Source organism: Novipirellula aureliae (assembly GCF_007860185.1).
GTDB classification, from domain to species: Bacteria; Planctomycetota; Planctomycetia; order Pirellulales; family Pirellulaceae; genus Novipirellula_A; species Novipirellula_A aureliae.
Map to the genome: position 1 here is coordinate 346,028 of NZ_SJPY01000002.1, position 57,647 is coordinate 403,674.

37 protein-coding genes (1 of these 37 cut by a window edge) are annotated in these 57,647 nt (G+C 53.2%); 20 read left to right on the forward strand and 17 right to left on the reverse strand.

Translation table 11 applies throughout. The features are described from left to right. A protein-coding gene (locus Q31b_RS07155; protein ID WP_231617371.1) for a hypothetical protein crosses the window boundary here: on the forward strand, nucleotides 1-1,341 show its 3' end. It extends 1,476 nt beyond the left edge of the window; the window shows 1,341 of its 2,817 coding nt (coding positions 1,477-2,817); its start codon lies beyond the left edge, outside the window; its stop codon occupies nucleotides 1,339-1,341. Nucleotides 1,342-1,410: 69 nt separating this feature from the next. Here Q31b_RS07155 and Q31b_RS07160 read toward each other — a convergent pair whose 3' ends face one another. Beyond that, nucleotides 1,411-2,214 carry a c-type cytochrome gene (locus tag Q31b_RS07160; protein WP_146599002.1) on the reverse strand — a complete coding sequence of 268 codons (804 nt, stop codon included), beginning with the start codon at nucleotides 2,212-2,214 and terminating at the stop codon, nucleotides 1,411-1,413. A 49-nt stretch (nucleotides 2,215-2,263) separates the two neighbouring features. Continuing rightward, complete coding sequence (locus Q31b_RS07165; protein WP_146599003.1) at nucleotides 2,264-2,494, reverse strand: hypothetical protein; 231 nt, start codon at nucleotides 2,492-2,494, stop codon at nucleotides 2,264-2,266. Between the two features lie 119 nt (nucleotides 2,495-2,613). Here Q31b_RS07165 and Q31b_RS07170 point away from each other — a divergent pair, with 119 nt between their 5' ends. Continuing rightward, nucleotides 2,614-2,796, forward strand: coding sequence for a hypothetical protein (locus tag Q31b_RS07170; protein WP_146599004.1), 183 nt, complete (start codon nucleotides 2,614-2,616; stop codon nucleotides 2,794-2,796). A gap of 611 nt (nucleotides 2,797-3,407) precedes the next feature. On the opposite strand, the gene Q31b_RS07175 is transcribed toward Q31b_RS07170, so the two are convergent. Continuing rightward, complete coding sequence (locus Q31b_RS07175) at nucleotides 3,408-4,250, reverse strand: hypothetical protein (RefSeq protein ID WP_146599005.1); 843 nt, start codon at nucleotides 4,248-4,250, stop codon at nucleotides 3,408-3,410. A gap of 69 nt (nucleotides 4,251-4,319) precedes the next feature. On the opposite strand from Q31b_RS07175, the gene Q31b_RS07180 reads away from it, so the two are divergent. After that, nucleotides 4,320-5,051, forward strand: coding sequence for an ABC transporter ATP-binding protein (locus tag Q31b_RS07180; RefSeq protein WP_146599006.1), 732 nt, complete (start codon nucleotides 4,320-4,322; stop codon nucleotides 5,049-5,051). Nucleotides 5,052-5,133: 82 nt separating this feature from the next. Here Q31b_RS07180 and Q31b_RS07185 read toward each other — a convergent pair whose 3' ends face one another. The 3 genes from Q31b_RS07185 to Q31b_RS07195 all read right to left on the reverse strand — a co-directional run bounded on the left by Q31b_RS07185 (nucleotide 5,134) and on the right by Q31b_RS07195 (nucleotide 17,185). Next, complete coding sequence (locus tag Q31b_RS07185; RefSeq protein ID WP_146599007.1) at nucleotides 5,134-9,270, reverse strand: non-ribosomal peptide synthetase; 4,137 nt, start codon at nucleotides 9,268-9,270, stop codon at nucleotides 5,134-5,136. Next, nucleotides 9,267-15,947 (reverse strand): type I polyketide synthase, encoded by a 6,681-nt coding sequence (locus Q31b_RS07190; protein ID WP_146599008.1) that lies wholly within the window; start codon nucleotides 15,945-15,947, stop codon nucleotides 9,267-9,269. The genes Q31b_RS07185 and Q31b_RS07190 overlap by 4 nt, the downstream gene beginning before the upstream one ends. Nucleotides 15,948-16,042: 95 nt before the next feature. After that, entirely contained in the window at nucleotides 16,043-17,185 is a 1,143-nt protein-coding gene (locus Q31b_RS07195; RefSeq protein WP_231617372.1) for an ABC transporter permease, read from the reverse strand. 178 nt (nucleotides 17,186-17,363) lie between these two features. On the opposite strand from Q31b_RS07195, the gene Q31b_RS07200 reads away from it, so the two are divergent. Next, nucleotides 17,364-18,482 (forward strand): S49 family peptidase, encoded by a 1,119-nt coding sequence (locus tag Q31b_RS07200; protein ID WP_231617373.1) that lies wholly within the window; start codon nucleotides 17,364-17,366, stop codon nucleotides 18,480-18,482. A gap of 303 nt (nucleotides 18,483-18,785) precedes the next feature. Next, the gene (locus Q31b_RS07205) at nucleotides 18,786-19,022 is read left to right on the forward strand and encodes a hypothetical protein (RefSeq protein ID WP_146599009.1); all 237 of its coding nucleotides are present in this window, start codon (nucleotides 18,786-18,788) and stop codon (nucleotides 19,020-19,022) included. A 213-nt stretch (nucleotides 19,023-19,235) separates the two neighbouring features. Here the strand turns inward: Q31b_RS07205 and Q31b_RS27995 are convergent, their stop codons facing one another. From Q31b_RS27995 to Q31b_RS07235, 4 genes are all read right to left on the reverse strand, one after another. Beyond that, a complete protein-coding gene (locus Q31b_RS27995) occupies nucleotides 19,236-26,387 on the reverse strand; it encodes a hypothetical protein (RefSeq protein WP_197171101.1) in 7,152 nt (2,383 codons plus the stop codon). A 342-nt stretch (nucleotides 26,388-26,729) separates the two neighbouring features. Continuing rightward, complete coding sequence (locus Q31b_RS07225; protein WP_146599011.1) at nucleotides 26,730-30,059, reverse strand: YfbK domain-containing protein; 3,330 nt, start codon at nucleotides 30,057-30,059, stop codon at nucleotides 26,730-26,732. After that, nucleotides 30,056-30,610, reverse strand: a complete 555-nt coding sequence (locus Q31b_RS07230; RefSeq protein ID WP_197171103.1) for an RNA polymerase sigma factor — start codon at nucleotides 30,608-30,610, stop codon at nucleotides 30,056-30,058. Before Q31b_RS07230 ends, Q31b_RS07225 begins: the two co-directional genes overlap by 4 nt. A 166-nt stretch (nucleotides 30,611-30,776) precedes the next feature. Next, the gene (locus Q31b_RS07235; RefSeq protein ID WP_146599012.1) at nucleotides 30,777-31,694 is read right to left on the reverse strand and encodes a hypothetical protein; all 918 of its coding nucleotides are present in this window, start codon (nucleotides 31,692-31,694) and stop codon (nucleotides 30,777-30,779) included. A gap of 159 nt (nucleotides 31,695-31,853) precedes the next feature. Here Q31b_RS07235 and dapB point away from each other — a divergent pair, with 159 nt between their 5' ends. The 4 genes from dapB (at nucleotide 31,854) to arsS (ending at nucleotide 35,585) form a co-directional block, all read left to right on the forward strand. Next, nucleotides 31,854-32,666 carry a 4-hydroxy-tetrahydrodipicolinate reductase gene (gene dapB, locus Q31b_RS07240; protein ID WP_146599013.1) on the forward strand — a complete coding sequence of 271 codons (813 nt, stop codon included), beginning with the start codon at nucleotides 31,854-31,856 and terminating at the stop codon, nucleotides 32,664-32,666. Nucleotides 32,667-32,687: 21 nt separating this feature from the next. Further along, nucleotides 32,688-33,053, forward strand: a complete 366-nt coding sequence (locus tag Q31b_RS07245) for a hypothetical protein (RefSeq protein WP_146599014.1) — start codon at nucleotides 32,688-32,690, stop codon at nucleotides 33,051-33,053. A gap of 200 nt (nucleotides 33,054-33,253) precedes the next feature. Beyond that, nucleotides 33,254-34,534, forward strand: coding sequence for an MFS transporter (locus Q31b_RS07250; protein WP_146599015.1), 1,281 nt, complete (start codon nucleotides 33,254-33,256; stop codon nucleotides 34,532-34,534). 7 nt (nucleotides 34,535-34,541) lie between these two features. Further along, entirely contained in the window at nucleotides 34,542-35,585 is a 1,044-nt protein-coding gene (gene arsS, locus Q31b_RS07255) for an arsenosugar biosynthesis radical SAM (seleno)protein ArsS (protein ID WP_146599016.1), read from the forward strand. Between the two features lie 47 nt (nucleotides 35,586-35,632). On the opposite strand, the gene Q31b_RS07260 is transcribed toward arsS, so the two are convergent. After that, the gene (locus tag Q31b_RS07260; RefSeq protein ID WP_146599017.1) at nucleotides 35,633-36,169 is read right to left on the reverse strand and encodes an NADPH-dependent FMN reductase; all 537 of its coding nucleotides are present in this window, start codon (nucleotides 36,167-36,169) and stop codon (nucleotides 35,633-35,635) included. Nucleotides 36,170-36,245: 76 nt separating this feature from the next. Then, the gene (locus Q31b_RS07265) at nucleotides 36,246-36,950 is read right to left on the reverse strand and encodes a hypothetical protein (protein ID WP_146599018.1); all 705 of its coding nucleotides are present in this window, start codon (nucleotides 36,948-36,950) and stop codon (nucleotides 36,246-36,248) included. Between the two features lie 351 nt (nucleotides 36,951-37,301). On the opposite strand from Q31b_RS07265, the gene Q31b_RS07270 reads away from it, so the two are divergent. Beyond that, nucleotides 37,302-38,951, forward strand: coding sequence for a transglutaminase domain-containing protein (locus Q31b_RS07270; RefSeq protein ID WP_197171105.1), 1,650 nt, complete (start codon nucleotides 37,302-37,304; stop codon nucleotides 38,949-38,951). Here the strand turns inward: Q31b_RS07270 and Q31b_RS07275 are convergent. Both Q31b_RS07275 and Q31b_RS07280 read right to left on the reverse strand, forming a co-directional pair. Continuing rightward, complete coding sequence (locus Q31b_RS07275) at nucleotides 38,878-39,942, reverse strand: hypothetical protein (protein ID WP_146599020.1); 1,065 nt, start codon at nucleotides 39,940-39,942, stop codon at nucleotides 38,878-38,880. The genes Q31b_RS07270 and Q31b_RS07275 overlap by 74 nt on opposite strands. Next, nucleotides 39,939-42,449, reverse strand: a complete 2,511-nt coding sequence (locus tag Q31b_RS07280; RefSeq protein ID WP_146599021.1) for a serine/threonine-protein kinase — start codon at nucleotides 42,447-42,449, stop codon at nucleotides 39,939-39,941. The genes Q31b_RS07275 and Q31b_RS07280 overlap by 4 nt, the downstream gene beginning before the upstream one ends. A gap of 440 nt (nucleotides 42,450-42,889) precedes the next feature. Here Q31b_RS07280 and Q31b_RS07285 point away from each other — a divergent pair, with 440 nt between their 5' ends. From Q31b_RS07285 to Q31b_RS07300, 4 genes are all read left to right on the forward strand, one after another. Continuing rightward, the gene (locus Q31b_RS07285) at nucleotides 42,890-43,558 is read left to right on the forward strand and encodes a hypothetical protein (protein WP_146599022.1); all 669 of its coding nucleotides are present in this window, start codon (nucleotides 42,890-42,892) and stop codon (nucleotides 43,556-43,558) included. Continuing rightward, nucleotides 43,533-44,948 (forward strand): sporulation protein, encoded by a 1,416-nt coding sequence (locus tag Q31b_RS07290; RefSeq protein WP_146599023.1) that lies wholly within the window; start codon nucleotides 43,533-43,535, stop codon nucleotides 44,946-44,948. The genes Q31b_RS07285 and Q31b_RS07290 overlap by 26 nt, the downstream gene beginning before the upstream one ends. A gap of 74 nt (nucleotides 44,949-45,022) precedes the next feature. Then, the gene (locus Q31b_RS07295) at nucleotides 45,023-45,823 is read left to right on the forward strand and encodes a phosphoribosylformylglycinamidine synthase subunit PurQ (protein WP_146599024.1); all 801 of its coding nucleotides are present in this window, start codon (nucleotides 45,023-45,025) and stop codon (nucleotides 45,821-45,823) included. A 98-nt stretch (nucleotides 45,824-45,921) separates the two neighbouring features. Beyond that, on the forward strand, nucleotides 45,922-48,363 hold the full coding sequence (locus Q31b_RS07300) for a type IA DNA topoisomerase (protein WP_146599025.1): 2,442 nt from the start codon (nucleotides 45,922-45,924) through the stop codon (nucleotides 48,361-48,363). A 530-nt stretch (nucleotides 48,364-48,893) separates the two neighbouring features. Here Q31b_RS07300 and Q31b_RS07305 read toward each other — a convergent pair. Further along, complete coding sequence (locus Q31b_RS07305; RefSeq protein WP_146599026.1) at nucleotides 48,894-49,700, reverse strand: hypothetical protein; 807 nt, start codon at nucleotides 49,698-49,700, stop codon at nucleotides 48,894-48,896. 241 nt (nucleotides 49,701-49,941) lie between these two features. Between Q31b_RS07305 and Q31b_RS07310 the strand changes: the two genes are divergently transcribed. Beyond that, nucleotides 49,942-50,253 carry a topoisomerase C-terminal repeat-containing protein gene (locus Q31b_RS07310; RefSeq protein WP_146599027.1) on the forward strand — a complete coding sequence of 104 codons (312 nt, stop codon included), beginning with the start codon at nucleotides 49,942-49,944 and terminating at the stop codon, nucleotides 50,251-50,253. Here the strand turns inward: Q31b_RS07310 and Q31b_RS07315 are convergent. Beyond that, the gene (locus Q31b_RS07315) at nucleotides 50,195-51,277 is read right to left on the reverse strand and encodes a glycosyltransferase (protein ID WP_197171108.1); all 1,083 of its coding nucleotides are present in this window, start codon (nucleotides 51,275-51,277) and stop codon (nucleotides 50,195-50,197) included. The genes Q31b_RS07310 and Q31b_RS07315 overlap by 59 nt on opposite strands. 378 nt (nucleotides 51,278-51,655) lie before the next feature. Here Q31b_RS07315 and Q31b_RS07320 point away from each other — a divergent pair, with 378 nt between their 5' ends. After that, nucleotides 51,656-51,841 (forward strand): hypothetical protein, encoded by a 186-nt coding sequence (locus Q31b_RS07320; RefSeq protein WP_146599029.1) that lies wholly within the window; start codon nucleotides 51,656-51,658, stop codon nucleotides 51,839-51,841. Nucleotides 51,842-52,045: 204 nt separating this feature from the next. Further along, complete coding sequence (locus Q31b_RS07325) at nucleotides 52,046-53,497, forward strand: hypothetical protein (RefSeq protein ID WP_146599030.1); 1,452 nt, start codon at nucleotides 52,046-52,048, stop codon at nucleotides 53,495-53,497. A 15-nt stretch (nucleotides 53,498-53,512) separates the two neighbouring features. On the opposite strand, the gene Q31b_RS07330 is transcribed toward Q31b_RS07325, so the two are convergent. Then, the gene (locus Q31b_RS07330; protein ID WP_146599031.1) at nucleotides 53,513-55,183 is read right to left on the reverse strand and encodes a transposase; all 1,671 of its coding nucleotides are present in this window, start codon (nucleotides 55,181-55,183) and stop codon (nucleotides 53,513-53,515) included. A gap of 653 nt (nucleotides 55,184-55,836) precedes the next feature. On the opposite strand from Q31b_RS07330, the gene Q31b_RS07335 reads away from it, so the two are divergent. The 3 genes from Q31b_RS07335 to Q31b_RS07345 all read left to right on the forward strand — a co-directional run bounded on the left by Q31b_RS07335 (nucleotide 55,837) and on the right by Q31b_RS07345 (nucleotide 57,436). After that, nucleotides 55,837-56,202, forward strand: coding sequence for a DUF7674 family protein (locus tag Q31b_RS07335; RefSeq protein ID WP_146599032.1), 366 nt, complete (start codon nucleotides 55,837-55,839; stop codon nucleotides 56,200-56,202). A gap of 160 nt (nucleotides 56,203-56,362) precedes the next feature. After that, nucleotides 56,363-56,848 carry an SMI1/KNR4 family protein gene (locus tag Q31b_RS07340; protein WP_146599033.1) on the forward strand — a complete coding sequence of 162 codons (486 nt, stop codon included), beginning with the start codon at nucleotides 56,363-56,365 and terminating at the stop codon, nucleotides 56,846-56,848. Between the two features lie 114 nt (nucleotides 56,849-56,962). Further along, the gene (locus Q31b_RS07345) at nucleotides 56,963-57,436 is read left to right on the forward strand and encodes a hypothetical protein (protein ID WP_146599034.1); all 474 of its coding nucleotides are present in this window, start codon (nucleotides 56,963-56,965) and stop codon (nucleotides 57,434-57,436) included. Nucleotides 57,437-57,647 lie beyond the last annotated feature (211 nt).

A 57,647-nucleotide genomic window follows, 5' to 3' on the forward strand; every position in this document is an offset into this window, starting at 1 on the left:
CGTTTGGGGCCAAGCTTGGATGTGCTCTCGCCCGAATCGATTGCAGGACTTGCCGAGCGTCCCGACCGATTCGCAGGCGTTGTACCATCGACCCAAATGCCCGATTTGGGCTCGCTAGAAATGACCAATCGGCCTCGCAAACGCCGTGAAATTGGTGGTCCGGTGACCCCAGCGGGCAGTGAGGTCGCGGCGGTCGAATCGTTCAGCCGCCGCGTCATGCGAACCCAAGGCGGCGCCGCCCCGACCCCCGCTGGAATGGTCGGACCAGCAACCGAGGAAGCGATTGAACTCGGTTTGACCTATCTAGCGGATACCCAAAATGAGGATGGTAGTTGGTCGCTCGCAGGTCATGGGCCGGCGGGCCAACGTGAAGAGGTGATGATGCGAAGCGACACCGCCGCAACCGGACTTTGCTTGCTAGCGTTTCAAGGTGCCGGATACACCCATCGACAACATCAGTACGCCGATACGGTCAGTCGTGGTTTAAAGTTTCTGCTAGAGAACCAAAAAACAAACGGTGATTTGTATCGCCCCGAGGACCGCTTCAGCAATCAAAATGTAGCATTCTATAGTCACGGCATTGCGGCATTGGCCCTCTGTGAAGCATACGGAATGACGCAAGATGATGAGTTAAAGGTAGCCGCACAACGGTCGCTCGATTATATCGGCAATACTCAACATGCTCGGTTGGGAGGTTGGCGGTACATGGCTCAGGTCAGTAGCGACACCAGCGTATCAGGATGGATGATGATGTCACTCAAGAGCGGTGAGTTGTCAGGACTAAATGTGCCCGATGGCGTCTACGCTGGCATCGATCGTTGGCTTGACTATGCGCAGATGAATTCCGTGCGTGCGGATCGTTATCGCTACGATCCGTTCGCTGCCGACACACCCGCCCAGCGACATGGGCGGGAAGTGACACCGACAATGACCGCCGTCGGTATCTTCATGCGAATGTACTCCGGTTGGCGGCGTGACAACAAAGACATGCAATCTGCTGCGGAGTATCTCTTAGAACATCCGCCTGAAATGGGATCGCCAGCAACAAGGCCATCCGATGTACGGTTGTCAAAACGAGACGCCTATTATTGGTACTATGCCACGCAGGTCATGTTTCACATGGGCGGCACGTACTGGGAACGATGGAATGCCTACTTGAATCCGTTACTACTGAAAAGCCAGATCAAGTCGGGTGAGAAAGCAGGTAGCTGGGACCCCAAATTCCCGGTCGAAGACCGTTGGAGTCCCCACGGCGGTCGACTTTATGTGACCACGATGAACCTGCTCAATCTCGAAGTCTACTATCGGCATTTGCCGATCTACGACCAAGTTGCCGAATAGGCTGAACGTAGCCGGTCTTCAAGTCGTTTTCTTTCGAAATGAAACAGAGCCGTCGTTATGTTGTCGGCATTATTTTTTGATCTCTGGTTGAAATTTTGGACGAGAGTGTGAATTGATGAAGGCGGCGATGTCAAAAGCTTCTTGCTCGGTCAGGTCGGCGTCATCGAGCGGCATCGCAACCTTTAACCACGATGCCATCTTGAGCACTTTGGCAAGACCGGCGCCGTCATTATAGGATTGTTCGCCCCACACCGGAGGACCTTCGTCCGATCCGCTGCCGTCCTCAAGATGGCAATCCGCACAACGGTCGGCGTACAGCGACCTTCCATTCGGAATGTCTGGCTCGATCGCGTCGCCATCAAGAAAGGTCAAATGATTCGGCCCAAGCGGAGCGGTTGGGTTCATGTCAATCGGCGTCTGGCGTGACAGCCACGTGAGATAAGCTGCAATCGCGACTGAAACCTTACTTCCATTGGCCGGACGAGAACCATTTTGACTGCGAAGAAAACAATTGGCGATTCGTTCCTCCAGCGTGATCACCGCCGATTCGCGTGGCGAATAGGCTGGATAGGCCGCTGCCACTCCAACGAATGAAGCGGCTTGAGGATGCTGTCCGGCATCCAAATGACAGGAGGTGCAATTCAACGAGTTGCCGACCAGCGGCTTCGTCATCGGATGCGAACTTGTTTCCCTCACTAACGTCTCCCCCAAACGAACCATCTCGCCCAACTCGCCCGGCGGATAGCCGCCCGTTTCCCCATCGGAGCCGTCGTCGGTTGCAGTGGTTGCTTTCGGGGTTGCCTCTTGATTCCACGCCGTGGAACCAATTGCGAGCGTGAATGCACAAACGAATGCTGCTGGGAAAATTTTCATGGAGCAAGTTTCAAAGTGGAGGTTTCAAGACGGATTGGATTGCCATCATCTATTCTGCAATCGCTTTTCCCTGAAGTGAACCGCCACGGTAACCAGAGACGGTAACCAGAGACGGTAACCAGAGATCGATCCCGAAATCGGCTTCACGCGAATAGAGGTGATGCAGTCGGTTGCAGATCCTGCACTTCTTTGCGTCACGTGTCGCACTCGGCCGTTCCTTCCAACGGGCTTTACGAAGCAAGTAGCCAATTGGCACGTTGATTGCGATAGGGCGAAACAAAGATCATCGCGGATCGAAGCCCAGGCGGACTTCGATTCGGTGGATTGTGATCGGGTTCTGCCACCGCTGCGATAACGCAGAAAAATGGTCTTACCGATCTTCACTGAGGAGACCTCAACATGTCACCAATCTTCCGTTACACCCTGACCGTCGCATTCTTGGTTGCCGTTCTATCGTCGGCGAGTATCGCTAGCGCTTCGCACATCCGCAATCCCATTGAGCGACGTCAACATGCCGAACGCGGCTTCTTCGTAAAGGACACCGGCCATCACGTAAGGACGATACACCTATTCCGACGGTAGTGGAAAGGAATCGTCGCTCGGTCGTGAAGTGAAAGACGGTCCTAAAGACGCTCGCAGTCGTCGATCTCGACGGCTGTGCTTTGTCAAAACGAAGAATGAGGGCGAGATTCGGGCATTTGTTTGCATTGGACGCAAGAATGGATCGTGATTCCACTGAGTGAATTTTGTATAGAGCTGGTTCGCAATCCGCCGTCAACGAAACGGCCTGTCGATTTAATCGTTTAACGCTTAGCCGAAGGCGTCAGCTTTTCCATAATCGGTCGCCTATGGCTTGGCGTTAAACAATAAGTCGAGTCAAACCGATTAAATCGACAGCCCGCTATCGCCAAAACGGCTAATGAATAATCCAGGCTAGCCAAACTTGAGGAAACTCAATCCCCAAGCCTGCTCGGATAAACGGGACTGCTTTGTTCCTGTCGCCTACACCGCAGGGTTAAGATGAAGAGTAGGATTATGATCAAGGGCAACCGGTCAAGGGCGAAGCCCGTGAACGGCTACGAGAATTTTTCGTGGCTGTGGCTTCTCACCGCAGCTTGCTTGGGGACAGACTCCCCCAGCCACTCTTTTGCCAAGCCTAAAATCAAACGGTGACAAAGCATCAACGGCAACTTTTAGCGGCTACCACACGCTTCATTGATTGCCTTTGCAAGTTGACTCAGTAGATCCGCATCGTACGAATCTCGACATGCCAACCTTTGCAATGGATCCGTCCATGAAAAATCGGTTCCGGGAGGAAGTGCTTCCAAAGCGAAAGCGTTCTCGTTTGGCACGCCAAGAAAGAACTGATCTCCATCGACGTGAATCGCCCGGTCTTCTCGTGTGTTTTCGGCGACGATACGTAGCGGATCGGCAACCAATAACCTGTTTCGGCCATCTTTTTTATCAAACAACCAAGTCGCCAGTGAAAGCTTCCCGTTGGTTGGGTTGATCCATACCAAATGACGATTGACGACACGGCGGTGCTGGTTGAAACGGTCGAATATCGCTGGAACATCAAACAGAAAAAGGGTCGTCGTGCGAACAATCACTTGTACCTGTTTGCATTGTTCCTCGTTTTCGCCGAGCACTCGTCGTTCGATAAAACCAAGTGAAGCTCCAAGATCGGTGGCGTTTGCAGAATCAATGACGACCAATTGCGAGTTGATCATTGTTGAATAACCGACCCCGGTATTCACCAAGGTGTATTTGGAGGATTGTGGATCACGATTGACTTGCGTCATGATCGTCAAACGGAACTTTGCGACAGCATCTCGGATCGAGCGCCCCATCGCATCCACATCGCCGCTGGCGATTCGCGGTGTCGCGATCAAGACAATTCGGTTCCATGGCGATGCCCCCGATTGTTCAACAACCAACCCTGGCGGCAGCGTCGTGATCGGCTCGCCATACGCCGCTTCACTAGACGGCACAAGCAAGCATACAATGAGACAAAGCAAAAAGTTGAGTCGATTCATGTTTCAAAAAGCCAGAGAGACGGTCGTGCCAACATCCTAACTTGAAAGCGTCGCAAGGCAAACGACCCCATGAACAGCCCCTCGAAAAAAAATTTGCCTGATAAAGGCCCATCCAATCCCTCTTTACCGTTGGTCGAGCTCGAAGATGTCAGTCGACATTATACCGATGGTGATGTGATGGCCCTCAACCACGTCAGTCTGTCGATTCGTCACGGGGAATTTTTGGCAATCGCCGGACCAAGTGGCTGCGGGAAATCAACGCTTCTCAATATGATTGGCGCCCTCGATCGCCCAACGTCGGGAAGCGTCCGATTTTGTGGAAAAACCATTGATGCGACGATGAATTTGGACCGATTGAGGTCGCAGCAAATCGGCTTCGTATTTCAATCTTTTTACTTATTGCCCAATTTGACCGCAGAGGAAAATGTGCAGTTGCCAATGTTCGGAATCGAGCCTGATGCCAAAAGACGAACGGACATAGCCAAAGAACTATTGAGCGAAGTCGGGCTTTCAGACCGCATGAAGCATTTTTCATGGCAGCTTTCCAATGGCCAACGCCAACGCGTCGCAATCGCTCGTGCGTTGGCCAACCGCCCCGTATTGGTTCTGGCCGATGAGCCGACCGGAGCACTCGATTCGGAAAGTGGAACGAGCGTCATGCGACTCTTGACTCGATTTTGCCATGACCGCGACCGTAGTCTGGTCGTCGTCACCCACGACAACTCGGTAGCCAAACAAGCTGACCGCGTTGTGCAACTTCACGATGGCAAAGTCATTCGTGACAAGGCGAGCGGCCGATAGGAAATTCATGTCGTGGATCTTGTTGAAGATCCTGTCGCCTTTTGGATCTCTAACAAGATCCACGACCGAAGGTTTTAAAATACTATCGGACGACTGCCCATTTACTCTGCACCAATTGCTTCGCCAACTCAGCAACATGCGGTTGCGACAACATACTGTGGTGATGACCGGGGACTTTGATCACATCGACATGCGTTGCCAGTTTCGACCACCCTCGATCTAGTGGTCCCACCGTTTCGACGGGGATATCAAGGGGCCGATAGAAATCGATGGGTATCGTTAGTGGAGCGAGCCGATAGTGATTGGCCAACTGAACGTGGTGATGAAACAGTCTCTGCATATCGGACAATGTTTTTTGCACGATTTCCTCGGGTACGTTCTCATCCAAAACACCAAGCTTCTTGGCATGTTCCCACAAAAAGGGCAACTGCTCAGCCGGAGAAAGCTGTCCGAGTTGCTCCAGTGACAGATCGATGCCATACTCGCGTCCAACGTTTTGCTCGTCCGCTGGTGCGATGAGATCGGTTGAGCCAGCGGGAATCGACGTGTCGAGCAAAATCAGCCGTATAACGTGACGTCCTTTGGCTTGCAGTTGTTTTGCAACTTCCACGGCAATCAATCCACCAAGTGACCATCCGCCGACGATCAGCGCACCATGAGCGTCGATTTGTTCAATCGCTTCGACATACTCTGCAGCCATCGTTTCGACGGTTTCAGGTAGCTTTTCATCGCCATGAAGTCCTCTTGAGCGGATTGCATAAAATGGCTGATCGACAGGCAATTGCTTAGACAAATCACGATAGCAGACAACGATTCCGCCAGGCGGATGGACCATAAAAATCGGCGGCCTATCGCCGAGTGGTTGCCATGCCATGATTAAAGACGCTCGGTCCGAGGATCCTGACGGGGAACGCAGGGTTGATCGATCAGCTCCGAGGCCTCGATGAAGTTCCCTTAGCCTAAGTGCGAGGCCGCGAATGTCGGTTTGATCGAACAGCAGGGCCACGGGGACTCGCACCCCAAGATCGTCGCTAAGCTTCGATGCAAGTATCGCTGCTTGCAAAGAACTACCACCCGCGTCGAAGAAATCCTCGTCGACTCGGACGTCATCTCGCTCAAGAATCTCTTTCCATCTGTCAACCATCAACGACTCGAGCGAATCGATTGGCAGCCCCGAATCGTTTGATTCCGCGTGGCTCTCCCACGATCGCTCGGCCATCTTCACAAGCGATTTACGATCGACTTTTCCATTTGCATTTCTTGGAAGTTGGTCAAGCGAATTCACTTGAGCGGGACGTTTGAAGCGAGGCAAGTCGGTGAGCAGTCGATCGATGTTGACGGGTTCGCTATCCGCTTGCTGAGAGATGACAATGAATGCAGCAAGCACGGCACGGTCATGTTCGCCGACGACACATACCGCTGCATCGGCAACCGCTGGATCATTTCGCAAATGGTTTTCGATCTCTGCGAGTTCAATACGATACCCGCGTAACTTGACTTGGTCATCGACACGTCCCAAAAACTCAATGAGCCCATCGGCATTGACACGTCCAAGATCGCCAGTCAAATAGGCTCGCCCTGCATTTAGCGAATCGAGTGACCGAAACACTTTCGCCGTTTCCGATGGCTGGTTTAAGTACCCACGAGCGAGCCCTTTACCACAAATTGCGATTTGCCCTACCACCCCGTCGGGTACCGGATTGAATGGGTCGTCCAGTATAACAATTTCGCTTCCTGAGATCGGCGTGCCAATCGGGACCGGCTTTCTCGGATCGTGATTGAGCGGTGTTTGGTAGGCGGTGGCTTCGATCGCGGCTTCGGTCGGCCCATAAAAATTCCAGAGCGACGGATTGCTAATCTCGCGCAGCAAACGCGGCAGATCGGTCGGCATCGGTTCGCCACCGGTCCAAATTTGCTTGAGCGTTTGAACGCGTGAGAAACGAGGATGCGATACGATCACTCGCAAAAAGCTTGGGTTGGCTGCCAAAACGGTGATTCGCTGGTCGACCAAGGTATCGATGATGTCATCGAGATCGGGAACCGATGGTGAGGATCGCCTGGGCCAAATGATCGTGGCCCCTTGGTGAAGCGCCGTTAAGAGGATGCCTAACCCAGCATCAAATTGATGCGACAACAGCGAGATCACGCGATCTTTTGAAGTCAAAGGGACATTTTGCCGGCGCCACGAAAGCGTGTTGGCGATCGCAGCATGTTCAATCATGACACCTTTTGGACGCCCCGTTGAGCCCGAGGTATAGATCACATAAGCCAAGTCATTCGGGGCGTTCGAAATGTCGGGAACCGCCGGAGCATGCTCCGATTCGGATAAGACCGATCGGATATCGATGGTTTCGAAATTCGACTCGTCTACATTGCTCGTTCCGTCCAAGTCGAGTGGACGGTCGGTGATGACGACGACCGGCTGAGTATCGGCAAGCCAAGAGGAAATTTCGAGGGAAGGATGGTCGGCATCGAGTGGCACAATCGCCGCACCACTTTGCACAACCGCACGAAGTGCGATGGCGAAAAGAGGACCGCTGGCCATAACAACGGCCACGTGCTGATTGGCCTGCACACCAAGACTTAGAAGCTTTGCCGTTAAACGATTGCATAACCGCCGAAAGTGCCTGGGTGAATACTGACAATCGGTTGGGCCACCGAGTAGATTGGCAGTGTCACTTCCCGCCTCGAGTAAAAAGCCGAGCGTTGCTCGGTCGGATGGCAAGTCGACCGGCGCGTCGACCGGCACAACCGGTTGAGCTTTTTGGATTGGCCAAGCAATCGATGAAACTCGGTTTTCCGATTGTTGGAGCAGAGTGAGAGTCAAGCGTTGGAAATTGTCACGAAGCCTACGCATCGAATCATCACGAAACAGATCGGTACAGTAACAAACCATCCCGCCAATTCGCTCTGCAGCCGTATCGAAAACAAACTCAATGTCGTAATGACAGGTCGGGTGGGAAATCGGGAACGGTTGCTGTTGCAATCCCCCCATCTCGACGCTAGTGGTTTGCGATGGCATCAGAAAAGCAGCGTGATTCGATTTCGATTTCAAGTGCGAGTTTTCGAACGTACAGAGCGATTGAACCAACGGAGCTCGGCTCGTATCGCGGGGGGGGTTGGCATCTTTAACCATTTCGGAAAATGGATAGCGTTCGTGATCCAGCCCCAACAGCATGTTCGAAGCGGTTTGCTGAACCAATTCGCCGAAGCTCCGATCCTCTGATAAATCGGCTCGCATCGGCAACACATTTGAAAAATAGCCAACCGTGTTTTCGAATTGCCGCTCGCTCCGTCCTGATGATGAAAGTCCAATTAGAAAATTCTCTTGCCGACTGTAGCGTCCGAGCAAAACCTGCACCGCTGCCAACAGAACAGCATTGGTCGTCACGCCACACTTTTTGGCGAAACCGCGAATGGTACTTGAAGTTTTCTTTTCAAAACGGATCGCGGTTGAACGAGCTTGGCCGCTGAATTTGCTCGGCCTCGCAAAGTCCAGTGGCAATTCAAGCGCCGTATCGACACCGGCGGTTTGAGATTGCCAATAGTCTCTCGATCCAATGCATTCGTCAGATTCCAAAAACTCGCTTTGCTTCCTAGCGAAGTGCGAATAGTTGTTAATCGGTTCGGCGAGCCTAGGTGAGCGACCGACCAAAAGGGAGGGATAGATCTCCTGAAGCTCTTCCAGGATCAACATCAACGACCAAAAATCGGTGACGATGTGGTGTGCTGTGGCGACCACGACCGATTCCATATCGCCAGTATGCCAAACCGATAAACGGAGCAGTGGACCGTTTTCCAGGTCGAAAGGCCGTCGAACCTCTTCGAGCACGCGGTGGCGAAGTTCCTCATCGCTAGCCCCGATTGCTAGCTCCGTTCGGATTTCCGGAGGCAAGGATGCATGAACGGTTTGTTCTAGTACCCCATCACGATCTAAGAATGTCGTTCGAAGTGAGTGATGACGTTCAGCCAAACGATTCATCGTCTTCGTAAGCGTTTCGACATCCAATCGGGATCGAATACGCGAGGGCAAGAACACATTGTAAGCGGTTGAATCTGGATCACGACGATAAGCGTGCCAAAGCCCCTGTTGCTGAGCCGACATGCAAAACCGGGTCACAGCTTTCGCTTTGTCTCGTAGCAAACGTTTCAGAAGCTCCCGTTTTTCGGATGGCGACAAATCGGCTAACGACAGAGGTTGTGGAATCGATTCGCTCACGACGTCGTTTCCGGGGGCATATATTGAGAGGCCAATTCCGCCAACAAACGGTCGACTTGGCCGTCATCCATTTGATCGACCGTCTCATGAATTTGTTGAGTGGCACCGGTGACATTTGTTTCGTCGCTTGAGGCCGAATCCACAACCGTCGATGGAACCGGGGACGGCATCCCAATGAACTCGATCGTTTTCGCAGCAATCAACTGAATCGATGCACCACGCATCAATTCAGACAACGGCATGGAAATTTGAAATTGACTTTCAATCCAATTACGTAGTTCGACCGCCATCAACGAGTCGAGCCCCAGTTCCAACAAGCTCCGACCGCGATCGATTTGCTCCGCCCTAAGGCCAAGCAGCACTTTCAACTTGCTTGTCAGCATTTCTTCGATCTGATCATGCTGTTCCGATGAATCGACAAGAAGCAATTGCTCAAGACTGAATACTTGACTTGAATCCGCCCCATCGTTTCGGATCAGGTGGACGAAGCGGGGTGAGACATTTTGCGTCAATCCCAACCCTCGCCATAAAGACCAATCCATTCTAAGCACGCTCGCCTGTATCGCGTCGGTAGACAACAAACTTTCAAGGCACTGCGTCGCTTCCCTAACGCTAAAGCTAAGCACCCCCTGCCTTTCAAGCCGAGCCCCTAGTTCTTTCCGCTGAGCGAGGTAGCCGACTTCGCCGAGATGCCCCCAATTCACTACAAGGGCGGGCAAACCTTTGGATCGGCGGAGGTAAGCAAGCCCATCGAGTGCCGCGTTGGCCGCTGCGTAGTTGGCTTGTCCAGCATGTCCAAAAATGCTTGACAACGACGAGAACAAAACGAACTGATCGAGCGTCTCGGGGACGATTGTTTTATCGAGCGATGCGCGATGTAGATTCCAACCGCCCACGACTTTCGGATTCAATACTCGATACAATGTCGGCGAATCCAAATCCTCAAGCAAGCGATCCTCCAGAACCATTGCCGTATGATAGATTCCACCGAGCGGAGGAAGTACGTTGTGGATGTGCCTCAGTGTATCCGCCACCTGCTCATACACCGTAACATCGGTCCGCCGCAGCGTAACGGTCGTACCAAGCGATTCGATCTGGTCGATCGTTTGACGCTGTTGAGCATTCGGACTTGTGCTCCGTCCACTTAGTACCAAATGCCCCGCACCACAGCGAGCCATCCAAAGGGCGATTTCCAGCCCGAAACCACCAAGTCCACCAGCGATCCAATAGGTTTTCTCTTTCGAAAACAGCTCGCTTTGACCCATCGACAAACGATCGCTTGCATTCGGATAAATTTCAGAAGGTGATGTGGGATAGCTTACCGAAACCTTACCAATATGTTTTGCCTGCTGCATGTAACGAAACGCCTCCTTCACATGATCCGCATCAAAAGATCGGAGCGGCAGCGGTTCGAGTTCGCCCGTTTCGAAGCGTGTCGAAAGCCGCCTCAATTCCGTCCCCATCGATTTCGGGGCAGTCGTGAATAGCTGATCCAAATCGATAGCAAAGAAGGCAAGGTTATTCTTAAAGGGCGCCAAGTCGAGCGACTGATCGCCGTAGATATCACGCTTACCAATCTCCAAAAACCTGCCGCCCGGTTTCAATAGCGTCAAGCCTTTTCGAATCGCCTCGCCCGGCAGCGAATTCAAGATCGCATCGACCCCTTCGCCAGAGGTTTGCTTGCGAACGTTGTCGGCAAACTCTAGACTTCTTGAATCGCCGATCGACTCGACACCCAAAGCACGCACGAAATCGCGTTTTTCGTCGCTGCCGGCAGTCGCATGAATCTGCAATCCGATTTGCTTGGCCAACTGAATGGCTGCCAAACCGACGCCTCCGCTTGCGGAATGGATCAGAATCGATTCACCAGACCGCAATCGAGCACAATGGTTGAGGGCATAGTCCGCAGTCAAAAACGCGATCGGAATCGTGGCCGCTTGATCGGCGGTTAACGTACTAGGTTTGCGAGCAATCAGTGCTTCGTTAATGACCGCATGTGTTCCAAACGACCCTTTTGCGATCGCGATCACCTGGTCCCCCACCTCCCATTGCCTAACAGCATCTCCGATGCTAACGACTGTACCGCAACATTCGGCTCCCAGCATAACGGGCCCATCAGGCAACCCGGGATAGAGATCGAGTGCCTTCATCACATCGCTAAAATTCAAACCTGTCGCATCGATTTCAATCCGTACCTCATCGGGCGCAAGCGGAGCAGTATGCAGCGTTTCGTATCGCAAATCTCCGATACCGCTGGTGCGCCCCATCGCAAGCCGACAAGACTGTGAACGATGTTGCCCCACTTGTCTACCTCGTCGAGGCAAGGGGACCGAATAATTCGGCACGAAACGGCGAACATGCCGAACGCCATCCCGATAGAGAATTTCATCTTCGGAATCGTCTAGCGAGAGTTCTTCGAGCAGCGACGCCAACTGCTCTGACACACTGCTTCGAGGTAGATCAACAAGACGAGTACGTAGCAGCGAACACTCGCTAATCAATACTCGCCCCATTCCGATCAGTGGCGTTTGGCAATAGGTGATCGTGTCCGGTTCTTCGTCACTTGACTGAGCCTCCGTCGTCACAATCATGAAACGAGGAATCATCGTGTTGGCGTTGGAATCGCATGAAGCCTCTTCGCGTTTCCGCTGCCACGCTTGAATAAATGCCAAGGGTGCTTCACAAGTCGTTGCCAGACTCTCAATGACATCGTGTTCGGATTCAATCGATTCATCGACATCCAATCCCCAAGCAAAAGCAACGTCGGTGATGGTGTCGATTGGAATCGCTGCGAGCAAACGATCCCATTGGGGACCTGCCTCCGCATTCACCTCATACCGTTTATTTCGGTTAATCGCAAACGATTCACCCTGCCGAACCTGATACACTTCTTCGCCATCGAGATGTTGGATAAGACTTTGTGACAACTCATGCTGGGCCCCAAAGATCAACCATCGCCGCTCCTTCGGAATCTCCGATTCGCTTTCTGTCGAAACGCTTGGCTCCCATCGATAACGGTACAACAAGTCCGCCAACCGCTCCGACACCGCTTTCGAATTTGCGACACGACTTTCGAAGCCTTCGATGACGGCAACGACATTCCCTGCTTTGTCCCAAAGGGTCAGATCGGCGAGCATGCGGTAGGCATCCTTGAACCGAATCTGGGTGTAGACCTGCAAATCCGTGCATCCGCGTCCACTCGCATTGCAGCGGATCGTCGCGATACGGTGCGGCAAGTACAGGCCGCCCACCTTGTAATCAAACAATTCATCGGCCACGATCATCGAGTGGAAACAGGCATCTAGCAATGCAGGATGCAGGATGTACTGGCTCGCCTCGTCATGCAAAGACTCGGGAAGTCGAACGTGGACGATTGCTTCACCTTTTCGGCGGACCCCATCGACAACGCCTTGAAAACTCTTTCCATAATTCAACCCGAGTTTTTCACAGTAGTCATAACAGCGACGGGCTGATACCGTTTCAATCATTCCTGCTCGAACGGTTGCCTCGTCGAACGAGTCAAGAATCGCTGAATCGTCACCGCTAAGCGAAATGGTTGCCAAGCGATGCCATTGGTCCGAATCAGGTTCTTTGAATCGCAGCTCCATTCGATTTCGATCACCGCGATAAGTTGTCGATAAATTGACAGCACGATCGTTATCGAGGACCAAGGGTTGGTGAATCGAGAGATCGTCCAGCCGAATCGATTCGGTTCCTTCGTCAGCGACCGAGGCCGAAACCGCTAGTGCGGTTTCGATAATCGCAGCAGCCGGAAAGAGGCAATGATGACGGACTTGATGATCGGCCAGATAAGGATGCGTTTTCGTCGACAACTGGCACCGCCATGCGGGATCAGGATTTCCCAAGCGGGTGTCGAGCAGTGGATGAAAGTCAGGTTGCAATCGAGTACGTCGCGATTGATCCGATTCTGCCCACAACCGTTCGCGTTCAATCGGGTAGTGAGGCAACCGTAGTCGCTGCTTTGGCCGATCGGCAATGACCGACCAATCGATCGGCGCATCAACTTGATAAAGTTTTGTGAACGCTTCTCGAAATGCTGTCACGTCGTCGACATCACGATGCATCGACGAAACGGTATGAATCGACTTTCCAACCTTGGCAAAGCATTCATTGATCGAGTAGGACAAGACAGGATGTGGACCGAGTTCGATGGCAATCGCGAATCCCTGTTCAGCAGCAGACTGCATCGCCGGTGCGAACAAGACACCCTGTCGAACATTGTCCCACCAATAGTTGGCATCGGTCGTCGAACTTGAATTGCCGTCGATTGGGCCACCCATGATTGGGGCACCCGTGATTGGGGCACCCGTTACCGTTGAGATCATCATCGTATGCGGAGCGTGCGGTGTGATGCCGGCGAGCGAGCGTTTGAGTTCGGCTTCGACAGGATCCATTTGAGGACTATGAAATGCATACTCGACAGCCAAGTGACGACAGAAAACACCTCGTGATAGTAGACGATCCGCGATTTGGTGAACGGCATCCGTATCGCCCGAGATCGTGACACTTTCGGGACCATTGACGGCAGCAAGCGACAGCAGATTTTCTCGCCCCGCAATCATTTCACGAGCTTCGTCCGCTGTTATTCCGGCAGCGATCATCGCGCCGTGCGAGCTTGCCAAATCCATCGTTCGTCCGCGATGGACGGCGACCGTACAAGCGTCCTCCAACGACAAAGCGCCCGACAAATAGGCTGCGGCAATCTCACCGACACTGTGCCCGACAATCGCTGACGGGCGAATACCGAACTCAGCCCATTGTGCTGCTAAAGCGACCTGAATCGCAAACAATGCAGGCTGAGCGATCGAGGTTTCCTGGAACCGGGATTCCGATTCGCTCCGATGCATCTCCTTGACTAACGACCACTCGACATGGCGAGCAATTTCTCGATCACATCGATCGATGGTTTCTTTGAAACTGGAATTCGCTACATACAAACGGCGTCCCATCTGGCAATACTGAGCCCCCTGCCCGCAGCAGACAAACAGAACCCCCGTTTCTCGCTGCGATTTGGAAACCGCTTGATCTTTGGAAGTCTGTTCCGATTGGAGCTTGCGTAAACCGGTTGCAAATTCGTCACGGTCATGGCCGAACACGACCGCTCGAGCACGCAGATGACTACGTTGATGGCTGGCCGCGCCGACGACATCTTGTGGACGAAGCGCAGAGCGAACCGTGTCCTCCTCGAGCCAATCGGCCCACTGGTTGGCGACAACCGGTAGACGTTCGGGTGAATGGGCCGACACAGGCAAAGGGAGACCGACTTGATGGTATCGGTGGCATCCTGCCGCCGGACTTGGATCGGATGATTGGCAAAGTGGCGGCAGGATGCCACCATTACGAGAGACGTCTTCGACCACAACGTGTGCGTTGGCCCCGCCGTAACCGAAGCCATTGATGCCCGCGATGCGGCGACCGGAGATCGTATCCCAAGGCGTTGTTTCAAGTGGCAACTGCAGATGGTTTTCGGCAAATTGGATTGCTGGATTGAGGGATTTGAAATGGAGATGTTTGGGAATCGTTCGATGCCGCATCGCCAACGCGACCTTCAACACGCTGGCGATCCCCGCTCCCGCTTCGAGGTGCCCAATGTTCGTTTTGACACTGCCGAGATAGCAGGGACTTGACCGCTGCGATCCCTGAAGCGTTGCATTTCCAATCACATTTCCAATCGCGGCAGCTTCAATCGGGTCTCCGACCGGGGTTCCGGTGCCGTGAGCTTCGACGTAACTCACCAAGGTGGGGTCGATCTGAGCAGCGCGGTAAGCCGCCCGCATCAGATCTTGCTGAGCATTTTGGCTGGGCACCGTCATCCCGTCGGAATGGCCATCTTGATTGATAGCCGTGGAACGGATAACACAATAGATATCGTCCCCATCGCGAACCGCATCCCGATAGCGTTTGAGGGCGACGATGCCAGCCCCTTCGCTGCGGACGTAACCGTCCGCTCGTGCGTCAAACGTCTTGCAGCAACCATCGGGTGACAAGACACCGAGCTGACTAAACGCCACGAAAAAGTCAGGTAGTAACAGTGCATTGACTCCACCCGCCAACGCCATATTCGCGTTCCCCGATCGCAGGCTTTCGCACGCCATATGGAGAGCAACGAGCGAGGAGGAGCAAGCGGTGTCAACGGCTACACTGGCACCGCGCAGATCAAAACAGTAGCTGATTCGATTCGCCGCAATGCTGCTCGAACCACCGGTATTGCTATAAGCTCCCAAGACGCTGCGATCTTCAAAACTAAGCGATGCAACGGAGTAATCAATACTACTAATGCCGACAAAGACCGACACCGGTTGGCCAGCGACCGTTTCGACGGGAACGCCGGCATCCTCGAACGCTTGCCAGCTTGCTTCGAGCAGCATGCGTTGCTGAGGATCCATCGCGGCGGCTTCTCGTGGCGAAATGCCGAACAACGGAGGATCAAAACCGTCAACCGCGTCGACATAGCCTCCCCAGCGGCTGTTGGTCTTGCCCGGCTTCACCTTTCCCGCCGAGTAAAACTTGTCCACGTTCCAGCGGTCGGCTGGCGTTTCGGAGATGACACAACGCCCATCGCGGAGCAGTCGCCAGAATTGTTCGGGCGTATTTGCACCCCCTGGGAAACGACATCCGAGTCCGATGATGGCAATCGAATCGGGTTGCTTATTCATAGAATGATTCGTAAAGGTGGCTATGACGTTCAAAAAGACTACTCTGAGTATCTTAGGGTAGTTTTCAAGATCGATCGTTCAATCGTCCCCTCCGCTTATCGCTCACGAAAAGCTTGAGCCGGTAGCAATTGTGCGGCCCGCCATGCTGGCAAGATCGCTCCAAACAAGCCAATCCCTACACCCATCATCATTCCTTCCATCATGACAATGGGATCAATCACTGAATCCAACATCCCTTGGACTGCCGGCGATTGACTCAAAAGCCAAGTCAACCCAGCAGCTGCCGCGCATCCCAACAAACTAGCGAGGATTGCCAACAAGCACGATTCGCCCAAAATCATCGCGACCACCCGGCGGCGCGACCATCCAATCGCGCGAAGAATCCCGATCTCGGCCGTCCGTTCCATCACACTGGTCATCATCGTATTGAGCGTCCCAATGGCCCCGATCATGATGGCGATCACAGACGTCATCCACGCCATCGCCGACGCGATTTGCATCCGTGTATCGGTGGCCACAAACTCTTCGGTCGCCAGCGGCAATAGTCTGGCATCGACGGCTTTGATCCGCGATATCACCTCATCGACTTGACGAACGTTCACGCCATCTGCCACTCGAACATTCACGTACGTTACCTGACCCGCTCGTCCCGTTAATTCTTGAAGGAGTGACAACGGCACAAGCATCGATCCATTTTCCCAAGTGCTACGGCTCGTGAAAACACCTGCGACGAGGTAGGGCTGATCGAACAAGTTGACCGATTGTCCAGCCCTGATCCCCAAACGATCGGCCAGATGAACGCCAAGCCACAGCCGATTCTCTAGGTCTTGATTCCCTAGGTCTTGATTCACTAGGTTGCCGTCTTCGAATTGAAAGTTATCCATCATCCAGGAATCGGTCGGCATCCCCATCGCGGGAATGCCGTAAACGCCTTCGTCTTCAAGTGACACCGTTTCGAGCAACATCGGTGATGCCATTGCGACCCCTTTGACATCGGCAATCCGCTCAGCAAGCGATTGGTCAATCGAGCTGCTAAGCCGATCGGCGGAACCTTGCCTCGAAACGACAATATCGACGCCATGACTATCGTAAACGTCGGCGAAAGAGTTTTTGAAATTGCTGGCAATACCAAGTAAGGCAACGACAGCGGCAATCGCGCTCGCCAAAGCCACAAGCGTCAGGGTAGTGCGAAGCGGTCGCCTACGGAGGTTCTTCCAAATCAAAGAGGAGAAATGCACGATCTTCGGACGCTCGAGAAAGAAACTTGAATCAAATCGGAAAAGTTGCAGTCGTTTCGACGTTGATAGTCTAACCGATTGAGCCACCTGTGATGAGTCGATCACATCATGGGTGCCCCAATGTTGTCTCCATTGTCACATTCGTTTTCCGATTCCTCCGGTTGATTCGAACAATCGCATGTACCGTTGTTTCCTGCTTTGTGTCTTTCTTTTGTCTTTCAGCGGCTGCCGTCATTGGCCGTTGCGCGTCGACATGCTTGGCAACGTCGGCGGCAAAATGCAAATGAATGGCGACATGAATGTGACCGGCGACACTCGCGTCGACGGCACGATGAAGATGATCGGCGACTTAAATACCAGTATCAAAGCGAACAATACCGCTTCCCCCTTGTCTCCCGTCACGGTTGAAGGAAACGCCGATTCATCCGGTCGTGTTGCCGTCATCGATGTCGATGGCTTGCTCGTGTATCAGAATGGCAGCGGCATTGGGTCGATGGGTGAAAACCCCGTCGCATTGTTCCAAGAAAAGATTCGGACGGTTGAAAGGGATCCGGCCGTAGCCGCCGTCGTGTTGCGAATTGATTCACCGGGTGGTGGAGTGACCGCGACCGACATGATGTGCGAAACACTGCGCCGATTCAAAGCATCCCGAGGCATCCCGGTCGTCGCCTGCGTTTTGAGCACCGGTGCCGGAGGTGCTTACCAACTAGCCGTTCAAGCGGATCATGTCATTGCTCACCCGACATCGATTGTCGGCGGTATTGGCGTGATTTTGAATCTATACAGCATGGAGGATACGCTCGGCCAATACAATATCGCCGCTATCCCTGTCAAATCGGGAGAGAAAATCGACGGTGGGACGCCCGTGCGAACGATGGAACCGGAGGAACGGAAACTACTACAAGGAATCGCGGACGAGTTTCACCAGCGATTTGTCGACGACGTCAAAACACGCCGTCCGCAGCTGGTCGCAGCAAACGATGCCGCGAAAATCGACGATTGGTTTGATGGCCGCGTCGTCACCGGCCAATCAGCAGCCGAAGCGTCCTTGGTGGATCAAACGGGTTATCTCGACGATGCGATTCGTGTCGCAAAACAGATGGGAAACCTTGATGCCAACGCGTCGGTCGTGATGCTACGGCGTGACAACGACCGTGCTCATACAACCTTAGACGTTACGCCAAACGAATCCCCATTAGGCTCGCTACTGCCACTCAACATTCCCGGCTTAGACCGCAGCCGATTGCCGACATTCATGTACCTCTGGCAAATCGAACCCAGCTTCGCAACCCGCTAATTGGCTGGCTCGTAGCGTAGGCTGGGTCGACGGGCGGCGGACCCGGCATCTGCAACTTAACAATTAGCAAACACGGGCTCGGTTTCTAGCCGAGCCTACAATGCTTGGTGTTAAGTTTTGCCCGCTAATCACGCCAATGAACGCGAATAAGAACTGACCGTCAACGTTCTGCGTGAAGCTTGCATGATAACCACCACAGTGACTACACTCACTATTGCTTGCTGCCTTTAAGTGGTTTGGTTTTGCACAGGGGTTGTGAAGTTCACCAAGGCGGCCATGAGCATTCCGACGAAAGTATACGCCATGCGAAAACGATCATCATCGGCGAGTGGTTCCCCCGGTATCGTGGAAGGCGGATACCGGAACTTGGTTTCAAGCGTTGAAGAAAAAGCTCGGCGAGAGGTCGAAGCTCGGTATGCTGACCAATGGAACGCGGCCGGAATGGCTGGGCGTTGGAAACTAAAACGCAAAAGGAATGCCGAGCTTGCCGAGCTCGTGGCAAATAACATGCCCGACGTTTCACCCGACGCTCTTTTCTGATGTCGTCATTGTAGGCTGGGTCTGGGGTGCTCAAAAGCTTGGTGTTCATGTGATCGTAACTTGCGGCCTGTCGATTTAATCGGTTTGACGCGACTGATTGTTTAACGCCAAGCCATAGGCGACCGATTATGAAAAAGCTGACGCCTTCGGCTAAGCGTTAAACGATTAAATCGACAGGCCGCTATCGCCAAAACGGCTAATGAATCATCCGGGCTAAACCTCATTCACTGGTTTCAGCGAGAATGTTAGTGCTGCGGCGAGAAAGGCTAGAAGGGCGAGTGCGACGGCCGCTTGCCAAGGATTGAGTCGAAATTGTGAGCCAAAGTCGAGATCGAGCTCGAGCGGGGTGTTCTCGGCGACTTGCACGCTGCGGCTGAAGCTGTAGACCGCACCTTCTTCCGGCAAGCTGATGATGATTGCCTGCGGAGCGGGTTCGGTGGTGCGTTGATGCTGGACCAATCGACCGGCGATCTGCTGTAAGACGGCGTTGTCTTCGGTGGTGTTCCCTTGAAGCAACTGACTCAGCTGCTGCGGACGAAAGTTCAATGCATCTTGCTGGAGGATTGGATTGATCGCGGCGGCCTCGCGCAGTTGCTTGTTGTCCGTCAACGCGTTATCGGTTGCTTTGTTGTCGAGATAGAGACGCTGGCGGCGCGTATTGAGTCCGACGATCGCTTGTTGCGTTTGCAAATTCTCTAACTGGACGCGTGCGTCTTCGTTGGAAGCGGCGTCGAGCGCGTACTGATTCGCGACACTGTTGAGCGCCCAACTGGCCTTGGTCTGTTCGCCAGCCTGGAGAAGTTGGTTTGCTTGTTCAAGCAGCCGAGCGGCGTTTTGTGCTTGGGCTTGCCGTCTGCTACTCATTTTCGACAAGTACGAACTTCGGTCGTAGTGCCCCTGATTGGCCATCCCAATCAGCTCGAGATTCCCATCATTGTCGGTTAGCAAGAATCCTTCGGGCGCGACAACGTTCCACTGGATATTCTCCAGGGGCACGTTTAGCTCGGGACTGGTTAGATTTAGATTTCCCAAGCGATCTCCGGTTACCGTATAAACAAATCGAACGGTTGCCGTACGGTCGTCGATACCAGGCAGAATGTAAAATTGCCAAGCATTGGCATCGTCTCCTAAGCGAATTGAGTTCACACTTTCTCCATTGACAAAAATGCTGAACAGCTCGCCGCCCTCGGGCAGACCAACGGTCAGGCTGCTACGCCGGATGACCTCCATCGTCACGTCGACCGCCGTCAATTGATCACCGGTCGGTGACAGCACGGTGGTTAACAGCCCTTTGGCGACGCGCAGCTTGAGTGCGTCGGCAAGCGAATGTCGCTGGGTATGAATCGTGAGCGAATCGGTGGGCGTCATCGCGCGGAGCGTTAGCGCCGGAGCGTTTCGATTTCCCGAATTACGTAGTGATGGAGGAACGGTGTTCCAGTCAGCACGCTGCCATCCTTGCGACAGCGGATCGTGCTCCAACTCGAGCCGTCCACCAGCGCGGACCGCAAAATAGTAGGCGAGCTGTCGAGCTTGAGGGAATCCGGCTGGGATTAGCGTTTCGTCGTCATTTTCGCGGTCTCCACGCCGTTCGTATTCGATTCGAAAATCAACTCTGCCGACAACACGACGCTTGAACTGGACTTCCCAAATATTGGAATCGGGTGCCGTCCGAAGGAAGTCGCTGACCGTGTCACCAGTGGCGCGAAGCGTTCTGGTCTCGTCATCGCTCGTCATCGGCAGCGTCACCTGCAACGTTCGAATCGAAGCGTTCTGTATGTTGAAATTGGCGATCAAGGCTGAACGCGTCTGACCCTCTCGCAGAGTGATTTCATGCAACACATGACCGGTCACCCAAGGATCGAGTTTTTCAATGCCGAGTACCAAATCCCAATCACGTTGCAACAACCGAAACGCGAGTGAACCTTGTGCCATGCCACCCAAGGTACGAGGATCCGTCTCCGAAACGTTTTGGCGTGAGACCGTTCTCAATCGAATACCGGTCGTGGGCCTTACCACAAGATCGCCCGATTGGCGATCAGCTTCGTTTAACTGGAAATGCGGGACCTCCCAGTCGCCGGCATCGGTGGGTGCGAGTCCCGACAATGTCAGAGAGAAACTTTGCGACCCGATGGTTTTCCCGTTCAAATGGAGAATGATTCGACGCTCGTCACCTTCGCTCAGTTCAGCCCAATGGTGAAGTGCTGCGCCCGAAAGCGACTCGACCTCCAGCCCCTCTGGCAAAGGAAAGCTCAGTTGGAACAACCCAGCTCTGGAAATTTGGGCGGTAAAATTGACGCCCAGGACCACGCGTTCGTCGCCCAGTGAGAGCACTTGTTTGCTGATAACGCGAACTTCCGGTTCAACGGCGCCGACACGCAACACCAATTCACCGCCGTCGGCTCCATATCGATACACGCGATGCAAGACCGCTTGTTTGTTCGGTATTAAGCTGGCGTCGAAATCACCCAAGTTGACCGCCGACATTTGCTTCGACTCTAATTTCTCCGGTTGTGCATCGGAGCCAAATCCAACGGCGACCAGCCCGATCTCGCCACCAGCACCGACAACTTTCAGTGGAGCCAGATTGACATCGGCGGGCAGCGGATCGAGACCGCGCTGGGTGTCGATGATAATATCGAATGCTTTCGCCTGAACGGGCTCGACTTCCACGGTTAATCGTCCTTTGTCGGCATCGAATTGCCAGGATCCGATGGGGCCGCTCACCTCGCTCACGGTCAGTCCTTTCGGGACAAGGATGTCCAATTCACTGACTTGGCCTTGCGAAGTGCGGATGTGAAGACGGTGACGTCCATCGACGACACCGGGACTTGGCAGGTAGAAGTTCGATGCCTCGACAAAGAATTGTGTCTCCTCCACGCTGACGTCACGAGCCTTCGGTTTGAGCATTAGGCTTGCCTTGCCAGGACCTAGCAGCACCTTGGCTTTGGTTTCGACGTCATCGGCCGGAACGGATTCGATCTGCACGGCGGTCGGGCACGTTAATTCCCAGCCTCCTTCGTCGTAGCTAACCTTGATTTGCTGGATTGACGCCGCACCGGTCAACACCGGCACGCCGACGGTTGGCTTCACCGATTCCAGCCGATATTCGAACTCTGCCTTGTAGTGGATCGGTTTTTCCGGCTCATCATTCTCGCCATCGGCAGACGCATCGACCGTGATCGGAATACGAATCACGTAGCTCAGCCCTTCGCCCGGCACGTCTTCTTTGGTAAGACGCAAACCTTCACCTTCGAAACGAGTTAACACAGCGGGAGCCTTTAACAACAGAAATCTGTCGCCAGGTTTCCCAAACAACTCGACGCTTCCAGCCGCGGTAAGACGCGAGTCAACATGCGTGACTTGCCACTGTTGGGTGATGGATTCGGCCGCATCGAAACGATCGGGGACCGCTGCAAACACGGAAGTCCACGAAGAAGCAACCGTCAACGCAAACAAGGCGATCGTCGTCGAAACGGCACCCGTCGAATCGGCATTCGAAGTGGTGTCGACTGCCGCTGCTTTCTTCGCTTTCCTTCGGTCGGCGGTGCGGCGAATCCAATGCCCCACTCCGCGAATCGACGTCCACGCTGGACGAACAAAGAGCAAGATCAGGATCGCGAGGCCAAGCAAGGCATAGAACCACGGTGCACCACCGCCTTGCAACAAAACCCCCAAGGCCACAAGCAGAATCCCTCCGCAACGGATGGCAGCTTTGGCCGTCGTCTCGCTCGTGCCAAAGGCCATCAGCTTCTTCCGGTCGAAACGACCGAAAACGGAGCCGTCGGCGCTAGCCGCGGGTTCGGAATGAAGGCTCGTTTCATCACCCGCGGCTAGCGCCGTCGGCTCAGATAACAGAGGGGCCTTAGCGTTTTTCGCACTCGAAACGAATGACCAGACGATCGCTGCGATGCCAGACAGCAATGCGACGATCCCGAGTGTGGAAAGGTCGACTCGCCACAAGGGCGTGTTGCTCACTTGAAGTTGAACAAGTTCGCCGGCCGATAGAACGGGCAGACTCAACTGCAACGGCATCGGCGATCCAACCTGAGATAACGCCTGCTTTGCGGTTGAAACACACACCCAGATGGCAATCCCCAAACTGACTAACCCCAGCAAACGCATCCACCCGAGTTTACAGGACGTAAAGATTCCAATCGTGGTAAAAAGACCGATCAGCAACAGCGAAACGATCCCTCGTCGTACCACCCAATCAAAACCGGATGGCCGCAATACGGGAAAAGACGTATCAACGGTTCCCCGTCCAGGCACCAACACACGTTTTTCATCCCCCGTGATACTCCATTGAGTTTTCAGAACCGGCGCAAACACGATCGGCAACGTTACTTCGGGATTCGATTCATTGACGGTCGGTTTGCCCAACCGCAAGCTGACTTCGATCGGAATGTTCGGATCAGTCCCACCAGGTAGGGGAATCAAGGTGGCGTCATCCGCGGAGCGCGCCGTGACGGGTTGGCCATTGACCGACACTTCCCACAACCGCACCGGGTCCCCGGGCAGTTTGACCTTAAGCGTGCGTCGACCACGTGATTTAACGTAGTAGAGAACATCCGTCACGAGTTCGCCGTCTTGAGAGACACGACTGTTGGCTTCCGAAAACTCGACGACTTGAGTCACGGTCGTGCCAGGTTCAAACCAGTTCACTTTCAGATTCAAATCAAACGGCCGCTGAGTGTATTGCCACGTGCCCAAAGGCGGCGCCGTGCTAAGCAAACGAAACTCGGCCGGCAACTCCAGTGGATCAAGTTTCAGCATATCCTCGGAAACCGTCAGGGTTTCTATCTCTACCTGCATGGGGCTGACGACTTGGATGTAGCCTCGTTCACCCTGTACGCCAACGGGCGTAACCTGCCCCGCCCGGAACGAGCCATTTCCTGTTGTTTCGCTTGGTTTTTCTTCGAATGTCACCAACAACGTGTACCCTCCCATCACCGGCTGATGCAGCGTAACAATCAACGTATCGTCCTCTCGGCGCCAAGTGCGGACATCCTGACCATCGACCATCACATTGCCCATCGTTGCAGGCACCTCGATCCTCCACTGCGAAACCGGAGCGCCGGTGACGAAGTAGTTGATCAGCGCGCTGCCGTATACCGTTTCTTGACTGAGTGAATAGAGATGAAACACGTCCGCCTGCACACTCCGTTGGAGGACTTCGATTCGCATCTTGGCTGACCAGCCAGGTTCGCGAATGCGGAAGGATTGTTGAAGACCAGCAGTCGGTTTAGGAAAGTACGATAGCGGCTTCTCAACGAGCAAATCGGTTTCAACGACCGCGATCCGGAAACCAGGCGCACCAACGATTCCAATATCGCCACGCACGGTCTTTGCGTCGGGGTATTCGATTCGCGGCAAATCCCAATCCCCAGCGGCTGCGGACTCACTCTTTTCCAAGTGCAGTGAAACCAACTGTCGACCCGCAACATCCTGAGCAAACATCACCTTCAAGTTCCGACGTCCATCGGCGACCTCGGATGCCGCGATGTAATCGGCCACACTGGCGCCCGTGACCGAAACGACCGAGTACTCGGCGGGAATACCAAAATCCCACTCGCGGATCGGCGCTTCGCGAATGTCCAATTCAATGTCAGTGTTGATCACACGATCCGCTTCCGTCAGTTGATAAAGAACCAGTTCCGAGACATTGACCTCAGGCTGGATTCGATCCGCGGCAACCGTAAAGGTGTGATCCGCCGCGGGAAACCGATACACGAATACTTGCCTCGCCTCAGCTGGCTCGCCGGGAAATTGCTCAGGCGCCAACTGGGTCAGCCCACTCAACTCGGTCGGCTCGAGACGTACCGAACCCAAATTGGTAAGTCGGAGGTAACCCGAATGGCGAATCGCACCCACCGGGTTCAATCGAAGACCCTCGACACGTACCGGAAAAGCACCTACCGCGGTTTGGCTGCGAACCTTAATTTGACTGGTCCCGGTGATAGGTTGACTGAGCGTCGCGGTGAGCTGTCGGTCCTCCCCGACCTCCGTCACTTCCCAGGCGACGATATTGCTACCTTGAACGTCGAGTATTTCTCCTGGGCCATGCAACCGAATACGAATTGACCGTAGCTCGCCCTGTAGAACATGGTAGTCGATCTGGTGATTTTGACGCAGCAGTCCCGTGCCGACCTTTGCTTCGACATGCCCCGAAGTGGTAAAAAAGAGTTTTCCCTCACCGGCTTTACGCGCCGTTTTCCATTGCATTCGAGCACGACCTGTGGCAGGCAAGAATCCCAACCAAGAATGGTTGTCGCGGATCGGCACGACCGATTCTTGGTCACGATGAAATTCCAGATCGGCGTCGAGTCCGTCCAGGGATATCGGCACGACGGCGCTGGCAGCGATCGTGAAATCCATGCTGTGTCCGTTGGCCTTGGGAGTGGCGAGTTTGGCAACGAAATCGAGAGTCACCGGAAATGTCCCCGCCTTGGCGAACACGAGTTTGTAGACGGGACGCTCGTTTTCGATCGCAAGCCGCAATCGAAAATCCTGACTGGTGGGCAATTCGCTCACCGCCGCGTTGCCAGCAAGAATCGTTATTTCCGCCTCGTCCTTGGCAACCGTGGCCGTACTGCGAAGCTGAAAATGGGCAGAGTTTCCATCGGACTGCACTTCGCCTTTGACGGTCGTATCAACCAACTCCACCGCGGCCGGTGATGCTCCACTTTGACTCAGCGAAAGCTTGATTTGACCGCCTGTCGCGGTGTGAAATCGGTTTGCTCGATCGTCAGCCTCGAGGGGAGCGAATCCGGTTGCTGCCGTAACCACTCCCTCCACTTCCGCGGCGTAGTCGAGACTCACCATCGAGTCGAAACCTACCGACTCTCCTGGCGTAAGATGCGTTAGTTCAACCGTAGCAGGAAGTTGCAGCTCATTCGAACGAATGTTGATCCGAGGCGAGATCTCAGAGACATTCTGCTTCAATTCCAGGTCGAGAAAACGCTGGCTTCCGACTTGCCGCACCGACCACGACTGAATACTGTCGCCTTGAACATCGGTCACCTTTCCTTCGCCATTTATTCCAAAGCTAAACTTTTCGGCTTCGCCTTGGATGACTTCAATGGATAACTGAATCGACTGCTCGATCTGCTCCGCGCCAACCTGCACCGCGGCATTGGCACGCGCCGTATAGAAAACGGGCGGCTTAGGAATATGGCCGCGTGCTTCGACCGTGATCGTTCCCGTACCATCGTCCGCGATCGAACTGTTGATCGTAGCCTTGCCGGGTGGATCTTGTGCCAAACACGGGTTCGCTAAAACGCTTGCCACACCGATGGCTCCGATCATCGCAATCGTGCAACAATAGCCAGACGCAAGGCGGATTCTTGATGATGTTTTTGTAGTCATGTCTAATCTCATTCTAAGTTTCCTAGGCGCGAAGCGACGGCAGGTATTCAACACTGGTGGTTTAGGGATTGTTAAGTTTTTGTGCATCGACGGTCCGTTTTGATTCACCTCCACCAGCGGAGCTGGGGGAGGTCGAGCGACGCCGTTCAGGCGTACGCGAGGGAGGGGGGCGTGCTCGCTGCTCGCTGCTCGCCGTAAAGCCAGCGCGGTCGCCCCCCTCCCGGACGAGGCTTCCGCCCGTCCGGCCTCCCCCAAACTTCGTTTTGGGGAGGCGGTTAAGTTGTTGACTTGTTAAAATTAAAAGAACACAGCCGCTACGGTGGCAGGCGGCTGTGGCCATTATTATTTCCCGCTCAATTGGCGGGCCTGTTCGATCATCTGTTGAAGCTGCCCAACGCGATCAACGTTGCGGTCTCGATCCGGCAATCCGGCGATCAAATTGGATAATGTTTTCATATCAACGGTCGCCCCGACCGCATCGCCACGAAGACGTGCGGCCAACAGCGCCGCCGTCGTGGCGATACGCAGCGACGGTGAGGACTGGTCCGGTCGCGGTGCGTCCGGTTCGTAAGGAATGGGCCAGCGATTTTCAGTCATCTGTCCAGTCGACAGGTCACGAAATCGCACCGACACCGACCCGACATCGCCCTCGCCATCAGGCAGGGCCTCGAATTGATACATCGCCACACCGGCCTCTGCCGCTGCCATTTCGGCCGCATCCACTTCGTCGTTGCGAAAGTCTTCCGTTTTGAGCCGGTGCTTTTCAAACCCCAGCAACTTGTAGCGTCCAACCCGCTTGGGATTGAACTCAACTTGCACTTTGACGTTCTTGGCCGACGGACGCAGCGCACCGGCAATTTGACGAGCGAAGCCATCCTCGGTGGCTTCAAGCGAATCAAGCAGGTAGTATCGACCGTCACCCTTGCGTGTGAGCGCTTCAAGGATTTCATCGTTCAAACCCTCGGCGCTGATACCCGCTGCGTCAAAGGCGATGCCCGCCCCTCGCATCGCCTCGATCATTTGCGATAGGCGCTGGGGATTTGCATTGCCCAGATTAACCGCCCCATCGGTGAGCAAGATGATGCGGTTTTGGGCACCGGCGACCTGTTGCTCACGCGCTTTCTCGAAAGCGAGTTGCAAGGCCGCTTCAATATTGGTTCCGCCTTCGCTGGGCAAGTTTTCAATCAGCTCGACCATTTGTTTCGATTCCGATCCGCTTACTTTGTCAGCCAGCAATCGCGGCTGACGTGCAAAGCTGATTAACGTGACCTGATCGATCGGCTTCAGTTGCGCCGCGAGCAGCGCAAAAGCCCGCCGAACCGTTTGCTGGCGATCGATGCGTTCCATCGACCCCGAGTTGTCAAGCAATAAGGTCAGTCGCAGCGGCGTGTTGCTCGCACGCCCTGCGGCAGCTGTCCGCATCGAGACGCGTAACAGATTCCGCTGCTGCAAGAAAGGATGAGCCGATTGTTCGACACGACAGGCAACCTTCTCATCTTGGCGTGGCATCGGATCGCCATAGTCAAAAGCGTTGACGAACTCTTCAATGCGAATCTTCGCAGGTTCGGGCCATGTTCCACTGGCCAGTGCCGCGCGGGCGAGTTTGAAAGAAACGTCGCTGACGTGCAGCGAGAACGTCGAGAACGCTTCTTCCTGGGCCTTCTGTTCCTCCAATCCGACTGGAATCGCCAGTTTTTGAACCTCGTCAAAGTCAAACGACTCGGAATCATCCATCAGAATATCACGACCATCTTGGCTTTGTTTCCCATCCCACGTCGAATCCGCCAGCGACTGACTTCCGAGCGATTCACTCGGTTTCCCTTTGTCATTCATTGGAACGTAACGTGAATCGTTTTCCGCATTCAGGGAGTAACGAGGCACGACCGTGTTGCTTGTAACGCCTGCAGGCCCTTCAAGAGGCACTTGCCCTTCCGAGCTTTGCTGACCCGCCCGCTCCTTCTTTGAGACACGATCGGTTAGCCCCAACGCCGTACCCATTATTGGGGCCGGTTGTTTCGGAGAACTAGGCTGTGTTGTAGGAGGCGAGACGCTGCGAAACAGCCTCGAAACATTCGGTGTTCTCGATAAACCTGGTATCGCGAGCGTTTCCTCTTCCATTTCAAAGTCTTCTTCGACCTCTTTGTCTGATTTCAAGCGACTGAGCTTATTGCCTAAAGCCGTCTTTTCGTCCGCGGCGTTGGGGATCGTTCCAGACGCAAATCCTTTGTCAGCCGGCTGGTTGACGCGTTCGTCTCGTTCAAGATCCTTGTCGCCCAACTCCATCAATAATTCGATGGTGCCGCTAGCATCGATGCGCCGACTGCTCATGTCTTGCCATCTCTCTTCATCGGGATGCTGGAACGCTGGTTCCAGGTGTGCTTGAGCGTCCGCGTTTCCGTCACGCTTCCGTTCGCCAACGATGCGTTCCTTGACGGTTTCCTCTTTATGATCGCGGACAACCTCCGAACCTACGTAAAGTTGTTCTAAATCTTTCCCTGCCTCCGGCTTTGAAACATTTGGCGGCGACTGCCGTGCGGCGTACCCGCCTCCGCCGCCTCCTACACCACCGCCTCGCAGCCCGTCTCCATATTCAACGCCCTCCGCTTTTCCGGCGATGCCTCCCATAAGGATCTGGGAGTCATTCATCCCGTCGTCAGAGAATCGCAAATTTGCATCGGTTCCTTCCCGTTGAGATTGCGACTGCCATTGGCCAGCAGCCAGAGACCCCAAGTCCTCCAGTTCTGGCAAATCAACTGTGACCGCTTCGCCTGCCTCCTCCATCCAGCCGCCAGCGAATCGTCCAGCGACGCGACCGATATCGCCGTCTCTGTCACCGAGTTCTAACTTGTGTTCTAAATTGTCCGAGCGTTCGGATAATCCTACTGGCCCTGACCCGCTGGCGCCACGCCCTGGCCGATTAGACATGATTCCGTCTGACGGGGGCTCGGCAGATGAAGTCGGAGACGACACATCATCGTATCGAGAGGAAGGAGTCGGCAAACGGGTTTTGCCATCTAGGCTTTCTCGAATGGACGAAAGTGCCGACATGAAAGCAAGCTCATTTTCGGGCGCCGCTTCGTTTGCTACCGCATCATCGGACGAGGCCATCCATCCGCGTAGGACCGATGGTTCGCTGTCAAACGACCACTGCCGCTCCTCGTCTACCTCTTTCTCAGTCGCACGATCATTATGGAAATCATGGATGATCGTTGTCCCACCGCTCAATTGCGGTGAACTTGCCATGGGTCTGCGGCCGAGGTTGGGAAACATCATGCATCCAAAGAATCCGACAACGCAAAATACGGCTGCTATCTTGGCGATGCTCGTCAGCCAACGTCTCGTCTTTGAATGACCTCGATCCGCCAACCCATCGGCGAGTTGCAACGCGGGCATCGATGGCGACTCGCCATCAATCGCTGAGAGAATGGCGTCACGCTTTTCGGTGGGCAACTTCCAGTCCTCGTTCGGATCCGCGAAGTGACCGCTGGCGACATCCCTCAGTAGCCCGTGCAATGCTTGAATGTCGGCTTGATACGAAGCGAGTTCAGGACGCTGAGCAATAAGACGCTCCAGCTGCTCCCTTTCAAGATCGGACACTTCGCCCAGGACGAGCGCCACGATGCGTGCTTCAAGCTCAGGGTCAAGCGATGGGTAGTTCGTTTTTTCGTTCATGAGATTTTTTCGAATCCTAGCGGTCGCAACTTAGCTGCCAGATCATTCAAAATGTGGTGCAAACGGTATCCGACGTTGCTGATACTGAGCCCCGTCGCTTCGCTGATCTCGCGATACTTGAGGCCGTCAAAATACTTCAACTTCACCAATTGACGATCATCCTCGTCGAGTTCTTCGAGCATCTGGTTGAGAGACCCCGAGGCCTCGATGCGCAACATCATTGCGTCGGGCGACTCGTCGTGGACACCCTGTGATTGCGTGTCGCCATTGTCACTACTGAGCACTTCACGTCGGTTATCACGCACATAGTTGTAGACGCGATTACGTACACTTCGGAACAACCACGCTCGGGGCGATTCGATATCGTCCCAATGAATATGCAGCTGCAAGAAGGCTTCTTGCACAATGTCCTCGGCCACAGCACGCCGGCCGACCAACGAAAACGCATACCGCAACAACGGCGCCTCTTCGGCATCGAACAAAGTCCGTACCGTTGGCGCGCACCCCTCTTTCCGGGCGGTGCAATTGACTCGGGGAGTCGATTTCGTCATCAGCTCGATTCGCGACACATGGCATTCCTAAATCACGACAAACGCATCCTCTCATACGAAAGAACCAATTGGACGCGTTTCCTTAGGGAAATCTGGAGATATTTTTGCATCTCTCGGCGGACGACGTCGTTTTTCAGCCGAACGCACCCCTGATCGGGCCTAAACGTCAATCTAGTTTGCGACGGAGTTTTCTTACCGTCTCTTGGATCACTAGCGGGAACTTGCTGCGCAGAAAATTGCTACTACCAAACCAAACTGGCGGTTCATGCAGCACGATATTCACGCTGACCAAACAGGCGTCTGCGAGCGACTCGTCGATACTTCCAAGCGATTGCACGAGAATGTAGCCGCCCGCACCTCGGTATGGCAAAGCATTGCCTTCGATTTGATTGCCAAGTGAGTCACGATCGAGTGGGGACCATCGTGCGGCATAACGATCAGACGAGTCGATCGAATCGAGCAATCGCCAACTTGAAATGACACTCGAATCGGCATGAGTCGTTTGGGACGCAACAACGCCTCGAAGTAGTACGCGATTCATCAACGGCACGGTGGCGAATCCGAAATGAACGTCGGGTGACATACGGATCCCACGATCGAGCAATTGTGCAGTGGTCAATTGCACGAACGCTTCGTCGGATGAAGGATTGGCTTCTCGTTTCGGATCGTTGTCGTTACGGCCTGTGAAAACAGATGACATCCAGTCGCGATCCCGCAACCGCTCGAGGCTTTCGTGGATAACGAATTGAAATCGGATCGAATGTCCGATGCGTTTATTGGAATCGTCGTAAAGGTAATCCAAATCGATCGAGATCGGAGCGGTAACACTGTCGCGAGTGAATCGTTTCCAATCGTATCGCTGAGCGATCCGATCTCGCTGGCCTGGATCCGACCGATCCATTATCTCCGGCTTATCGAGTTTTACGGTCACCTCAGCCGTCAACGCGATCCCCTGTTCGGTCAACGACTGCAGCATTTCATCGCCTCCGCTAGCATTTCCGCTGTAAATCAAAACGCTGTGGATCAAGAAAACGATCGTCCAAACAAAACGAGAAACTCGCATTTTTGCGAATCGACAACTCATCGTCAGTCGTTGGTATGAAGTCATCATTACGAAGCTAAAATGGGGTGATCATTCCGGGTAGAATGCAATCGTAATCGCAAACGCGTTGATTGGGCGAGGTTCATCGAACTTTTTTTGCCCATGATGGCAGCGACTGGAAAACCAGGTACATTAAGTCGTATGAGCACTACAATCAAACTTGCCGTTCATGGAGCGGCCGGGCGCATGGGGCGTCGAGTTGTTGCCCTTGCGTCCGAAGACAACTCCCTGCAAATCGTTTCGGCGATCGATCATGAATCCAACCCGCGTAGAGGCCAAGACGCTGGCGTTATCGCTGGATTTGCACCGATCGGTGTGAATCTGACAAGCGTTTGGCCTGAGGAAGAGGTCGACGTCGTCATCGACTTTTCGCTGCCTGAAGCGATCGATCGCTGTATCGAAAATTGTGTCGAAGCGACCATACCGTTGGTCGTTGCAACGACGGGATTGTCGGAGGCGCAGCAAGCAAAGCTGAAAGCCGCCGGCGAATTGATCCCGGTCGTTTGGGCACCAAGCATGTCATTGGCTGTCAACTTGACGATGAAGCTAGCCGCAGAGGTTGCCGAAACGCTTGACGACGTAGCAGGCGGTTTGGATGTCGAAATCATCGAACGGCACCATCGGTTTAAGACGGATGCACCGAGTGGCACAGCCCTCAAGTTTGGTGAATTGATTGCCAAGAAACTGGGGCCTGAGACGAGGCATGTTCATGGCCGCGAGGGACAAACGGGCGAGCGAACGCAAAGCGAAATCGGCTATCACGCCGTCCGTGTCGGTGACAACCCCGGTGAACATACGATTGTTTTCGGGATGCTCGGCGAGCGCATCGAGCTAAAAGTCGCGGCGAGCAACCGTGATTGCTATGCCAGCGGTGCGATCGCAGCAGCCAAATGGTTGATCGGACGTCCCAAAGGAATCTACAACATGTTCGATGTCCTAGGACTTGATGCTTAGCCACTCTTCCAGTAGTTAACGATGGCGAAATGTGACCAAGGATATCTTTGCGAAGTTTGTGGCAACGACGTTACCGGAATTGTCGATAGCGACTTGTACCTACGGTATGTGATCGGCGAACTCGACCCGGAGGTGCTACACACTTCACCCGAGCGTCACTTGCGCTGTAACCCTGTTTTGGCTCAGTTTATTGACCATGTGGATTTCGAACCGGTCGTCGTTTTGGGCGAACTATCACGCAATCATTTGGACACTGAATTTGTGAGCCAGCGGTCCAAGCTGGTCACTCGCGGTTATGAGCGGCTTAGAGAAATTGCTGCGGAAGAAGGCGTCCGAGATGTGACCGCATATCCGTTGCCGGATGTAATCGATCGCTATCGAGGATAGATGTGATTCCTATTAGCCGCTTTGGCGATAGCCACGATTCCGACGGAATGCTCGACCAACCCTTGAGCTGCGTCCATGGCCATTACCTTTTACCTTTCGTGCCCTCGGCACTCCCTAACGCGACTCCCCAAAACCGTAACCGGGGCTAATGCCCAAACGGCTGATTTATTGTTCCACTCCTCCCAAAAACGACTTGTCTCGTGCGAAGCAATCTTTTCAAACAGGGCTTTTTGAGCCTACTCGCCAGCCAGTTTTTTGGTGCGATGAACGACAATGTGCTCAAGGGCGTGTTGACGTTCATGGTCATTGATGGAGCGTGGAAAGGGTTATTAGGCGATGGCGGGCAAGGAATCGTCGGGATTTGTTTTACGATCCCGTTTATCTTGCTATCGGGTTACGCTGGCCAAATTGCGGACCGCTATTCGAAACGCTCCGTCACACTCTGGGTCAAGATCGCCGAAATACCGATCGCCATTGTTGCAGGCATTGGTTTTGTCACCGGCAATCTGTGGCTAACCTTATTTGCGTTGGTTGCCTTGACATGCCAAAGTGCTTTTTTTGGGCCAGCAAAATACGGGATGATTCCCGAACTCGTCGACGATTCGGATCTCAGCCGTGCCAACGGTACGATCAACATGATGACCAATGTTGCGGTGATCGCTGGTACATTAATCGCCGGAGCGGTTAGTGATGTTTACAGTCCTCAAAACGGTGCGGTGGGAATACGATGGATTCCCATCGCAACACTCCTTTCGATTTCCATTGCGGGATTGATTGCAGCCTGGTTTTTAACACCGCTGCAACCAGGGGCGCGAAGTTTGAAATTCGACTTTAACCCCTTCACGACTTACATCCTCACCATTCGGGAAATGGCGAAAACACGACTGTTAATGGTCATGATGGCTTGGGGTTATTTTTATCTGCTTGCTGGCATCGCTCTGTTCATCGTCCCAGAATACACGATCGTCCTTGGCATCAATCGGAGCGAAGCGAGCGTCTTGATGGGAGTGCTCGGTGTTGCGATCGGAGTCGGTTGTGCGGTTGCCGGTTTAATCTCAGGGCATCGAATCGAAGTTCGTTTGATCCCGATCGGCGCGGCAGGCTTGGTATTGTTTTTCGCCCTACTCGGGCTCGTACCACCTTCCTTACCCGATCGAGCACCGATGATCCGAGTAGCGTTAAGCAACGTCGCCCTCTTCATCCTGGGGGCTGGCTTCTTCGCAGGATTCTACATTATCCCGTTGCAGGCACTCCTGCAAAAGCTGTCACCGGATGATGAGCGAGGGCGATTTTTGGGAACCGCCAATGCGGTTTCGTTCGCATTTCTGACGGTAGCCGCGCTTTTCTATTGGGCGATCCGCCCGGTCTTTGGTGATGAACCTCAAAACATTTTTTGGGTCAGCAGCATTTTGATGGCGGTCGGTGCCGCGTTCTTCTTGTGGAAACTGCGAGGAACGGGCGTGATGGTGGGTAAAGGTTAGAAAAATCATGCAATTGTCACTAAAACGCCAACAAAACGCTCTACAACATGCCGCGGAGCAGCGTCGGATTTTGGAACAAGATTCTAACCCGACGTTGCCAACTTTTCAGAACATGCTGACGCAGCGTTCCCTGCCAACGCTACGCGCTTCGTCGATTGAAGTGATACAGATTAACGTAGGAAAATTGTGCAATCAAACTTGTACGCATTGCCATGTCGATGCGGGGCCAGATCGACGCGAAAGCATGACGCGGGAAACAGCCGAGGAAGTGCTCTTGGCACTTTCGCGAAGCCAAGCGTCGACGCTCGATATCACGGGTGGTGCCCCCGAAATGAACCCCCATTTCCGCTTCCTCGTCGAACAAGCTCGCCATCAAGGTTTGCGAGTGATCGACCGTTGCAACTTGACCATTTTGATGGCCAATGGTTTTAAGGATCTACCCGAGTTTTTGGCCAAGCATGGAGTCGAGGTTGTCGCTTCGCTGCCTTGTTATTTGGAAGACAACTGCGATAGCCAACGTGGTGAAGGTGTTTTTGCACGATCGATGGATGCCTTAACTCGGCTCAATGAATTGGGCTACGGACGCGAGGAAACCGGCTTGAAGTTGACACTGGTTTACAACCCGACCAATACGTCACTGCCGCCGAACCAAACGGAACTTGAGGCGGTTTATCGACGTGAGTTGAAACGGCGTCATGGAGTTGTCTTTAGCGAATTGCACACAATCACCAATCTTCCCATCAGCCGGTTTTTGAACGATTTGCTGCAAAGCGGCAAGTATGAGGACTACATGCAAAAGCTGGTCGACGCGTTTAATCCATTGACCGTCGAGGCGGTCATGTGCCGATCGATGGTGTCCGTCGACTGGGAAGGGTACCTGTACGACTGCGACTTCAATCAGATGTTGGCGATGAAGCTAGAGGGGGATTTGCCGACCCATATCCGCGATTTCAATGCAGCAGCATTAGCAAATCGGTTGATTCAAACGGGAAGACATTGCTTCGGTTGTACAGCCGGATCAGGCTCGAGTTGCCAAGGAGCGATTCGGTGAAGGTTGGAGTACAGCCTTTAGGCGATTCGGTGAGGCGAGGGAGTCGGCTAAAGCCTGGACTCCGACTTATTAACCGCATCTGCGAGTCCCACGGTTTCTTTCACTAAAACCTTGACGCGTGCATCGATGTCATCGTCAGCTAGCGAGTCGCCCTCGAAAGCTTCACCGGTTGCGTAGATAAACCTTGGAACGATCAGGCAGCGAAAATCGAGCATCAAACTGTTCGCCAATCCCATTGCGGACATATAACTGCCCTGACCTCCTGCAGACAACATCATGCTGACCACTTTGCCAGTCCATGCTCGGCCTGTTAATTCGACAGCATTCTTAACCGCGGCGTTGACATCGTAGTTGTAGACGGGCGATGCGACCAATATCGCCTCAGCCGATTCGATCAGACTTGACAGATGTTTAACATTCTCGTCGCCATAAGCGATCGCGCCATCACACGCCGGCAGCGGCGTGACGGCCAAATCAAAGAGCGTGACTTCGCGACCGATCGATTGCAGTTCTTCCACGGATGCTTTGGCCAGAATTCGGCTACGGCTATCGGGATGCAAACTGGCACTAAGAACTAAGAACATGCGGAAATATACCTTTTTCGTTGAAACGGACAACGAAAATGCTCGCAAATTTAGTGTTGCTTGTCGAGCGGGGGTCCTACCATGCCCCTGCGAAATCATCGCCGTCCATGCCCAGACGATTCTTCAATTGTTCGAATTGATCGTAATATCGATCATTGCTGCTGTGAACATGCTCAGCTTCGGTGATAAATCGAATCTCATCGTCTGGATAGACATCACCATCGATCAAGAGTCGAGAGAATTCGTCAAGCGGGTCGCCGTAGGCAATGAGAAGTTTGTGCTCATCAAGTTGGACTTCTTGTCGTTTTGAAGGGTTCACGATAGCGATTCCAGTACAGCCATCGTTGAGAAGCAGGTCTTCAAACTCAAGCAAGGTACTTTTCAGAACCGGTGCGTCTATATGCTCGCGATACAGGTCCTCGTGTCCCGAATTGCCTTGGTGGCTGGTTTCGAGAACCACATCGACGACTGGACCGAGAGGATCGATGAGGTCAAGGAATAGATCCATCAGACGATGACGGGTAGCCGCCGCCAGAATAACGGGTGTCGCCGCTCCGCTCGTTTCATCAACATACTGGTCGTAGCGAAAGCCTTGTCGAGGCACGATCTGCAAATCGTATGAAGGACGAATCGCGTCGGTCAAATCGAACACACCATAGGATTCAATTCCCATGTGCGTTTGCAGTTCTTCGTCGGTAAGAGTCTCGAAACTGCCGCTAGCGATCGACTGCGTTGCGTTGTCGCTGACGGCGTTTCGAAGTATGCGTTTGAGAAAACCCATGCTGGTTTCCGATCCCGTTAACTGTTGGGGGGAGTATTTAGTGACGGATGACGATCAGGAAATATCGCGATCGTCTCGATGGATCCGAATGCGAAATCTCTACACCCAACGTTAGGTCACGTTCCTGCCGAGGTCGAAGAATGATGACCAAGCGAGCAGGTCTATTTGCACTGGCGTCCGCACATTCGTCATTCCTCTGCCAATCGCCATAACCCAACCCGTTTAAAAGCACCGTTTCCCTCATTTGGTTGGCAATACCGCCCTGACGACTCTTGTTTTCCCGATTACAATGCCAACAATCTTTTCGTTGATCTCCAGATCATGCCGTCTTCGTCAATCAAGGTGACCAGAGTGGTTCCCAGAGCTTCGATCGTTTCACGACTATTCACGGGCCTAATCACGGGCCTTGCCCTCTGGCCTCTCCTGACTTTCGTTGGCTGCGATATCCCCAATCGCGCACCGATCGTTCCGCCCGAGGTTGCGAGAGCGAGGGAAATCGCTGCAAACCGCCCCATCGAACCCGAGAAAGAGCCCGATCGGATCCAGAGGAACTTCGCGGGCGACTGGCAAGCTTGGTATGCCTACTACATCAAAAACCGGCATGTCGGCTACGCACATCGCACAGTCAAAGCCGAAGGCGAAGCGCCCACGCAGCGAATCAAGCTCAATCTTGAAGAACTTATGATTCTCAACCCACGAGGCATCTCGCGTTTGGTCCAGCGGACAAGCGAGCAAAGCAGTGAGTTGGTCAATGGAAATCTGATTAGTTTCGAAACGCAATTGTCAGTCGGGCCAGTGATGACACGCACGACGGGGATGTCGGAAGACATCCGTTTTTCACTGACCAAAACGAGAGCAAACTATCAAGTTTCAAAAAAAATCGATTGGAATCCCGATGTCCGAGGTCTCATGGCGATCGCGTCTTCCTTACGCCGCGATCCGATGACCTCAGGTGAGACACGCGTCTTTGAAATGATCCTGCCGACCGAGCAAAAAATCGGCACGGTACGGATGAAATGTAACGGCCCAGCCGCCGTCCCGATGCTCGATGGCAAGGACCACCGCTTGATTGAGGTGAACGTGCAAATTGATCGTGACGAAGACGACAAACGAGTGTTGGTTGTCTGGACCGATGAGCAAGGAATGGTCCAGCGAACGTATGATTCGTCTCGCGATCTGGTTATCTACCAAACCGACATGCGAACCGCGACAAGGGGTATGCCCGAAGCAGAAGAGATTGCTGGACTTGCATCGACCGAAGTTCGCGGGGATCTCGAAAACCCTGCCGAAACGCAACGCGTTGGCTTCAAAATGTTGCGTCGGCACAAAGCGACTTCCGCCGACGATATTCTCGTCAAACCACAACCCGACCAATTTGTACGAGAAATGAACGATGGGTCATTGTTGGTGCTGGTCACCCGCTTGGACGAAGTGGCCAAGAATGGTTTCGTCGGCGTGGATTTAGCGGTCGACAAAAACGACAGTCGCCCCAACGTGATGGTCGACTACAACGAGCCGATGGTTCGACGAATCGCCCAAGCGACCATCGGGGTCGGACAACTTAAACAACGCGAATTGGCATTGGAATTGGCCCGGTCTACGAATCGGTTGACCCAGTTAAACTCGGAGTCAAAAATGTTTCCACGAGCATCCGAAGTCGCAAGGGACGCCGAAAGCGATTCGATCGGGCATGCGGTTTTGTTGGCGGCACTGTTGAGGGCAAAAGGAATCCCGTCGCGGATTGCATTCGGTTTTCGTTATCGCAACTTGTCGGAACCACAAATGGTTTTCCATGCCTGGACGCTCGCCCACGTCGATGACGAATGGTTATCCCTTGACGCCACCACCGGCGGCATCGCGGCGGCCGACCGATTGACCCTTTCGACAAGCAATCTAAGCGAAAAGAATGTCAACGATGCACTGGTTCCTATTCTCGACTTCTTAGGAACCTATAACATCGAGGTTGTCCTTTCGGCCGTTCGCTATCAAGAAGCGAGATAGTAAGGGCGATACCCAATACCGCTGCGCCGATGTAGCTGGAAAGTGGAGTGTCCTCTTTTTCGTTATCGGCAGGCAACAACTTTGGGCTTTCGGTCTTTACCTCTTCGATGCCTGGTTTGTTCGCCTCTGTTAAATAGGGATGGTGATCCGCCCGCGGAAGGATGGCGGATTCTTGACCAAGTGTTTCCGAGACGATCTCGCCAGCCGAATCGATCGCAAGTTCGCCGCGAGATGCGCTGGCTGAAACGTCTACGGACCAATCAACACGCTGACGCTCACTCGAACCGGAAAAATAATCATCCGTCGTTAACCGATTCTGGTCGGATATCTCGTCCGTTACCGTGTCCCATTGGGGACGCATGCCTTCTAAATCATCTTCGCTTTGCTTGCTTGCCAAAATTCCGATTTCGGCTTGGCTATTCAGCTCATCGTTTGGGCCAAGTGGTTTTGAAGTGACGTAGCTGGCAAGCGTCGGGCGTGGATTGTTGACATTGGCAGGCAGGAGGGATTCGTCAAGATCAACGTTAAATTCAATTGCCGTCGGTTGAGGCAGCAAGTCATAACTGACGTGTCCGTTATCAAGCGATAGATACCGATTGTCAACGACATCGCGAAGCGATTGGGGGCTTGCAGAATTTTGGGAACTGGACTTGGTGACGGCGCGTCCGTCGACATTGGTTTCGTCACCCCCCGCTGGGATCAATGGCAAGGACAAGTCGGATTCTTTTTGCAGTCCGGACGAAATGATCAGAAGGTCGTCTGGTGAAATAATCGGCCCCATCACTATCGGCCCCATCACTATCGGCCGCGCCCGTTCGACCCTCGGGCCCCTTGTTTCGATGTAAGGCATTTTGCCAACCTGTGCTTGGACAGACAGCGTGTCGGTTTCCAGGATTGATTCCTTCAACCCCGCCGTCCCATCAAGCGCAATCCGGCTTGCCAATCGTTCAAAGGAAAGCCCCCGCGTCACTCGTCGCTTTGGTGATCTCATGATTGCACCTTCAGCTCTGCTAGACGAGTTTGATGATGCTGCATTAAGTGAATATAGCGATCGTCTCCGGGAGCCAATCGTATCGCGGTCGCCTCATGTTCGATTGCCTCTTCGATCATCGAAATTGCTTCAGACGATTTACCGATCCGGGCTGAAAGGACAGCCAGATTGCTAAGCGTCCGGGCCATATCGGAAGCGAGACGATCACTCAGCGGGAACCGTAGCATCGTTTGTTCGAGCATTTTCTTGGCCAGATCGTACTCGTTGATGGCGCTCTCGATGTCACCCTCCGTTGCAAATAGCTGTCCACGCTGATGGTAGGCCATCACCAGCGAAGTCGCGTGAACCATCACATCCGGTTCCGATTCCACCAAGCTACGTCGAAGTTCGACAACTTCTTCCAAGAGATAGATTGCCGATTTCCGATCGTCACCCGTTGCCAAAACAGCCGCCAAATTACTGATCGCCAACGCACGATCCCCCTTGTGCTCGGGAGATGCAGGACGTCGGTCGGCTAGATAATTGTATCGTTTCACGGCACGCCGAAGCAAATGCTCTGCCCGCCCGCGGTCACGGTCGAGAACCACCGACGCCAAGTTATTTTCGCACAAAGCCAATTGGTCTTGGATGTTTAAATTCTCAGGATCTCGAGAAGCCAATGCTGTTAACGACTCAAGCGATTGCTCGAGTACTCTGGCCGCGTCAGGATCATTGTTGGAAGCCAACAATAAGCCAAGGTTCATTGACGTTCTGGCAAAACCGGTTCGGCCACGTGGAGCACCACGCAAAACCAATTGGCGATAACCTGCGATCGACAGCTCGTACTCTTCGCGTGCGACTGAAAAATCGCCTTGACTGTCAGCGACTTGCCCGAGGTTGTTGTGGCAAAGCGCCACATCGGCAATCAGTTCATTGCTCTCCGGTGCAAGGTGTCGCAACCTCTCAAAGCCTGCGAGGGCCGCCAGGTAAAAGTCTCGACTTAGCTCGTGTTCCCCGAGTCGTTGATGAACAGCACCAAGGCGAAAACGAGTGGTTGCCAAATCGAGATCGAACGAGGGTTGGTCGGCGGTCTTGGTAACAAAACTCTCGTAATACTTCTCGAGTTCTCTAAGCAAGTCAATCCTCAGTCGCTGGGTTCCGGCTATATGTTCGAGCCTCTGATCGACGAGCGCCCCAAAATTATCGACCACTCGTTGAGTTTCTCGCAGATGCTCTGATGCAAGTGCCGATTCTGCAATTGTCTTCTGACGCTGCTGATTTAGCAGCATCGCACTTGTCGAGACAACCGCTAAGAGCAAGCAGAGAACCAAAAAGCCGGCAACGACCCAATTCCGATGCCGTGCTGCAAAACGAAAAGCGTGCTCCATCGGCCCAGGGCGTTTCGCTTTGGGAGGACGCCCTTCGAGAAAATTGGCCAAATCGTCTGCCAATTCGCCTGCCGTCGCGTAACGGTCATCGCGACGTTTCTCGAGCGACTTCAAGAGGATGGTTTCTAAGTCGACATGAATAGACGGGTTCCGTTTGCGAGGGGATTCGGGACCATGAAACTCAACCGCACGAAGAAGTTGCTCGCGCGATTCACCATGGAATGCTGGTGTCAAAGTCAACATTTCATAAAGTGTCGCCCCAAGCGAAAAGACGTCGCTTCGATGATCGATTTCATGCAATCGTCCACCTGCTTGCTCTGGACTCATGTAACGGGCCGTACCAATTAAGTCACCACTGACGGTGATGCTTTGTGAATTGGTGATTCGTGCCAAGCCAAAATCAGTGATCCAAAGCTTGCCCTGACGGTCGAGCATTAAATTCGATGGTTTGATGTCGCGATGAATCACTCCATGTTCGTGTGCGTAGTGCAACGCATCCGCAGCGTGCTTGCCGAGTTCGGCAACCGAACGTACATAGTTCGCTTCCTGCACGGATTTGCAAGTCGAAAAGCATCTGCTGACCGTCGGCTTCCTGGGCTCGGCCCGAACGGTCTCGGTCGTTCCACAAGCATCGGCAGTGGTGTCATTGCAAACCGCCTGTAAGCGATCCGATGCACCTTCCTGACCATGGTCTGCCAGCTCAATCAACTCTCGTATCACCTCGTCGAGCGATTGCCCCTGAATCAATTGCATGCTGAAATAGTGAACCCCGCGTTCATTGCCAACACCATAGACGGGCACGATATTGGGGTGATGAAGGCCCGCTGCCGCTTGGGCTTCGTTCTTGAATCGGATGACTTGCTTTGGATCGAGAACCGAGGCAAATGGCAGCGTCTTCAAAGCGACGCGGCGACCAAGCGAGATCTGTTCTGCCTCGTAAACAACCCCCATTCCTCCACGACCAATTTGACGTTTGATGATGTAGTCACCCAGTTGGTGCCTACCCAGGCCGCCGATAAAGTGCCGATGACCTTCCAGAAAGCCTGAAACACATTCGGCATCACCGTTTGCGGGCTTTCGAATTTGAGATTCGGAATCGTCGCTAGAAAACGAGTTTGGCAAAGTTTGTTGATAAGACATCCGTGTTTGATACCTTCCATGTTTGTCGCCTGTGTCGCACGTTTAACGCAGACCGCTGCGCACGACCATCCCATCATAAGAAGTCGCTTTGAATCCGTACAGCGTCTACATCTCGCTAGACAGATTTATGCAAAATTTGTTAGAAAAGTTATGCTTTCATACCGAGGTGCTAGAGAGCCCAGGCACCGCTTTCACGGGGATTCACAATGCGTAGCGTGATAGCAATCGCAGCGATCGCACTTCCGACCGTGGAAAGCTCGCTGAAGAAACAGCCTGCGACAACGTCGCGGCCCAATACCACAGCGCCCCAATACCACAGCGACCCAATACCACAGCGACCCCGAAAAACAGCGGACCCGAATCACTCGTCGGATCGCTGCGATTCGATAAACCGAAAGTGACGAATGGTGAAGCATCCGAATTTGGTTTAGAGTAAAACGATGATGCAAACCAAGTTAAACGAGTTTTCGAAGATTCGCGGCGTTCTTCCTTGGGCGAGGTGCAACCTATTTCGCAATCCCTTTGGAGAATTAACCCGAGAAGAACGAGCTGAATTGGCGATTCTAGACGTTCGCGAGCTAGCAAAACACGTCGTCGACCTGCGTTCGGCGGTGCAATTGATCGGCGAGTGTGGCCGAGGCAAAACGACGCGTATGCTGGCATTGAAGCGTTTGCTGCCTGATGCAAGCTACGTCTATTTGGACGAAGATTTGCCCTGTTGCCCCATTCCCTATGGGAACCCGTTGCTCATTGACGAAGCTCAGCGATTGCCTCGCGACGTCATGCGAACCCTATTCTCCTCTGGCTTGCCATTGATTCTGGCAACACACCGCGACCTGTCCCGCCAACTGCTGCGATTCGGGTACACTGTAACGACCTATCCGCTGGGACAATCGAATGATGCGTCCTTCATCATGCAGGCAATGAACCGGCGAATCGAGGCATCACGGCTGAATCCAGCCCCAGTCCCCATACCGAAACTTTCGATGAAGGATGCCGAAGCGTTGCGACGTCGATTTGGCAGTGACATTCGTGCGATCGAATCCCACCTATACGAGCAAGTTCAGAAACAGGTAAACAGTGATGGCGAAATGCGATTTATCGATTAACCTCGACGACAAAGCCGACGTGTTACACGATGGCGGATCGACAATTCGCGGCACCGTCCGAGTCGATGTCGATAATGATGTAAAATGCAACGGCTTGATCGTCGAATCCGCTTGGCGGACTCATGGACGCGGTAATATCGCCAAGGGTTCAACAGACAAAGTGACCCTGTTCACAGGACATTGGACCGCTGGCCAGCACGTCGAGTACCCCTTTGAACTAAAAATCGCCGATTGGCCACCCACTTATCATGGCCACTATTTGAACATCGATCATTACATTGATGCTCGTGTCGACATCCCATGGAGTTTTGACCCTAAGGCGTCTGTACCCTTTTTGGTACGAGCTGCTTGTGACAACACGCAGGCGGTTGTGCCGAGGACGACAAAGCAGATCAACGGCATTGCTGGCGGATGCATTGCAGCGTTGGTCATCGCTGGCTTTGCCATGTTTGTCGCTGCATTTGTTATTGGTGACGGAGGCATCATTCCGATAATCTTTTTGGGGGCATTTGGATTGATCGGCGCTAGCGTCTTTTTGGTGAAGTCGGTGTTGCCAAAGTGGGTGCTCGGCCAAGTCGCATGCGATTTGGGGATGACAACGGTCTCACCGGGGCAAACGATCAAGGGGCAATTGAGCTTCTCTCCTCGCAAAAACCTTCAAATCAATGGCATCACGATGAAGGTTTCTGCAAATGAACAATGCATCAGTGGCTCCGGCAGCAACAAAAAGACTCACCATCACCGTCTGTTCCAATCGACCGAGACGCTCGAAGGAGCAACCACGCTGTCGGCGAATCGGCCACTTCACTACGACTTCTCCTACCAGATTCCCAACGATGCTCCCTTCTCCGTCGAGCTTCGCGACAACAAGCTTCATTGGATCGTCGAAGTATCGATCGACATTCCCCGTTGGCCTGATTGGCGAAAGAAAATCAAGTTACAGGTGCTGCCCGATGAAAGTGCTAGCGACCGTGTTCGGTCACAGACGGAACCAACCACGGAAATATCCGCTGCTGCAGAATCTGAAACGATCACATTTGCGGAAACAGCGCGTCATCTATGGGCGGTTCGCGATCATCCGGTGAAGCGGTCGGCACTCATCGACGCGATCGTTGGATTGTCGTTCGACATGTCCGCACACATCGAGCGGCGACTTTTGTACGGCGGCCGCGACGCACCCAACGTTTACCGAGACGGCCATGCCGTTTGGGCGCACTCGGACGACCCTGAATTGCCGCTTGTGCTGTACATTCCGAAAGACCTAGGGGACGAATTCGAACAGCTTGGTCGCGGATTATGGCATGGACGGGCAACCGTCATCGGCTGGGACGACCGCAACGAAAGACTACAACTTAAAGTGGAGGTTCTCAAGCCGTCGGATGGTCGCTAAACTTACGCTTCGGGTCGCGAATACAGTCTGCAACCCGTTTATTGACATAACCCTTTTTAAGACAATCCCTTACGATGGCTGCTCCTCGCGTTTTGGTTCTCCGTGCTCCTGGCACCAATTGTGATGAAGAAACGGCGTTCGCGTTTGATTCCGCTGGCGGCGTCTCAGAACGTGTCCACGTAAATCGATTAATTGAAAATCCAGCCTTGAAGGACCGATACCAAATCCTCTGTCTGCCGGGAGGCTTTAGTTATGGTGACGATATTGCCGCTGGCCGAATTTTGGCGACCAAACTACGGCGTCATTTGTCCGAATTAGTCAATGCCTTTGTTCATGGCAATGGCGACCGCTTGGTGTTGGGAATCTGTAACGGGATGCAGGTTCTAATGCGACTCGGAGCTCTGACCGAAGAATTGGAAGATCAAAGCGAAGCTCCGGCGACGCTCGATTGGAATGATCATGGACGTTTCGAGGATCGCTGGGTCCATTTGGTGAGCGATCAATCGCCGTGCGTGTTCCTGAAGGATATCGAGCGGATGTACTTGCCGATGGCACACGCGCAAGGCAAGTTCGTTGCTGCAAACCAAGACGTCATCGACGCGATGCGAAGCGAAGGACGTTTGGCACTTCGCTACTCCGATGGTAAAAGTGGATCCGTACAAAGTGAGACGTTGCCATTTCCCGTCAATCCGAATGGTGCCGATGCGAACGTCGCGGGCGTTTGCGATAAGACGGGACGCGTGTTCGGTTTGATGCCGCATCCCGAACGGCATATCGATCCGACGCAGCACCCTTTCTGGACTCGCCGTGACGAACAACCTGAGTATGGTGATGGCATGGCGATGTTCAAGAACGCCATCGATTGGTTTGAATAGCGTTAGCCGAACGCGAACCAATCGACACAACCAAGTCTGCTATACTTTGGTTATCTTGTAGCGATCCCCAACGCAACACGTCGAAAGGTTCCACGAACATGAAGGTCGTCTTGGCTGAGAAACCGTCCGTTGCTCGTGACTTGGCATCTTTCCTAAAAGCAAATTCACGGCACGATGGTTACTTGCAAGGAGGCGGCTATCAAGTCACTTGGGCGTTTGGACATCTCGTCGAACTAAAGGAACCTGGCGATTACGATCCGTCGCTGAAACGTTGGACGCTCGAATCCTTGCCGTTCGTGCCGGCCGAATTTCAGTTGCGACTGCGAGGCGACGACGGGGCACGAAAACAATTTGCGGTGATTGAGCGTTTGTTCCAAGCCGCTGATTCGCTGATTTGCGCCACGGATGCTGGACGCGAAGGCGAATTGATTTTCCGCTATATCCTATCGCTTACCGGGTGTGAACAGAAACCTGCGGATCGATTATGGTTAAGTTCCTTGACGCCGCCTGCTATTGCAGCGGCGTTTCGTTCGATCCGTCCGCTTTCGGACTACAATAATCTGTACGCCGCCGCCAAATGCCGCAGCGAAGCGGATTGGATCGTCGGGCTAAACGCCACCCGAAACTATACCGTTCGCTATCGATCGGTCCACACCGAACCCAAAACCGACGAGTCCAACAGCGATAAATCCCCGCGTCGCCACTCCGGTTTATTGTGGAGCCTAGGCCGCGTGCAAACGCCCGTATTGGCAATGATCGTTCGCCGTGATGACGAGATCCGCACGTTTCGCAGCGAGCCCTTTTGGGAACTACTGACCGAGTATCGAGACGTACAATTTCGCTTCACTGGCGATCGGTTCGGTGATGAATGGGAAGCAAAGAAACGATTAGAAGCGGTCAAGCCCTATCCGCTAAATGTCACCAAGGTGACAGGCCGCAGCGAAAAATCGCCGCCGCCACAATTATACGATTTGACCGAACTGCAACGAGACATGAACCGTCGGTTTGGACTTTCGGCTGCCGATACGCTCGCGGCGGCTCAATCGCTTTACGAAGGAAAATGGATCACTTACCCGAGAACCGATTCTCGCTACCTCAGCAAAGACATGCGCAAGGACGTTCCAAAGATTCTGGAGCAACTAAGGCCACGGAAGTCATCCGAAATCGCTCGTCTCGACTTAAAATCGCTACCATTCTCGTCGCGAATCATCAACGATGCCAAGATCACTGACCATCATGCGATCATTCCGACAGGATCCAACCCCGGCAGCCTGAGCGATCGCCAGCGTAAAGTCTATGACGCCATCGCCATTCGGTTTATCGCAGCGTTTTATCCGGCATGTGAAAAACAGATCACAACGGTCGATGCATCGGCAAGCAAAACCAATTTCCGAGCTCGAGGTGTGCGAGTCGTTGTCGCTGGTTGGACTCAGTTGTATCCAAGAAAAGGAAAAGCAAACGGTAACAGGGCAAAGGCTGGTGCGCCGGACGAATCACAATCGCTACCCGATTTCAAACAGGGTGAATCAGGACCCCATCAACCATTCATCAAATCAGGCCAAACGTCAGCTCCTAAGCATTTTACCGAAAACACGCTCCTCGGTGCGATGGACACGGCTGGAAAACTTGTCGACGAAGCAGAACTTCGCGAAGCACTCAAAGAAAAAGGACTTGGCACCCCCGCGACACGGGCGGCAACGATCGAGACGCTGTTGCATCGTAACTACATCGTGCGGTCTGTGAAAAACATCATCGCTACCGATTTGGGACGATACTTAATCGCAATCGTAAAGGACCGCAACTTGACCAGCCCTGAGTTGACGGGCGAATGGGAAGCGAAACTCAAAAGAATCGAAACAGGTGGTTTGTCGGCAAACGTCTTTATGAGCGAGATCGCTGACTACGCTCGCGATTTGGTCCGCAGCGACGACCTGCAAATTGACATGAGCATTTACGGTCATTGTCCACTTTGTGGTGAAAAGATCATCAAGGGAAACAAGGCTCTTGGTTGTTCGGATTGGCGCAATGGTTGCAAGTTTGTATTGCCACCTGTCTACCGTGACGAACCATTGTCAATGAACTCGCTACGTGAACTTTTGCAATGGGGAGTGATGAGCGAACCGATCGCGATTGCAGGCGAATCGCCTATCTTATTGGGCATGTCCGCTTCGGGCGTGATCGTTGAAATCCCTGTCCCTCGAGGCGACGAGCAGAACGTGAGTGGCAAGTCCGCAAGCAAGGGTGCGGGCAAGCCGTCATCGGCAACACAAAACCAAAACAGCGATTCGATTGGCAAGTGCCCGTTGTGTCAAAGTCCAGTCGTTGAGACCCCCAAGGCGTACAGTTGCAGTCGCTGGCGTGAGGGCTGTCCTTTAACGATATGGAAGACGATGTCGGGACGCAAAATTTCAGTCACCAATGCGAAAAAACTGTTGCAAAGCGGGAAGTCGCCAGTGATCAAAGGATTCAAATCGAACGCGGGTAAGAAGTTTGATGCCAGATTGAAATTGGTCGATGGCAAGGTGAGTTTTGATTTCTAGCTTTGTGATCCGTAGCCTCCAGCGTTCGCAGTGCTGCGAGTGGACGCGACTTGGCAGCCTACCGAAGTCGATCGGGCGAGAGCGAGGCGAAAGGAATTTGTATCGTTGCAACTAGCCCGGATGATTCATTAGCCGTTTTGGCGATAGCGGCCTGCTGATTTAATCGGTTTGACTCGACTTATTGTTTAACGACAAGCCATAGGCGACCGCTTACGGAAAAGCTGACGCCTTCGGCTAAGCGTTAAACGATTAAATCGACAGCCCGCTAACGCCAAAACGGCTAATACGCAGACTGTTTTTCGAGCAATGAACGTAAACGCTTGAAGGCGTAGACGTTAGCAAAACAATTTGCAAGCCCATGAATCATCCGGGCTAGAGCTAAAACCAAAGATCAAGTTTACCCCCTGCGACGCGATCCCTAGGCGACACGCCGATGGCTATCGAACTCGAAGCGAACCGTTTAGCAACGAGGTAGTCTTGGGTCAGGCCCAATACTGTTCGGCACCATAGATGCTCAGAACCAAAGATACTCAGAGCAGTTCCGAATAACGCAGCGGCCGGCCGGTCATCCACGCAGCATGGCGTGAGAACTCAGACGAAACCAAGCGGACGACGCGACAGCAATTCGCCAAGCCGAAGAAGTCGACGAGCATGTCGTCGACTCCCGTATGGCGTATGGCATTTTCGTTCCAAACCGTCCCTGCGTTGACTTTGACCGAGAATCCCAAGTCGGTCAGACGCGAGCCCCAATCGTCACGCCCCTTCTGATTGTCTGCGGCCAAGAACACCTTCCGAGTCCCATGAATAGCCGCGCATTTCCCTAGGTTTTCGATCGCTTCGGCTGCTATCACTTCCTCGCCGCGAGCGTACGACACTTCCGACACCATATCGGTTGCACGAACGTGAAAGCCGATCATCGTTTGATCAATTCCGATGTCGTCGATGCGTTCTCGGATCGCAGGGGATCGGGGCTGCAGTCGCCACATCTGACGCCAGCCATAGCGTTTCAGGCCGGTACCTACGTGACAAAGATGCTCAACGCACAAAGTCTTTTCAGGGAAAGGCAGCGGTGTCTCGATCAGTTCGATCCCATCGAGCTGGATCAAATCACACAACTTGTGCTTGAATATAACCCACCGATGGTCTTCCAGATCGCCTTCGAAATCATTGTAGTAGATCCGCCGCACACGATGATAGCGAGCGAGGAATAGGGCCAAAGAGATTCCACGCAGCCGATCCCCGAAACCCGAACTCCCAATTTCATGCAGGGCGATTCCCTGCAATCCCAACCGCGGGACTAGCCAGTTTGCCTCACGGATGATCTTCTTGATTGACATAGCTAAGGTTCTGACAAGAGGTGCGGGGACGCGTTGTCTTGTCCTAAGGCAGGATAGGAAGTCTAACGTTTTACTGCATCGCCAATGGCTGGCCAACTCTGTTGTTTTCGAGTGTCAGGTATGGTCCATAAGCTTTGGCAATGGAAGGTGACGATCGATGCCCCCTTGTTCCCCATTCACGGGTGCAGACAAATCGCAAAGAGCCTTGTAGGTGCTACCAATATGACATATCAAGCCCAAAATGACGAGCAAAGCATACCGTTGTAGTCGCTGGCGTGAGGCCTATCCTTTCACGATAGGGAAGACGATATCGGGGCATAAAACATCAGCCACCCATGCGAAGATACGACTGTGTAGCGGCAAAACGCCTGTGATCAAAGGATTCAAATCCAAAGCCGGAAAGAGCTTTGATGCCAGACTTAAACTAGTCGATTGCAAAGCCTGCTTCGATTTCGGAGTGGCGTTCGAGTCACCCTCACGTTTGCAGTGGATCCTTAGGCTGTCCTTCGCATCTCGGTTCCGCTCGCTTGATGGCAAGCCGGAGAGGATGTAGCTTCCCTTTTCTCCGTAATTGGCAACGAGGGGCGTGCGAATTCTAAATCCACGAATGACGTGAACGGCTTTTTCTTGAAGCGTTCGACTAAATAATGGTGAAGCATGATAGCTATGGAATCGATACGCAATCGGAGAGGCAAACCGGTTCGTGAGCACATGTGGATATAGCGTCTCAATTCGCTGTAGGTGGGGCGTTCCAGCGTTCGAAACTCTCTCGGTAGCAGATTGCCGAGCAAACCGATCTCATAACCGGACTTTTCAACATAGTAGCTGATCAGACGATTTACTTCGATCGCATGTTTCAATTTTGTTAGCGTGTCAATCTTTTGTTTCGCATAGCCATTATTTTGATGGATGCGATATTCGACTAGCGGTTCACCGAGGTGATACTTATGCGCACCCAGGATAGAAGATCCGTACACCAACACATCGTCGGCCCGGATCCGCCAAGCATCCTCATCTTGATAGGGTAAAACTCGATTGACTAGTTTTGATCGCATGGACAGACATGATGTCGGGTTACCAACCCAGCGCCGATCAAAGATCGTGCTAAGGGCAGTAAAACCGTAGTCCCGACTTGGCTGTGGAGACGAGTTTCCTGGAAGTGTCTCGCCAAACTCTTCATAGCCTACGCTTAGGAAATCGATCGTTCGATTCTTGGAAAACAGCGTACTGGCCATCCAATTCAGCCGAGAATTATAGCGATCGTCAGCATCGAGAAAAAAAATCAGATCGCCTCGACTTTCCTGTACACCACGATGGAAAGCCGATAACTGACCCCCATTCTCCTTCTCAATAATCATGACGTTGTCATGGGAAGAAAACCGTTGCCTTAAACGACGAACGGAATCATCGATCGATCCATCATCGACGACAATGATTTCATCAAATGCTAGCTCTTGCTCGATTGCCGATTCAACCGCCTCGCAAACGTAGTCGGCGTAATTGTAGTTGTTGACGAGACAACTCGTGCTTTGTGGTTCTTTTCCGCTAGAGATCTTGCTCGTCGACTGTGGATGCACTGAATCGGGAGCGAACAGACTTTGCGACGGGGTATGATCATAATTAGAAATGGTTGCACCTATGGATCCGAGGTCCAGACGTCAGGGACATGTTCATGCGATGGAAGCCTTGTAGCAACAAATCAGGAATGACTCAAGACAAATTGACTCACCCGTTGGTGTGGGGTGCATGACCGGGTTCGTGGCGAATTGCTATGGCAATGAATGTGCCTTGGACTTACGATCCAGAGGCTTAGCTGGGAAAGCTAAGCATTTTGTAGGAGACGAATCAAACGCAAGACAGGTAATGACGCGAGATTCTCCTAATCGAGTAACCATCAATAGAAACCGGATCCCATCCCGGCATAACAGCATCGTATTATGGTGGGGATTTTGCTAATGATCCTTCCGCACGGGCTTTTGGGCCACATCAGCAATGCCACCATCTCCAGCGGGACTGGCAAAACGTTCCTGGCGGTAAGCTGGATCGAAGCCTATGAACTCAGCGATCCTGAGCGACAATCCCCAACATCATCTGACGAAGGGGGGGCACAACGGTTGACATGGCATTGGATGATTGCGTAATAGCCGAGCTGTGAAATGTAGATTGTGGTACAGACTTGGGAAGGCGACTCGAGGCAGGCTTGAATGCTTTTTTGGATATATCGAAAGCTATCTAAACACTATCCGCTTTGGCTCTGTGTTGCTTGAGTCTTCAAATCGGCCGGAGAATGTCCCCGCCGGAGACGGTTTCGCATCACGCACAAAATGATCAACGAGGAGTTCTAAATGAACGTTGTTTTTACTTTTTTAGTCGATTGGACACACCATTTAGCGACGGAGCTCGAGCTTCTACACAAGCATATCGAGCAAGGGGATTCCGTTGCCATTTTGACATGTTTGAACGATGTTCCGTCGTGTATCACGCAACCATCTGCTTCGCTTGCTGGTTGCAGGCGGTGTATCGAATTGCGTCAAAAAGCGATCGGCCTTCTTCCCGAATCCGTCCGAATGAACAGCCTCAGCGAGTTCCTCACTCCGGAAGACTATCAGGAGGAAGGCTTGATTGACCCATCGTTTAAAGACATTGAGCATGCGAAACACTTTCGAGTAGATGATTGGGATTGTGGCTATGCAGCGGTTTCAACGACAATCCACAACTTCCGTGATCACAATCTTTCCACACCGGAGTCTCAAAACGCATACCGTGGACTGGTCATATCCGGTTTTCGAGCCCATCGAGCGATGAGCCATTATTTAAGCAGCCATAAAGATGTCGATCGTGTCTATCTCTTCAATGGGCGATTCGCGATGGCCCGAGGGATCATGCGAGCTTGTCAACGCCAAGGGGTTGATGCATATATGCACGAACGTGGCGCGAACAATACAAAATACCAACTGTTCAAGAACCATTTGCCTCATGATCGTCCTCCCTTTTTGGAAAGCCTAAACGATGCATGGCATTCTGCGGATCCCGAAGTACGCGAGACGGAGGGTGCAACTTTCTTTACCAACCGACGAATGGGGATCGAAGATGGATGGACATCATTCACCAAAAAACAGCGCACAGGATTTCTCCCCGAATCCTGGGATCCAGCTCAACGTAATTTGGTGATCTTCAATTCTTCGGAAGACGAGTTCATTGGAATTGGAGAGGAATGGAAAAATCCTATTTACCCGTCCCAAGGAATTGCCATTCAGCAGATTGCTAACGATCTTCAAAACACAGGCATGAAGATCTACGTTCGCATGCACCCCAATCTTTCGGGCGTCAATAATAGTGACACCGATCTGATTAAACTTCTGGACGGAAAAGGAGTTGAAATCATCCTTCCTGAAAGCCGCATCTCTACCTACGATTTGATCGGGCATGCTGAGAAAGTGCTCTCGTTTGGATCGACGGTTGGGGTCGAGGCAAATTACTGGGGCACGCCTTCGGTGTTGGCGGGCATGAGTTTCTATCGCGAACTCGGTGCGACCTATAACGCCCAGAGCCACCAAGATGTGCTGGAATTATTACAGGCAAAACTTTCTCCGAAACACCGGCTTGGTGCCCTCCAATATGGATATTACTTGCGGACTTTCGGAATTCCATTTGAGTATTACAAAGCAAATTCGTTTCATAGCGGTTGTTATCAAGGCCAACAATTCCCACCGTCAACTCGCCGGACGAAAAGAAGCCAGAGGATTATCAATACTGGACGCAGTCTGTTTCGAAACTATTTTCGAAAGGCCGGTTAGATATACCGGTAGTAATCAAGGGGTGGGCGGGGTATGCCCGCCAAGTTTTTTTTGTTTTTTTCGAGGGCTGGATCGTCGCTGATCGGGAAGTTCAATGTTGAAGGTTTTCGCTAAGTCCAACGCGGATTCGTAGAGCGGTAGTTTGCGATACGCGGACCACAGATCCAGAACATTGCCCTGACAACCGCAACTCGATTCGAAACAGCGAAACACTTCTCGCTTGAAATTGACTGAGAACGGTTTGCCTCGACCCACGCTCGGATCATGAAGCGGACACTTGCCTCGATGCTGGCCTGCGCCCACTCGAAATGAATAACCCATTTTCGTCAACACGTCGGCCATGCTGATCCGACTACGAAGCTCCGCGAAATCGATCAGCGGACGGGCGGCAGTTGGTGCAACTTCCGCTTGCACCGTGCCCGCAGATGGATCATCATGAACGATATCATCCGAATGAGAAACGGGTTCCATCGAAGCAGGGGTGTTGGTGACTACTTTTCCAGTCTCTTCGGAGCCGGATACGTCCTTGTGGCCCGACACCTCTGTTTCTGCTTTCCCTTTGATCCTGTCGGCTTGCTGAGCGGCTTGACGGGCAGCGCGACGCCTGGCTTCGTACTCGGGATCGAAGTCCGTGTCGGTGGTCCACACGCCGTAGACTTGCCGCAGCAGTTTTGTCATGCAGTAGCCCCAAGCACACATCGCCGTGTCGCCCGCTTCGAGTCGACGTAGGTACAACGCACGTACTTCCGGGTTGCCACCGTTGGCGGCCGAAGCACATTTGGCGCACTGCCACAACAGACCCCGAACCAGATCGTTGCCTTGTTTGCACATAACTTTCTTACCTGGCGGGATCGGACGACCGAACTTATCAACACCGCTTTGCAGCTCTCGTGGGAAGATGCCGTAGTATCCGACGAGCTTACGATCGGTTTCGAAACGGTCGATCGAGATCGCTGTAGCGACGATTGCTGCGGCGGTTTGGTCGCCAATCCCTTTAATCGTGGCAATGCGTTGGTGTGGGCCTTTGGGCAACGCATTGAATGCTTTGACGAGCAACTGTTTTCGACGTTTCTCTTCGCTAAGGGAGTGCTGCAGTTCACCGACAAGATCTTGGATCAACTCTTCATCGAGTTCACTGGATTGTTTAGAAACAGTGCGTTTTGCAGCATTTTGAATCTCCAACGCCTTCTCTGGCAGAAGATAGGGGATCTTCGTCAGGCTGCTCAGCCGGGCAGCAGCGATTCGTTTGGCGGTGGGATATTTCATAAGCATCATCAGCACCCAATCGGCGGCGATGTTGGGAGCGAGCGTGGCTAGTTCGGTGAAGACGCAGGTCAAGGCTTCGTGCAGCGCATTGGTTAGCCGCGTGGTCTGCTTGACTTGTGCTTGCAATCTGGAAGCGATTCGCTTGAGAGTGGTAAATTCGGGCGGTGTGCCGTAGGACGCTTGGGGCTGTTCGACAACCGCGTAGCGTGCCATGGCATAGCTTTCGGTCTTGTCGGTTTGGTTCTTGGGCGCGACGACGCTATGGTAGTCCTTATTCACTTTAGGTTGGCCGACCGAGACGGTCATGGGCAGTTGATCAAGGGATCGCACAAAGGCTTCGATGTTGTCGGCGTACTGGCCAGCAGCATCGATGCGAAGGTGCAGGTGTGCGTTGGGGAATCGTTGGTGCAGTTTTTCCAAGATGATTTGAGTTTGTCATAGTCGGCAGCTTTTTCCATGACGGTTATGGCAGGGGCAGCCCGCTGTTTATCATCTCGTAGAAAGCTGACATGATGACCGTAGCGACCTGTGTCGATGCCAATTCCAAGATGCTGCACCTTGGGATCAGGCTTGGTGCTGGTGGAACTTGGCTTGGTAGCACGTCTGGCGCTACGACGCCAATTTGAGTTTTGATTTTTAAGGGATTGCATGGTGCTCATGGAATTCGCCTTTTGCAAGGAAAGAGTAGTCGACGATTCGATGTGCTGCGCGACGTAAGTTCCTCCGCTTGGCCCTGGAATGTCGAGGGCCACTTACCCGCTTCAGGGATGAGCCTTGTGATCAGGGTGGTCAGAGCCACAAGATATACCTATCGATCTTAGGAAGTGGGTTCGGAGGTGTCCAATCTAACCGCAGGTAGTCAGAGCAACAACGCGTAAAAGGGACTCGCCTCACGACACCGAATCCTGCCAAGCGGCGATCATGGCCACCGAGCAGAAAAAACATCAAACGCCCAGTCTCCACCTGGAACGCACGACACATTTTAGTTTACCAAAAGCCTCTATCTGGCTATACTGGAAATCGCTTACTTTCAACCATACAACGCGTAACGTTCCACCACCACGCATATCGCAATGACGTTTCGTACTTCATTCCTTGATTGGTCGCTTGAGCAATTCCCGGAATTGACGGTCGACTTTGATCGGGAATCCGCGAAGACTCGTCTGCACTTTGCATTTTTGGCGTTTCGAAAACACACGCAAGCGGCAATCGACAATCATGATCGCGAACGTGTACTTGAGCTATTTGAAATGGCAGACCGCGTTTTGAGATGCGCTTACCCCGAAATGCGATCACTTTTTCATGTCGTGTACGTCGAAGACCTGCACTTCAATGACGAACGAACGCAGCGATCTTGGGCGGCTGAACTACTTACGCCCGTCCTCAAAGGCGAGCGTTCGCGGTCGATTCCAGGCTTACCCACTAGCTCAACTTCATGACAACCCATTTCCGAGGTTACACGATTGGCTGGGCTTTGACTAAAGTGGGTGGAACCATCCGATCAACCGCAGTCGGCCACGACCGTTTACACTGTGGTCAGCGTTAATCTGGCCGACGCGGTTATCGCAAACGTTACCCGACTCAAATGTGCTGCCTCCAATGACAAACTGGCCCGACTTGCTAACGCGGCATCACGCGGCCGCTCAGGCTGATTCTGGCTACGAACCCATCTTTGGCGATCCGGCATCACCAGAGAGCATCGCCGATGTCGAATCCAAGATTGGGCTGCCATTGCCAGCCGAACTCAAGGATCTCTATCTACGCGTAGATGGGTACGGGCTACAGATGGAACCGGAAAGCATGATTTCACCGTGGTTCATTGTGCCCACCTCTGAAATATCTGATTTCGTGTCTGCCCATCGCGGCACGTTCGCCGATACGCACAGAAGCTTGTCTGATCGGTTCATTCCATTTATCGACTGGGCAAATGGCGATTCGATGGGTTACATCTACGATCGCGACGGCAATCTAATCGACGGGCTTCACATGTTCATGCATGAACTCTATCGTTATGATCCGGAACAAGAACCGGATGAGTTCATCCGCTCGTTTGAGGGTTCACTCGCTGATTTCCTGGAGCCGTAGGAATGCGGGTAACCATGCCGTGCACCGGAGCGGCGTCATCGCGTTTTCTGATGGTTTACTTTTCACTCGCCGCCCGGTGACGGCGGACGTTCCCCGGCAGTTCGCACTATGACAATGCATCGCAACGTATTTCGATTTGCAATCGCGCTTGCTTTACTCGCTGTCATTGGCTGTGGCAAGAGTCCGATTGCGGCCACGTTGGACTCCCGTACCAAAACTGCGTTTGGGATTGACGAATGGATTATTCTCGATGACTACGATCGCGGCCTTTCCCTTGAGGCCGTCACTGGCGATCACGTGACCACGATTCTAACTTTTGGAAAGGGGCAGATTGTCCGTGCGGTATACTTGCAACATGACACACTATCTGATCGTCTGATTTTCAAAATCGACGCTTCAGATAACGGCTACTACGGTGCTGATCTCGATGGCGTAATACACCCGAATCCGCTTTCAATACATAAACATCCGAAGATGAAGGGCGACGGTTGGGTTTTGGCCTCCGGAAAAGCAGGCTCAGAATCTGTTGACTTGGTGCTGCGATTTGCCGAAAACAGTCGAGCGAAACTTAGCCTTGCGAGCGAATGATCGGGGAACCAAGCCGTGAACCGGAGCGGCGAAGCCCGGCCGATTTGAAATGGAAAACCCTTCGTCGCCGCCCGGTTACGGCAGACGTTATTGGACGCGGCGCTGTCATTGCTCGGACGAATGTTGCTCGGTCGATACGGATACTCGAAACTCACTGGTAAATCGATCGCGATTCAATGGATTGATTGACATTGGCTCCGCTAGACCTGAC

Coding starts and splice junctions, on each gene's coding strand:
- Q31b_RS07275 (WP_146599020.1), bottom strand. CDS start 39,942: ATGAGATCACCAAAGCGACGAGTGACGCGGGGGCTTTCCTTTGAACGA.
- Q31b_RS07160 (WP_146599002.1), bottom strand. CDS start 2,214: ATGAAAATTTTCCCAGCAGCATTCGTTTGTGCATTCACGCTCGCAATT.
- Q31b_RS07310 (WP_146599027.1), top strand. CDS start 49,942: ATGACGAGCAAAGCATACCGTTGTAGTCGCTGGCGTGAGGCCTATCCT.
- Q31b_RS07190 (WP_146599008.1), bottom strand. CDS start 15,947: ATGAATAAGCAACCCGATTCGATTGCCATCATCGGACTCGGATGTCGT.
- Q31b_RS07335 (WP_146599032.1), top strand. CDS start 55,837: ATGACGTTTCGTACTTCATTCCTTGATTGGTCGCTTGAGCAATTCCCG.
- Q31b_RS07175 (WP_146599005.1), bottom strand. CDS start 4,250: ATGAATCGACTCAACTTTTTGCTTTGTCTCATTGTATGCTTGCTTGTG.
- Q31b_RS07225 (WP_146599011.1), bottom strand. CDS start 30,059: ATGAACGAAAAAACGAACTACCCATCGCTTGACCCTGAGCTTGAAGCA.
- Q31b_RS07265 (WP_146599018.1), bottom strand. CDS start 36,950: ATGGGTTTTCTCAAACGCATACTTCGAAACGCCGTCAGCGACAACGCA.
- Q31b_RS07205 (WP_146599009.1), top strand. CDS start 18,786: ATGCGAAAACGATCATCATCGGCGAGTGGTTCCCCCGGTATCGTGGAA.
- Q31b_RS07285 (WP_146599022.1), top strand. CDS start 42,890: ATGATGCAAACCAAGTTAAACGAGTTTTCGAAGATTCGCGGCGTTCTT.
- Q31b_RS07235 (WP_146599012.1), bottom strand. CDS start 31,694: ATGAGTTGTCGATTCGCAAAAATGCGAGTTTCTCGTTTTGTTTGGACG.
- Q31b_RS07170 (WP_146599004.1), top strand. CDS start 2,614: ATGTCACCAATCTTCCGTTACACCCTGACCGTCGCATTCTTGGTTGCC.
- Q31b_RS07230 (WP_197171103.1), bottom strand. CDS start 30,610: ATGACGAAATCGACTCCCCGAGTCAATTGCACCGCCCGGAAAGAGGGG.
- Q31b_RS07295 (WP_146599024.1), top strand. CDS start 45,023: ATGGCTGCTCCTCGCGTTTTGGTTCTCCGTGCTCCTGGCACCAATTGT.
- Q31b_RS07305 (WP_146599026.1), bottom strand. CDS start 49,700: ATGTCAATCAAGAAGATCATCCGTGAGGCAAACTGGCTAGTCCCGCGG.
- Q31b_RS27995 (WP_197171101.1), bottom strand. CDS start 26,387: ATGACTACAAAAACATCATCAAGAATCCGCCTTGCGTCTGGCTATTGT.
- Q31b_RS07180 (WP_146599006.1), top strand. CDS start 4,320: ATGAACAGCCCCTCGAAAAAAAATTTGCCTGATAAAGGCCCATCCAAT.
- dapB (WP_146599013.1), top strand. CDS start 31,854: ATGAGCACTACAATCAAACTTGCCGTTCATGGAGCGGCCGGGCGCATG.
- arsS (WP_146599016.1), top strand. CDS start 34,542: ATGCAATTGTCACTAAAACGCCAACAAAACGCTCTACAACATGCCGCG.
- Q31b_RS07280 (WP_146599021.1), bottom strand. CDS start 42,449: ATGTCTTATCAACAAACTTTGCCAAACTCGTTTTCTAGCGACGATTCC.
- Q31b_RS07245 (WP_146599014.1), top strand. CDS start 32,688: ATGGCGAAATGTGACCAAGGATATCTTTGCGAAGTTTGTGGCAACGAC.
- Q31b_RS07340 (WP_146599033.1), top strand. CDS start 56,363: ATGACAAACTGGCCCGACTTGCTAACGCGGCATCACGCGGCCGCTCAG.
- Q31b_RS07260 (WP_146599017.1), bottom strand. CDS start 36,169: ATGTTCTTAGTTCTTAGTGCCAGTTTGCATCCCGATAGCCGTAGCCGA.
- Q31b_RS07345 (WP_146599034.1), top strand. CDS start 56,963: ATGCATCGCAACGTATTTCGATTTGCAATCGCGCTTGCTTTACTCGCT.
- Q31b_RS07325 (WP_146599030.1), top strand. CDS start 52,046: ATGAACGTTGTTTTTACTTTTTTAGTCGATTGGACACACCATTTAGCG.
- Q31b_RS07200 (WP_231617373.1), top strand. CDS start 17,364: ATGTACCGTTGTTTCCTGCTTTGTGTCTTTCTTTTGTCTTTCAGCGGC.
- Q31b_RS07300 (WP_146599025.1), top strand. CDS start 45,922: ATGAAGGTCGTCTTGGCTGAGAAACCGTCCGTTGCTCGTGACTTGGCA.
- Q31b_RS07290 (WP_146599023.1), top strand. CDS start 43,533: ATGGCGAAATGCGATTTATCGATTAACCTCGACGACAAAGCCGACGTG.
- Q31b_RS07320 (WP_146599029.1), top strand. CDS start 51,656: ATGATCCTTCCGCACGGGCTTTTGGGCCACATCAGCAATGCCACCATC.